Here is a 57,671-nt window from a genome sequence, read left to right on the forward strand (position 1 = left end):
ATGAAGTAACCATAGCCGATATGGCATTGGGAACAAATTCGTTTTTTCCTTCGGCAAGATTCATTTTCAAACTTCGGTTTACACCATAAAAAATGAAAATTACATTTAAAAGCCTTAAATAAAATAGATTCGAAAGATTTAATAGCTCCATCAAAAGAAAGAACAATGCTATTCCGACGAATATTAAAAATCCGTTGATAATTTCTCTTTGCAATTTCATAATTATAGTTTTTAATTCAACAATAATCTAACAAACAATAAATTACAAAATAACTTAAGAAATCATCAATGCGATTTTACGATTACTTTTTAAACTTATAAAATACCCACAAAGGCATTACATATACCCTTCTCCATCTGTCTTATTTAATTTTGAAAAAGTGAAACTCGAAAAAATGGTAAAAACCGCCAATGTAATAAAAGTGTATTCAAATGCTTTGGAAGTATCCAACTCAAAAATACCTGTCTGAAATAAGGAAAGCGCAAGGCTGGCAACGGAAACTCCAAAACTTACCGAAAGCTGCTGCATAATAACCAGCATGGTATTTCCTCCGCTGGCTGTATCTTGATCGAGATCTGAAAGCGTAATGGTATTCATAGCCGACATTTGAATAGAAGTGAAAATTCCGTAGAAAATCATTAGTAAAATATAGTATCCTAACGGTGTTTCTTTCGTCACAAATCCAAGGATTATCAAAATAAATCCCAGTAAAATGGTGTTGCTTATTAATACTGTTCTGTATCCAAAAAATTTGATAATTTTTACCATAAAAGGCTTTACAGCCACATTTGACAATGCAGAAGGCAACAATAACAATCCTGACACAGATGCCGAATAGCCAAAACTTGTTTGCAGCATGAGCGGCAATAACAATGGCAGTCCGCCTATTCCCAATCTCGTAATCAAACTTCCTATTAATCCAATTTTTAAGGTTCTAATATTTAAGAGTTGCAGATCTATTATTGGTTTTTCGGTTCTTTTGTAGTGAATATAATAAAAGAGAGAAAGCAACCCTGATAAAAACAGCAAGCTCAAAATTACAATCATATGTATCCTCCCGCTTCCAATAAGCTCTAAAACTAAGGTAATGGAAATAAGCGCCAAGCTGAAATAAATCAATCCTCTAAAATCAAATCTTCCTACTGCGTGTTTAAAATTGGGCATAATGCGATATGCCATAGAGATGCCTATGAAACCGATTGGAATGTTTATTAGAAAAATCCAATGCCAGCTAAAATTATCAGAGAGAAAACCTCCTAAACTTGGGCCTGCCACCATTCCTAATAATCCAAATAAGGTTATAAAATTCATCGTTTTAAGCAGTTCGTTTTTTGGATATTGATATAAAATAGCCAATCGGGCAATAGGCACCATCATTGAAGCGCCAATGGCTTGTAAAACACGTGCCATATTTAGCGTTTTTAAATCAACTGAAAGGGCACAAAACAAAGATCCCGTCATAAACATTAATACGGCAATCATAAACATCGTTCTCGTGCCAAATCTATCTGCGAGCCATCCAGAGAGCGGAATAAACATGGCCAATGTAAGCGTATACGTTACAATAACCGAATCCATTTCGGTTGCTGAATATCCCATATTTTTAGCTATTGACGGCAACGAGGTATTCAAAATAGTACCATCTAATGATTGCATAAACATAGCGATTGCCGTTACCCAAGGAAGCAGATATACCGCATTTTGTTCTTTTTTTTCTTCTTTATTATTTAGCATCCTTTAATTACAGATAAAAGCTTGATTAATAACTATATTGTAAATTAATAAAAAAAAGCTCTTAAAAGTGTTAAGAGCTTTTCCTTTAGCAGAAATGAAATTACTTTTTAATTGAATCTGTTTTAATATTCTGATTTCCTTTCTGAGTTGATCCATCTGTTCCCGAACCCGTTGCCCCTTCTCCAGTTGCTCCTGTTGTACCATTCTGACCATTTTGATCAGGATTTAAGGTTGCCGACGAGTCTACTGCTGGCCCAACTGTATCGACTGACATGTTCATAGTGTCCGCTTGATTGTCATTTGGATATGCATTGTTATTTTCATTCTTTTTACATGAAAATAAAGCTGTCACTACAAGCAGCATAACGATTGTTTTCAAAAATGTCTTCATAATTCAAGTTTTTTTAAAATTTTTATAAAACTAAATTAAACCACTGTATATCAATGATTTTATATAATTTCAAAAAGCCTTTATAAAAATCAGAGCATTTGAAGATATCTCTGATGTAAAATGTGTAAATCAAGTTATTAATCTTGTAAAAAATACTTCAAAAGACTGTCGAAATTTGTTATTCAAGCTACAATATTATTCTCGAAGCTTGTCTAACTAATTGTATCTTTTAAAAACAAATAGCTATGAATACAGTATTATCCAAACAAAATCAGTCTTCAAAATCATTATTAAAAAATAATGTATCAAAACTAGAAAGAGTTTTAATGGTTACAAGTGGCGCTTATCTTTTGTACAATGCTCTTTCTAAAGAAAATAAAAGTATTACACAAGCGGGAGCTGGAGGTGCAATGCTATTACGCGGCATTTCTGGTTATTGCCCAATTTATGATGCCGCAGACCATTTAATGCATGACAAAGCTTCGAATATAAATATCAGAGTAAATAGCGTCATCAATAAACCTGTAAGCGAAGTGTATGCCTTTTGGAGAAACTTAGAAAATTTACCAAAGTTCATGAATCATCTGGATTCTGTAAGACCTACAAGTTCTACAATTTCTGAATGGACAGCAAAAGGTCCAGGCGGAATTGGGAAGATATCTTGGAATGCAGAAATCGTAAGAGATGAAAAGGACAAACTTTTAAGCTGGAATTCTATTGAAGGATCTTCTATTAAAAATGCTGGAAAAGTTGTCTTTAAACCAAAAGGAAAAGCAACAGAACTTGATGTTACAATTTCGTATCATGCGCCACTTGGAATTGCAGGCGAAAGCGCTGCCAAACTTTTAAATCCTTATTTTGAAAAGTTAGTAAGAGATGACATTTCTAATCTTAAAGTCTATCTTGAAACTAACCAAGAATAAGAAAACGCTACTGTTTCTTGTATTTATTTTTTTGTAGAAAAACGTCTTCATTTATGAAGGCGTTTTTTGTTTGTTGCAATAACCTATTGTTTGATTATGCAAAAACTATAAAAAGTGAAATAAATCTTATAAAATTTTATTCCGTGATTTTTTAAACTTTGAGAATAAATAACAAATAAAATGAAAACATTTTTTAGAAATAACGGATTGTGTATCTGCTTCTTAGTCTTATTTGTCGGATCTTTAGCAGGCCAGATTATATTAGGATTTAAAGAGCATAATAAAGAACTGATTGATGAAGGTGCAAATACTATCACTTTTATAGCGTATCTCACTTCTGGGCATTTTTTTCAATCGACTTTTGAAAATTGGGAAAGTGAATTTTTACAAATGGCTTTGTTTGTAGTCTTTACCATTTTTCTAAAACAAAAAGGCTCTTCAGAATCCAAAAAAATAGACGAACCAGAAGAAGTAGACCGCGAACCAGATCCAACAAAAAAAGATGCGCCTTGGCCAGTTAAAAAAGGAGGTTTTATTTTGAAGATTTACAAGCACTCGCTCACTATTATGCTTCTGCTTCTGTTTTTAATATCATTTATTATTCATTTTTACGGAAGTCTGAAAGATGAAAACGAACAGCTTCTCAGAAAAGGAGAACCATTAGAAACTGTGTCTTCTTATTTAGGAAATTCAAGATTTTGGTTTGAATCTTTTCAGAATTGGCAAAGTGAATTTCTTTCTGTTTTTGCTATTATTATGCTATCGATATATTTGCGCCAGATTGGGTCCTCACAGTCAAAACCAGTTGATGCGCCTCACATGGAAACTGGCGGATGATTTAGCCATAAAAATTAAGTTATCAACTTTTATAAAATATTTTCAGCTTATTTAAAATGGAATTACGTTGAAACGGTAAATAAGCTAGGTAAACTAAAAATTAAAGGTGAAGTTTTTATTTAAACTTCACCTTTAAAATTATTTCCAAGGATCTAAAACCACTTTGACACAGCCGTCTTCTCTTTTTTTGAAGATATCATATGCATGTGAAATTTCAGATAGTGGAAGCCTGTGGGTAATAATATCATCAAGTTTTACTTTTCCCTGAACCACATAATCTAAAAGTTTGTCTATGTGTTTGTGTGCAGGTGCCTGTCCTCCCTTTAAAACTATTCCCTTGTCAAAAAACTGCCCTAAAGGAAAATTATCATAATTAACAGGATACACTCCCAATACCGATACTATTCCGTTTCTTCTCACGGCACTCATACAAGCTTCTAATACTTTAATCGATCCTTTTTCAAAATTGATAGTTGCTTTTATACGATCGGCTATATTTCGGTCGGGTTCAAAACCAACAGCATCAATACAGACATCTGCACCGCGTCCGTTGGTCATTGCTCGAATCTGCTCGATAACATCTTTTGGGCCATCTTCCCAAAGTAAAGTAACCGAATCGGTTGTTGCTTTAGCCTTATCCAGTCGGTATTGCAGTGTATCTACAATAATAACTAAACCTGCGCCACGAAGCCATGCACTTTTTGCAGCCATAATTCCAACAGGACCAGCTCCAAAAATAGCGACGGTTTCCCCGCCTTTTACCTCTCCCCAATCAACCCCCGTATAACCAGTGGGAAAAATGTCAGTCAGGAAAAGCACCTGCTCGTCTGATAAATCTTCAGGCACTATCCTCGGACCATAATTAGCATAAGGAACTCTAACATATTGTGCTTGACCTCCATCGTAACCTCCATATAAATCAGTATAGCCAAACAGTGCTCCGCCTTTCTCAGTCATAATTCCGCCTTCAGGCCCATAATTTTCCGTATTACTGTGTTCGCAATTTACAGGCGAATCATGAGTACAGAAAAAACAACTCCCACAGGCGATAGGAAACGGAACCACTACACGGTCGCCTCTCTTGAGATTCGTAACTGTAGATCCTGTTTCTTCTACAATACCCATAAATTCGTGACCTAAAACCATAGGCCGTGGCTGCGGAATTCCTCCTGAATAGATATGAAGATCAGATCCGCAGATTGCGGTAGAGGTCACTCTCAAAATTATATCGTCTTTTTCTTTTAAAATCGGATCGTCGACTGTATCATACTTGATAGAGCCAGGTCCATGAATAACTGCTGCTTTCATAATAATAATTTTTAAATTAATTATTACTAATTAACTATAAACAAACAAGTTGTGATTACATCATTAATAGTTACTCTTACAAAATACAGTCTCTAATGTGCAAATGGAAAACCTACATTTTATATGATAAAACCAATGAAAATGAAAATCATGCAGCATAGTATTACAAATTATATAAAAAACGGTGTGCATGGTAAGTTTATATTTATCACGAAGAATTGAATTTGATATCTTGAATCAATTAGAAAAAAACAAAGGCCCGTTTTAAATAAAAACAGGCCTCATCATTTACAATAAAATTGAGAAGCAACATTTATGGTCTTGTGCCATTAATTGAGTCTCTCGTTGGCGGAACAGTAGTCGGGTTAGTTGACTTTGGAGTTCCTTTCTTTTTATCAGTACGCTGTTTGTTGACTGTATCAGTCTTTCGTGTTGAAGGATACTGCTTATTCTTTTTATGATGAACAGTATCAGTTTTTGGAGAAGATTTTTTCTTCCCCGGAATTGTATCCTGAGCTGATGCAAAACTAAAACACAAAAGCATACAACCAATTAAAAATAAATTTTTCATAACAATCAATTTTAAATTAACAATTTGTTTATGAGACACTTTAGTGATGTCTCGTTGCAAATTTTATAAAGAAAGACAATAGTTATTTACACTATAAAACACTCGTTATTACATGATTACCATAAAACAAATCACTTAAAATATCATCTCAATGGCCTCAATAAAGCAAATACTAAATTCTACCGAAAACAGACAATATGCTTTGCCTGAAAGAAAATGGAAATACTATCAGGAGTGGCATCACACTGTTTTTTTTCATTGGGAAGTCCCAGTATATTTTTTGGAGAAATATATTCCTAAAGATTTACAGCTAGACACTTACTCTTCAATGGCATGGGTTTCTCTTGTTTCTTTTGAAGTGAAAAATATGAGATTACGATACTTTCCTCCTTTGCCTTACATTTCAAATTTTGAAGAAATTAATATTAGAACGTATGTTATTAAAGACGGAATTCCTGGTATCTATTTATTTTCTATTGAAACCAATAAATTAATCGAAGTATTGTTTTCTAGACTTTTTATCGGACTTCCTTATGAAAAAGCAGAAATTGAACGTTCAGGAAATCATCTTACTTCTCAAAATGTAAAGAAAAATCATCTTCTTGGTTTTAAAATTGGGGAAACAGCATCTCTTCAAAAAACCGATTTAGATTTATGGCTCTCCGAAAGACATTCCTTATATGAAATCTGCAATAGCAAAATTTGCCGTTTTGATATTCATCATAAAGAATGGGAACTTTTGGATCTAAACGTCAAAATACAAGACATTTGGTATGAGGCTGGGCAATTTATAATCAATACATATCCTGATAAAATTCACTACGCAGAAAGAACTCAAGTAGTATTATGGGGAAAAGTACAAACTTAAAATGCAACAAACTGTAAATTATATAATTGCAAAGGATAGGTCATATAAATTTTACGTACATGCTAACGCTATTTTTACATGAAACAATAATTAATAACAACTTAAAAATAGCACTATGAATTTAAATGAAAAAGAAAATTACAGTCCAGAAGACCAATATTTTCAAGATGACGAAACCCGATATGAAAATGAACATCAATATGATGATATCGATATTGATGCACCGCCAGCAGATCATTCTATAAGTGATACTGCAGAGCCAGATTACGGAAACGAATTTGACGAAGATGAAATCAACAATCAGCAACTTGATGATGATGGTCCAGGAGGTGACGAATTCGATGAAGAATTTGAGGATGAGGAAGATGAGGAAGACATTGACGATGATGAACTGACTCGAGAGAATTTAGAAGGAGATGAAACAGGAACAGATCCGAATCGGAATTTATAAAAGTAAAACCCCGTTTGAAACTTTCAAACGGGGTTTTACTTTTAATGGTCTTTGAGTACCATTTTATTTAACTTGTTTTTTTGTAGTTATAAATCGCCAATGAATTCAAGACAATGGCAAAAATAAATAAGTAAAAAAGCTCACTTCCCACTTCTTGCAAACCGCTTCCTTTTAAAACAATAAGACGAACCACTTTTATAAAATGGGTTACAGGCAATAAATTCGATAATCAAGATTAGCAATAGAACCGGAAAAAATTTTGGTCATCATGATTCAAAAGATTTAGTCATTTCTCTCTTAGTAGAATCTTTCTTTTCATGCGCTGGAGTACTCATATTTAATAATTTACAGACAAATTTTATTTTTTTTAAAGCACATAAACAACTGATATAAAACAAATTAAAACTTAAATAAACGATATAATTTCTCGTTAAAAAAGAATATCTTTACTTAAACAAACGAATGCCAGTAAACCGATTCTAGAGAAATTAACTTTTTACTAATTTCTAAGTGTTTTTTATGAAAACCAATTTTATCAGAATCCTGATTTTCTTGCTTTCCTTAAATGCATTTGGGCAAGCGCAGGAAAAAGAAATTAACCAGCAGCTTCAGACTTGGGTTTCTATCAATACGGTTACCAAATTTGCTGACCATTGGGGTGTAATTGGCGACTTTCATATCAGACGGAATGATTTTGTGTCCGATCCCAGTTTTTATTTTATAAGAGGCGGAATCAGCTATATTCCAAATTCAAATATTTCACTAAATCTAGGATATGCACACATGTGGTTAGCGCCATCAAATCCTGATTGGAATACTTTTTCTGATGAAAATAGGATTTATCAGCAGGCGCAATTAAACACAAAATTCGGAAATCTTAGCATTTTGCAGCGTCTACGAAATGAACAGCGCTGGCAGGAAAAAATCGTCAATGATAGATCCAGTGGCGATTGGCGTTTCACCAATAGAATTCGTTACCTGATGAGTTTTACTTTCCGGATTTCTGATAAAAAATCGTGGCCGCAAATGGTTCTTTCAGATGAGATTCTATTGCATTTTGGAGAAGAAGTCGTTTACAATACTTTCGATCAAAACCGCTTTTTTATCGGAATTAGAAAAAATATTAATCCGAAATGGAGTTACGATTTTGGCTATATGAATGTCTATCAGCAAAAATACTCTGGATATCAGTACGACATGAATCACACAATACGATTATTTTTTTATCTGAATACCAGCATTAGGAAAAAAGCACCTTCTGAAATTGAGAATTCTGGCGATGAATAAAATTTATTTCTAAACCAAAGTATTGTTAGACCTGAAAGATTCAAAAAACTCAAAAGCTCTTTTCTCAGCATATGAATATTCAGAATCACGTAGCGGAAAAGCACAATGTCCCCCATATTTAGGTGTTTCCAGATACACATAGGCGCTGTCTTTGGCAATCGTTCTCGGGTAACATCTTTCGCCCAGAAATGGATCGTCTAGCGAATTGATAATTAAAACCGGAATTGTAATATCTTTAAGAGAAAACTCTGGAGAAACACGTTCATAATAATCATCACGGCTCGCAAAACCATGAAGCGGGGCTGTAAAATATTGATCTACTTCGTCAAAAGAAGAAATATTATCAATCTGATCACGGTTGATGAAATCAGGAAATTGTGCCGCCTTGTATTTCAGTTTCTTTTTAATATCAATGGTAAAATTCTTTAGATACACTCTATTAAAGCCTTGCTTAAGCACTTCTGCACTTGTCGCAATATGCGTTGGCACCGAAATAGAAACTGCAGCTTTTATGCGCTGATCGATTTTTGTCCAGCCCAAATAATTAAGCAATTGAACGCCACCCATCGAATATCCTATCAAATAAATATCTTCAATTCCTTTTTTCAAAGCAAACCGAACCACTTCGTCAAGATCGTCAACTGCTCCGTGATGGTACAATCTTGGAAGTCGATTCATTTCTCCTCCGCAAGTGCGGTTGTTCCAAGCAAAAACCGAAAAACCTTTCTGCAAAAAATAGGCTGCGCAACTGTTATTATATGTTCTTCGCGAATCACCTTCTAAACCGTGACATAAAATAACTGCTTTTTTTGAGCCATTTAAAATATAATCGATGTTGATAAAATCTCCGTCATTCAATTCATGCTTTTCTCTTGTATATTCAGGCACTTCAAACTTTTTAATCAAGGCAGCATATATGGTAGAAATATGCCTGTTGCGATGAATAATCGAAGGAGAATCATATTCTGAATGTTCAATTAGTGGCATAACAAAGAGTTTTGTGGTACTTTTTACAAAGCTAAGAAATCAATCAACATGTAATTTAATTCTTTCTTTTTATTTGTGCCCTTTTTTAATAATTTAACAGTATGTAAATTTAAAAAAGCAGTACTGATTCTAAAGAAAACTAATTGTTAAATATGCTGGAACACGGCTCACGAAGCGCCAACTCAGGTCTGAATGTTTACTTTATTTGTATATTTGTAAAATCGATTTCAAAAAAGCAAAATCCTTTTAATGTTTGAATTTTTACCAGTAGATCCAAAAACCATTTTTCTGCTTTATTTCTGGGGTAATTTTTTTACCTGCATACTTATATTCAGTTTTTCTTTTTCGTACGCTACTAGCGATAATAGAAAAATATTAAAATGGTTTGGTTTAGGTAAATTAATACTGACTCTTGCTTGGATATTGGCTCTTTTACGAAATATTATTCCCGACTTTGCTTCCATCAATATTGCCAATTCAATGATCTTTGGCGCCTGCTGCTTCGAAACCCTTGCCATGCTATCGCTGATTAAAGGACATGCAAAAAGGCAATTTCAAATTCAGATAGCTATTACAGCGGTTGCGATATTGCTTTTTAATATTTCGACGCTTTTTTATGCCTCAATGAATACCCGTGTTATCCTTGGAGGGATTGGTATTTTTGCTATTTATTTATTGCCTACAATCATTTACTTCACAGAAAAAGAAAAAAGCTTTTTCAAGACTTTTTATGTTTTGTGCTACACAGGATTTGAAATTCTAATTGTAATACGAACAATTCACCGATACTTATATCCCCAAAATCTTATTATTTCCAACAATACTTTTGATAGTTTATACAGCATCTGTTTGTTTCTTCTTACTTTGATCGGAATTGTTGGCTTTTTGCTTTTGGTAAAAGAAAGACAGGATCATAAAATCAAAAAGCTTTTGAATGACAAAAACCAATTTTTCTCTATTATTTCACATGATTTAAGAGGGCCTTTAGGATCATCGGTATCTCTTTCCGAAATTTTGCTGGAAAATATAGAACAGTACAGCCGTGAAGAAATAAAAGAAATATCAGAACTGCTGCATGACTCAAATAAAAACATTTATAAGCTGCTCGAAAATCTTTTGGAATGGTCTAAAGTCCAAACCGGAATGATTACTTTTCATCCTAAAAATATATTGCTAAATGCTTTAATTGAGGAAAATATTGAACTAAGCAGAAATGTCGCTTTAAGTAAAAATATAGACATCAAATTTGAATCGGCTTTTTTGGTTGAGGCAGAAGTAGATAAAAATATGATTAGTACCATTTTACGTAATTTGTTGAGCAATGCCATTAAATTTACAGGTAAGAATGGAGAAGTTAAACTAAAACTGATTAAAACTAACCAGAAAGCAGAAATCTCTATTACAGATAACGGAATCGGAGTTCCTGATTACATCAAAGAAAAGTTATTTAAAATCAACGGAAAAGTACTTCAGAAAGGCACAGAAAACGAACTCGGAAGCGGACTCGGATTGCTGCTCTGCAAAGAATTTGTAAACATTCATAAAGGAGAAATTTCAGTAGAAAGCGAACAAGGAAAAGGAAGCACATTTAGGTTTACGCTTCCTATTGTAAATTCCAATAACTAAAATTCCAAATTCCAATTCTCATTTTATGTCATTGCGAGGAACGAAGCAACCGCACTAGTAAAATTCCAAATTCCAATACTTAAATTCCAATTCTAAAAATTTCAAATTCCAATACTCATTTTTTGTCTTCCTGAGCGGAGTTGAGGACACATATCGATGAGCACACAATAATGATTTTGCACAAGATCCTTCGACTCCGCTCAGGAGAACAAACTATATGTGAATCCTTAGGAAAAATCCAAAATAAAAAATCCAAATCCCAGTATAAATTGGAATTTGGATTTAAATATTGGGTTTTACAATTCCAAACTTGGAATTTGGAATTTAAAATATTTTGGAATTTTAGAAACGTTTAGTCTAACATAAAACTTACGCTAACATTTGCTGTAATTTCGATTTCTCCAATTGCTAAAGTTTCGTTCGAAGCTCCTCCCATTGCATCTGCTTCTTTCATTCTCATAGCAGCGTACATTGGCTGTGGGCGGTAAACTTGAGAGTTATCAGAAATTGTAAATGCTTTACCTACTTTTTGTCCTAAAACAGAAACGTATTCTTCAGCTTTTACTTTAGCATCTTTCATCGCTAATTTTCTAGCTTCAGACTCATATTGCGCTAATTTAGATGATTCAAAAGAAACTCTGTCGATTCTATTGATTCCTTGCTGAACCAAACCTTCCATTAATTCATCGTACTTAGTCAAATCTTTTACCACGATTTCTACAGTTTGTGTAGCGTTATAAGAAGTTTTCTTTTTCTCATAATCGTATTGCGGATTAAGAGCTACTTGCTTTGTTTTGAAATCTGCTGTTGGAATATTCATTTTTTTGATGAATTTTAAAACAGCATCCATCTTTTCATCATTTTGTTTTTTAACATCTTTAGCATTATTCCCTTTTGTTTCAACAGAAGCTGAAATACAAACCTGATCAGGTGCTACTTTTACTTTTCCTTCTCCAGTAACATTAATTAAAGGTATTTGTTTGATTTCTTGGCCGTAAGACATAGTCATAAACATGATTGTTAAAAATAATACTAGTTTTTTCATTTTTGTTAAATTTTAATGTTTGACAAGAGCATTCCAAAAGTTGTGCCAAGCTTACAGTTTTCCCAATTTTGCCATTCCAAAAAGTATCAAAATCGGAATTGCAAGCAGAATTACCATCAATGTATGGTCTGTAAATAATGATGGCATTTTTATCAAGGTAATTAAATAACCGCCTATAGCACCTCCAAAGTGTGCCGTATGCCCAATATTGTCATTTTTGGCCTTCATTCCATAAATTGAGTACAATAAATACAAAATTCCGAAAAGATAAGCCGGCATCGGAATGACATAAAATATTCCAAGCATCATGTCAGGCTCCAATAATATTGCCGAGTACAAAACTCCAGTAACAGCGCCAGATGCTCCAACGGCTCTATAACTATAATCGTTCTTATGAAAGAGCATAGTAAGAAGGCTTCCGAAAATTAAACTTCCAAAATAGACCAAGATAAAAGAAAAATTACCAAGCCAGCCTAGAACTACAGGAGCAAAAAAATACAAAGTCAGCATATTAAAAATCAAATGCATCATATCAACATGCAGAAAGCCAGAAGACAGCATTCTGATTTGTTCGCCAGAACGAATGCTCCCCACGTGAAATTCGTATTTTCTAAAAAAATAAAGATCGTTAAAACCTTTGTAACTAATAACAACGTTCGCAACGATAATCGCTATTAAAATAATATTCATAAATAATAATTATTGTGAATGGTAAATATAATCATTCTTAAAGATAAGTTAGCAAGAAAGCAAAATATCAATCGCTAATCATTTTTAATTTATCTTTGTAAAAAAAATTTACATGCAATTTCTTGTTTATATTTTAGCCTACCCTTTACTTTGGCTCATCTCTATACTTCCCTTTCCTGTATTTTACCTATTCTCAGATTTTGTATATTTTTTAGTATATAAAGTTATTGGATACCGTAAAAAAGTAGTGCGCGAAAATCTGGCGCTTACTTTGCCTCATTTGAGCGATGCAGAAAGAAAAGTTGTAGAAAAGAAATTCTACAAGCATATGTGTGATATGTTCCTGGAGATGATTAAAACCATGAGCATGTCTCCTGAAGAAATGGAAAGAAGATTTCATGTAACCAATATTGATCTTGTTCGCGATTATGCTAAAAAGGGAAAAAGCGTGATTTTGGTAGCTTCACATTATGCAAGTTATGAGTGGCTTTTAACCATAAATCCTAAACTTGGTTTTCAAGGAGTTGCGGTTTACAAAAGACTAGCCAATCCTTATTTTGATAGATTAGTTAGAAAAATTCGCTCTAAATACAACACCGAAATGATTGAAACCCGAAAAGCGATTCCGACAATGGCAAAAAACCAGCGTGAAGGAGTTTTGAGCATGTACGGTTTAGCAAGTGACCAGTCACCAAAAATGGAAAGAATTTTTCATTCGATGAAATTTATGGGAGTTGAAGTTCCTGTACATACTGGCGCAGAAACACTAGCTAAAAAATATGATTTGGCTGTGATATTTGTGCAGGTTAAAAAAGTCAAAAGAGGCTATTATGAGGCTACATTTATTTCGCTTGCAGATAATCCGAAAGAATTTGAAAATTTCAAAATCACCGAAATGTATTTAAAAGAAGTGGAAAAACAGATTCTAGAAGCTCCGGAATTTTATTTGTGGACACACAAAAGATGGAAACACCGTATTGAATGATATTTAGAAAATAATTTAAATGGAAGGTCCGAAAAACAGCATTTGCTTTTCGGGCTTTTTCTTTTAAAACTGAATAATAAATATCTAAATACGCTCTCTTTATCTAATTTGATGTGTTTTTGTAATGATTTTTTTGAATGGATAAAAAAAGGAAACCATTTAAATTTGGTTCTTCTCCAATATCTAAAAAGAACCAAAAATCATTAATTATGATCCAAAAACTATTTTTTTCATTTTTAGTATCTTTTCTCTTTTTTTCTGTCTTCGCTCAAAGTCCGAAACGAGGAATTGCTTACGGATACCACTCCCAAGCCGACATGCAAGCTTTAAAACCAGGCCTTTCTTGGTGGTACAACTGGTCGCCAGAACCTGATGCCGATTTAAAAGCCAATTATGAATCTCTTGGAGTTGAATTTGTCCCAATGGCATGGGGAAAAATCAGCGACAATGACGTACAAACTTTCATCAATAAAATAAAACCTGGAGCCAAATATCTTTTGGCGTTTAATGAACCTAATTTTACCGACGGCGCAAGATTAACACCGCAAGAAGCAGTAAATGCATGGGCAAATATTGAAAAAATTGCTGCTGCAAAAAATCTAGAAATTGTAAGCGCCTCACCTGCTTATAATGGCCCTAATAATTACGGAGGAATTTCTGATCCTGTTGTTTGGCACAATCAGTTTTTCCAATTATGTCCCAACTGTAAAGTAGATTATATTGCTTTTCATACTTATGATGCCACTGCTGGATCTGTGATTGGAGTAACAGGAATTTTAAAACAATTCAATCGCCCGCTTTGGATTACGGAGTTTGCCAATAGAGTTATACAGACCGCTGACGAAAAAACAGCTTTCATGAAACAAATTTTAACCAACTATGAAAATGATCCTGATATTTTTCGCTATTCATGGTTTACCGGAAGAGTAAATCCAACTTGGACCGATATGTTAGAAGGACAATTGTTAAGTGGTACAAGTGGTGTCTTAAGACCAATTGGAACTGAATATATTAATGTTCCTTACACGGCAAAAAAAATGAATATACCAGGTCGCATTACTGCCAATAAACATTACAGAAGAAAAGGAACTGGTTTACAGGCAACAACAGATTCTGGAACGGGGCAAAATGTTTGTTTCATCAATGAAGGAGACTGGAACGAATTTATGCTGAATGTTGCCAATGCTGGAACCTACAACTTAACTTTTAGAGTGGCATCTCCCGTATTGACAGGCAAATTTGACATTCTAGTAAATGATGTTGTGGTAAAAGCCGATGAAACCTTTCCGCCAACTGGTGACTGGCAGACTTTTGCTAATAAAACGGTAAATGATGTTTTTTTACCAAAAGGCGAGGTGTATTTGAAAATCAAATTCAAATCAAATGATTTTAATTTTAATTTTATCGATTTTGCTGTTGCCAATCTTGGCGTTAACAATAATGAGCTTGAAAAAGACAGTTTTACGATTTATCCAAATCCTGTAAAAACGCAAGCCACTTTACATATTAAATCAAATACTACTAAACCTTTAACGATCAAAATAATTGATATGAAAGGAGATGTCTGTTTTTCTTCTGCAGATTATTTTACGAATGAAGATATTAAAATTGGAGACAAGCTTCCAAAAGGAGTTTATATTGTAAACGCTTCGTATGGAAATATTAAAAAATCGATCAAAATAATTAAGAACTAATTCATTCCGTTAGGAATAAATTAGTTTTGAATAAACAAAAAGCTCTTTAGACAAATCTAAAGAGCTTTTTTATTTTAAAAACTGAAATCTTAAATTCCAGCAATTACTTTAATTTCATCAATAATTCTTAATGCCAATTTATCTGCAGCATCTTGAGAAGGTGCTTCAGTATAAATACGAATAATTGGTTCTGTATTTGATTTTCTTAAATGAACCCATTCTGTAGCAAAATCAATTTTCACACCGTCAATTGTCGAAATATCTTCGTTTTTATATTTCTCAGTCATTTGAGTTAAAATCGCATCAACATCAATTTGTGGCGTCAATTCAATTTTATTTTTACTCATGTAATATTCCGGATAAGAAGCTCTTAAAGCAGAAACCGGCATTTTTTTGTTTGCCAAATGCGTCAAGAACAAAGCAACTCCAACCAAACTGTCTCTTCCGTAGTGCAATTCAGGGTAGATAATTCCGCCGTTTCCTTCACCACCAATTACAGCATTATTTTTCTTCATCAATTCAACCACGTTTACCTCACCTACAGCACTTGCTTCATAGCTTCCCCCGTGCGCTTTGGTAACATCTCTTAAAGCACGAGAAGATGACATGTTAGAAACTGTATTTCCTGGAGTTTTGCTTAAAACATAATCAGCAACAGCAACCAAAGTATATTCTTCACCAAACATTTCACCGTCTTCGCTGATAAAAGCCAAACGATCTACATCTGGATCTACTACGATACCAAAATCAGCTTTTTCTTTTACTACCAATTCCGAAATATCAGTTAAATGCTCTTTTAAAGGTTCTGGGTTATGAGGGAAATGTCCGTTTGGTTCACAGTACAATTCTACTACTTCAACTCCCATTAATTTTAGAAGTTTCGGAATAATAATTCCTCCTGAAGAATTTACACCATCAACAACCACTTTAAATTTAGCTTCTTTTACTACTTCAATGTCAACCAATGGCAAGTTTAAAACTTCATCAATATGAATATCCATGTAAGCGTCATTAGAAATAACTTCACCTAAACTATCCACATCAGAAAAATCAAAAGCTTCTGCTTCTGCAATTTCAAGAATTTTTGCTCCATCAGCTCCGCTTAAAAATTCACCTTTAGCATTTAATAATTTTAAAGCATTCCATTGTTTTGGATTGTGAGAAGCTGTTAAAATAATTCCACCATCAGCTTTTTCCAAAGGAACAGCCACTTCAACAGTTGGGGTTGTAGAAAGTCCAAGATCAATCACATCGATTCCTAAACCAATTAAAGTATTCACTACTAAATTATGAATCATTGGTCCAGAGATTCTCGCATCACGACCAATTACAACTGTCAATTTATCTTTCGCAATATTATTTTTCAAGAAAGTTCCGTAAGCCGATGCAAATTTTACTGCATCAACAGGAGTTAGATTATCTCCCACTTTTCCTCCGATCGTCCCACGGATTCCAGAAATAGATTTTATTAGAGTCATTTTTGTGAGTTAGGGTTATTTTTTTACAAATATAAAAAAGTTGCTGAGATACTAAGTTGCTAAGATTCTAAGATTTTAAATTTAACCCATAGGAAACTACTTGCATCTCGTTATTTTTATAACAAAATGATTTAAAAAAGTTTTTATACATTTACTAAAATAACTCAGAATCTTAAAAAACTTCGATTCTTAGAAACTTATAAAAAAATGAATTTCTTAGCCCATATATATCTTTCTGGAGACAATGATTTAATTAAAATCGGGAATTTTATGGCAGACGGAATTCGCGGAAAACAGTTTGAGCATTTTCCTGAAGATGTTCAAAAAGGAATTCTACTCCATCGATTCATAGATACTTATACTGATTCTCATGATATTTTTAGGAAAAGCACCAAACGCCTCCATGAGAGATATCACCATTATGCTGGCGTTATTGTAGATATTGTTTACGATCATTTTCTAGCCAAAAACTGGAAAAAATATTCAGATGAAAAATTAGAACTTTTTGTAAATCGATTTTATCATTCGCTTCACGATAATTATGAAATTTTAACTGAAAAAACTCAAGGCTTAATGCCATATATGATTGAAAGAAACTGGCTTGTAAGTTATCGCACAACCGAAGGAATTCAACATATATTAACCCAAATGGACAGAAGATCCAAAAATGTTTCTCAAATGCAGTTCGCTGTCGAAGAGCTTACTGAATTTTATGATGAATTTGAAGAAGAATTCACACTCTTCTTTGAAGAAATTAGAGAACAAGCAAAAGGAAAATTACTTTCTCTTTAAGTCCAATTTAATTTTATTGAACATGAAAAAAATTACATTTTTAATAGCACTTTTATATATAAGCAATAGCAATGCGCAACAGGCAACACCAAATCCGACTGGATTAGTTGTTACAAAAGCTATGGTGGTTTCTGCCCGCGAAGAAGCCTCAAAAATAGGTTCTGATATTATGAAAAAAGGCGGAAATGCTTTTGACGCCATGGTAGGAACCGAGTTGGCGCTTGCAGTTGCTTTTCCATTTGCAGGAAATATCGGCGGCGGCGGATTTATGGTGTATAGAAAAGCCAATGGCGAGGTTGGTTCTTTGGATTATAGAGAAAAAGCTCCGTTGGCTGCTACAAAAGATATGTTTTTGGATAGCGAGGGAAATGTAATAAAAGGAAAAAGTACCCAGACAGCACTTGCCATTGGTGTTCCAGGCACAATTGCAGGCGTTTTTGCGGTTCATAAAAAATATGGCACAATGCCGATTTCTAAAATCCTTGAACCTGTAATCGCTTTAGCAGAAAGAGGTGTTGTAGTGACCAAAAAACAAGAAAAAAGCTTAAAAGATTATCACGAGAGCATTGTAAAAATAAATGGAGAAAATTCCCTTTTATCTGGCAATTTTAAAGAAAACGATACCATCAAATATCCAGCATTAGCCAAAACTTTAAGAAGAATCCAGAAAAAAGGAAGAAACGAATTTTATAAAGGAGAAACTGCAAAAATCCTAGTCAATTATCTAAAGGAAAAAGGAGGCATCATCACGATGCAGGATTTAGCGAAATACGAAGCCAAATGGAGAAAACCATTGCAGTTTACTTATAAAGGTTTAAAAATTACCTCAATGGCTCCTCCAAGCAGTGGCGGAATCTGTCTGGCTCAGATTTTAAAAATGCTTGAGCCGTATGATTTAGCCAAAATGGGACATAACTCCCCAGATGCCATTCAGGTTATTGTTGAGGCTGAAAGAAGAGCTTATGCTGACAGAAGCTACTTTTTGGGTGATCCAGATTTTGTCAAAATTCCGATGAAAGAATTATTAGATGAAAATTACCTTCGTGAAAGAATGGCTAGCTTTAATCCTGAAAAAGCGACTTTATCAAGCGAAATAAAAGAAGGAAAAGTGAATTATGCCGAAAGCACAGAAACTACACATTATTCAATTGTAGATCAATTCGGGAATGCAATTGCGGCTACTACAACACTAAATGACGGTTATGGATCAAAATATTATTGCGACGAGTTAGGTTTCTTTTTAAATAATGAAATGGATGATTTTAGTGCAAAACCAGGTTCTCCAAACATGTTTGGATTAGTTGGAAATGAAGCCAACAGCATTGCTCCGCAAAAACGAATGTTAAGTTCTATGACGCCAACCATTGTGGAAAAAGACGGAAAACTGTTTATGGTAGTTGGGACACCGGGAGGTTCAACGATTATTACTTCTGTTTTACAGACAATTCTAAATGTTTACGAATATAATCTAAGCATGCAAGAAGCTGTTAATGCTCCACGTTTTCATCACCAATGGCTGCCAGATTTAATTACTTTCGAACCCAATACTTTTGAAACAAAAACAATTGATCAGCTTAAAGCAAAAAACTATATCATCAACGAAAAACCAACTCCTATCATCGGAAAAGTTGATGCTATTTTGGTTTTGCCAAACAAAAATCTAGAAGGCGGAGCTGATTTTAGAGGCGATGACAAAGCTGTTGGTTTTTAATAGTTCTCCGTTTTTATTTTTTTAATCTAACATTATGAACTAATTTTGTAAGAACGATAATTTTAAAACAGAATGCTAAAAAAATATTTCAGAAGACTCGAAAGCATCATTGCTTTGGCACAATCCTTAATGACTCCAAAGCAGTTTCTTTTTTTGTCGAGCGTTCTCATCGGAATATCTTGTTCCCTTGCAGTTATCGTACTTAAAACTTTCGCGCATAGTGTATTCTCATTTGCAACATACATTAATGGAATCCTGAAATTGAGTTTCATTAACAGTATTCTGCCTATTATAGGTATTACATTAACTGTTTTTGTAGTAAATAAAGTTCTTAACGGAAGTATTCAAAAAGGAACTTCTCAAATACTTTATGCAGTTGCGAAAAAAGCCAGTATTATTCCGAGAAAGCAGATGTATGCTCAAATTGTGACAAGTTCGTTGACAGTTGGTTTGGGAGGTTCTGCAGGTTTAGAAAGTCCGATCGTAATTACAGGAGCTGCTTTTGGTTCAAATTATGCCCAGAATTATAAGATGCAGTATAAGGATCGAACTTTGCTGATTGGATGTGGTGTAGCTGCTGGAATTGCGGCTGCTTTTAACGCTCCAATTGCAGGTGTTCTTTTTGCTATTGAGGTTTTATTGGTAGATGTCAGCATTTCTGCTTTTACGCCTATTATGATTTCTGCAGCAACGGGCGCTTTGGTTTCTGCTATTGTTTTGGACGAAAGCATTCTTTTGAGCTTTAAAAAACAAGAAACTTTTGATTACCACAATATTCCGTTTTACGTTATTTTGGGAGTTTTAACCGGACTCGTTGCTATCTATTACTCGAGAAACTTTCAAAGAGTGGAACATTATTTTGCCAAACAGCAAATTAACCCTTATAAAAAAGCTTTAATTGGCTCATCGTTATTGGCGTTATTAATTTTTATTTTCCCAACCCTATTTGGTGAGGGATACGAAAGCATTAAAACTTTATCTGAAACCGATCCTGGAAAATTGTTGGACAATACTTTATTTGCCGATTTTAGAAATAATCAGTGGGTTTTGCTTTTATTTATTGGCGCTACCATGATGGTTAAAGTATTTGCTTCGGGATTAACTATTGGAAGCGGTGGAAACGGAGGAAACTTTGCTCCTTCTCTATTCTTAGGCTCTTATCTAGGCTACTTCTTTTCTAAACTTGTAAGCATGGTAGGTTTATCTAAACTTCCTATCAGTAATTTTACAATGGTTGGAATGGCTGGAATTCTGAGCGGTTTATTTCATGCACCTCTAACTGCCATCTTCCTAATTGCAGAAATCACAGGAGGTTATGGATTAATGATTCCGCTGATGATTGTTTCTTCTATCAGTTTTGCCATTTCTAAACGTTACGAAAAATATTCACTTGACGTAAAAGGTTTAGCAAAGAAAGGACATGCCTTTACAAGCAACAAAGATTCAAACATTTTATCGACTTTAGATATCGACTCGATTATTCAATGCGATTATTTGACAGTGCATCCAGATGAAAATCTAACTAAATTGGTTGATCTTATTTCGCATTCGAACCAGGTTGTTTTTGCGGTTGTAAATCAAGAGAAAGATCTAGTTGGAGTTGTTCATTTTAATGATATACGAGAAATTATTTTTAATTCTTACCGCGTAAAATACACCTTTATCAGAGACGTAATGAAAGCGCCTGCTGCAACAATCTCTACACTCGACAGCATGGAAATTGTAATGCGTAAATTTGAAACCACAAAATCTGCATTCCTTCCTGTTTTAAGAGACGGGAAATACCACGGATTTATTTCCAAATCAATAGCACTAGAAGCTTATAGAACAAAACTCCGTTCAATGACGATTGAATAAGCTTAATATCGGATACGTTAAAAATTTTATTTATCCGATATTAAAAAGTACCTTTGTAGGATTATGTTTAATATTGACCTAACATACAGAGAAGAATTTCAATCAAACTTTGATCGATTGTATCAAAAAAGGCAAGAACTGCAAAACAGCAGACCATTGCCTAATATTGCTTTGAATAAAATACGAGAAAGTCTTTCTCTCGAATGGACTTATAACTCTAATAGTATTGAAGGAAATACACTTAGCCTGAGAGAAACCCAAATGGTTATTCAAGAAGGAATAACCATTAAAGGGAAATCGCTTCGCGAACATTTTGAAACTCATAATCACGACAAAGCTATTGATTATCTCTACTCAATTGTCGATGAGAATTATAAACTACGAAGTATTGACATTTTATCTATCCACGGTTTAGTAATGCGCTCTATCGAAGAAGATTTTGCAGGAAGAATTCGTAATGGAGGTGTCCGAATTTCAGGAGCTAATTTTATGCCACCAAATGCCAATAAAGTTTCAGATTATTTAGACGAATTAATTGAGTTTATCAATACAAATCCTTTAGGTTTAAACGATATAGAATTGGCAACAATTTACCATCATAAACTAGTCTGGATTCATCCTTTTTTTGATGGAAATGGTCGCACCGTTCGTTTGAGCATGAATTTATTATTGATGCGTTGCGGTTTTCCTCCTGCCATTATTTTAAAAAATGATCGCAAGAAATATTACGAAGCGCTTAATCAAGCTAATAATGGCAATTATCAAAAATTGACACTTTTAATGTGCCAAGCACTCGAAAGAACGCTCAATATTTATCTAGGCGCAATGCCTGGAAGCAATTATGATTATCAATCTATTCAAAACATTGTTAGTGAGCCTGACACCCCATACGGCCAAGAATATGTAAGTTTATTGGCCAGAACAGGAAAAATAGATGCTTACAAAGAAGGCAGAAACTGGTATACTACCAAAGAAGCCATCGAAAACTATATGGCAACCCGAAAAAGAAAACGCTGATTTTATATCAGCGTTTTTTGTTATTATTTGTAACATAAACTTTTGCTATCGAGCACTAAAAGAACAAATCAAAGTGGTAACTTTGCGTTTTGCTCAAAATTATGTTAGATAAAGACAATACTATTGAAGTTCTTGGTGCAAGAGTTCATAATCTAAAAAATATCGATATATCTATTCCGCGTGAAAAACTGGTTGTCATTACTGGTTTATCAGGTTCGGGAAAATCTTCGTTAGCATTTGACACGATTTACGCTGAAGGTCAGCGTCGTTATGTTGAAACTTTTTCAGCTTACGCAAGACAATTCCTTGGCGGTTTAGAGCGTCCTGATGTAGACAAAATTGACGGACTTTCTCCTGTAATCGCAATTGAACAAAAAACTACCAGTAAAAGTCCACGTTCTACAGTTGGAACGATTACCGAAATTTACGATTTCCTGAGACTTCTATATGCACGTGGTGCAGATGCCTACAGTTACAACACAGGCGAAAAAATGGTTTCGTACTCTGATGAACAGATTAAAGATTTGATTATTCAGGATTATAAAGGAAAACGCATCAATATTCTCGCGCCAGTTATTAAGGCCAGAAAGGGGCATTATGCCGAATTATTCCAGCAGATTACCAAACAAGGATTCTTGAAGGTTCGTGTAAACGGCGAAGTTCAAGATTTGGTTGCAGGAATGAAATTGGATCGTTACAAAACGCACGATATCGAGATTGTTGTAGACAGAATGGTCATTGAAGATAATCCTGATACCCAAAAAAGATTATCTGAAAGCATCAATACAGCCATGCATCACGGTGAAGATGTTTTGATGATTTTGGATCAAGATTCTAATGAAGTGCGTTATTTCAGTAGAAACTTAATGTGTCCTACAACTGGAATTTCGTATCAGAATCCAGAGCCGAATTTATTTTCTTTTAACTCTCCAAAAGGAGCTTGTCCGCATTGCAACGGATTGGGAACTGTGCACGAAATCAACGTCAAAAAGATTATTCCGAATCCAAAATTATCAATAAAAGCAGGTGGTCTTGCGCCTCTGGGCGAATATAAATCTTCATGGATTTTCAAGCAATTGGAAACCATCGGGGAAAAATTCGGATTTAAAATAACGGATCCCATTGAGAAAATTCCAGAAGAAGCCATGCAAATGATTTTGTATGGCGGGAAAGATAAATTCTCTATCAACTCAAAAGATCTTGGCGTAACAAGAGAATATAAAATTGATTTTGAAGGAATTTCTAATTTCATTAAAAATCAATATGACGAAAGTGCCACAACAACTATAAAACGTTGGGCAAAAGATTTTATGGACGAAATTAACTGTCCTGTTTGTGAAGGTTCACGTCTTAAAAAAGAAGCTTTGTTTTTTAGAGTAAATGAAAAAAATATCACCGAATTGTGTGATATGGATATTTCAGATTTGACGGCATGGTTTTTAGATTTAGAAAACCATTTGACAGACAAACAGCTTTTAATTGCTTCTGAAGTTGTAAAAGAAATAAAAGACCGCTTGAACTTCCTTATGAATGTTGGTTTAAATTATTTGGCTTTAAGCCGAAGTTCAAAATCGCTTTCTGGTGGTGAAGCACAACGTATTCGTTTGGCGACACAAATTGGTTCGCAATTGGTGGGTGTTCTTTATATTTTGGATGAACCAAGTATTGGCCTCCACCAAAGAGACAACGAAAAATTAATTCAGTCGCTAGAGCAATTACGTGATATCGGAAATTCGGTTATTGTGGTAGAACACGATAAAGACATGATTGAAACTGCCGATTATGTAATTGATATTGGTCCAAAAGCAGGAAAATATGGTGGACAAATCATCAGCACAGGAACTCCGAAAGAAACATTAGCATCAAATACAATTACTGCTCAATATTTGAACAGTAAAATGAAATTCGACATTCCGAAGAAAAGAAGAAAAGGAAATGGTAAATTTTTAAAACTTACTGGAGCAACTGGAAACAATCTTAAAAACGTTTCTATTGAAATTCCGTTAGGACAGTTAATCTGCGTAACGGGTGTTTCTGGAAGCGGAAAATCGACTTTGATTAATGAGACGCTTTATCCGATTCTAAATGCACATTATTTTAATGGCGTAAAAAAACCGCAACCGTATAAAAAGATTGAAGGTTTAGAACATATTGACAAAGTAATTGACATTGACCAAAGTCCGATTGGTAGAACACCACGTTCAAATCCAGCAACTTATACAGAAGTTTTTACTGAAATTAGAAATCTATTTACGATGACTTCTGAAAGTATGATTCGTGGTTACAAAGCGGGACGTTTTAGTTTTAACGTAAAAGGAGGACGTTGCGAAACCTGCGAAGGTTCTGGTGTTAGAACAATCGAAATGAACTTTTTGCCAGATGTTTACGTAGAATGCGAGACTTGTCAAGGAAAACGTTTCAACAGAGAAACTTTAGAAATTAGATATAAAGGAAAATCTATTTCTGATGTTTTGGATATGACGGTTGATGAAGCGGTTCCTTTCTTTGAAAACATTCCAAAAATTCACAGAAAAATCAAAACAATTCAAGATGTTGGTTTAGGTTATATTACACTTGGACAACAAAGTACAACGCTTTCTGGCGGTGAAGCGCAGCGTATAAAACTAGCAGGAGAATTGTCTAAAAAAGATACTGGAAATACATTTTATATTCTTGACGAACCTACAACTGGATTGCATTTTGAAGACATTCGCGTTTTGATGGAAGTAATCAATAAATTGGTGGACAAAGGCAATACCATTCTAGTAATCGAACATAATATGGATGTTATCAAACTTGCCGATTATATTATAGATATTGGTCCAGAAGGCGGAAAAGGTGGTGGACAATTGGTTGCCAAAGGAACTCCAGAAGAAGTGGCTCAGAATAAAAAGAGTTATACAGCTAAGTTTTTGAAAAAAGAGTTAGAGTAAGAGTGATCTTTGTAAATATTTAAAAACCTAGTGTATGTGGAATTTTGTTTTTTTTTAAACAAAACAACCACAATTCTTTGTCATTTCGACGAAGGAGAAATCTCCGCAACGAAAACCCAATCTTTGTCGAGCTTCTCGCGGAGATTTCTCCTTCGTCGAAATGACAAAAATGCGCACACCAACTTTATAATTTACCTTTTATCAAAACTCTATACATATTTGCCCTTAAACTTTCATAAAGATTTAGATCTAAAAAACTTACTGATTTTACATGCACCAAACACCTGATAATGAATCAAAAAACTGAATTTGATTATTATCTCAACATTACTTTTGGATTATAATTCCTGTTTTTTATAACAATTCTAGAAAAAAGCGTTAATTTAGTATCCACTTTTTTTGAAAAATTCAAGCTTTTTAAAGAAAAACATGTTTCAATTAAACTGAATGTTTATTTGAAACCAAATGCCCTAGCCCTGATGGGAGTGGCATCTCCCGATTTAGAAAAACAAGGCTTTTAACTGTAGTTTTTGTTTATCGGGAAATAGCGGACAGAAGGAAATAACTCCTCCTTCTCCAATCATATAAAACATAATAATAAATTAAAATACCTAAAATGAGATTAGAAGATTTTGATAATGATGAAGATAAAGTAATTCAGGATCGTTTAAAGCAAAAAACGTGGAATGAAATTAAAACCAATGACAGCTGGGCAATTTTTAAAATTATGTCTGAGTTTGTAAATGGTTACGAAGCAATGGGACGTATTGGTCCTTGTGTTTCTATTTTTGGATCGGCAAGAACAAAGCCAGAAGACAAGTACTATCAATTGGCAGAAAAAATCGCTTATAAAATCAGTAAAGCAGGTTACGGTGTGATTACAGGAGGTGGTCCCGGAATTATGGAAGCTGGAAATAAAGGTGCGCATTTGGGCGGAGGAACTTCGGTTGGTTTAAATATCGAACTTCCGTTTGAACAGCATTTTAACCCGTATATTGACCACGATAAAAACCTCAATTTCGACTATTTCTTTGTGAGAAAAGTAATGTTCGTAAAATATTCTCAAGGGTTTGTGGTAATGCCAGGAGGTTTTGGAACTTTAGACGAAATGTTTGAAGCCATCACTTTGATTCAGACTAAAAAAATTGGAAAATTCCCTATTATTCTAGTTGGAGTTGAATTCTGGTCTGGCCTGATTGACTGGGTTAAAACGGTATTGGTTGAAAAAATGCATACCGTAAGCCCTGAAGATTTAAATTTATTTAAAATCGTAGACACAGAAGACGAAGTTGTAGAAGCATTGGATAAATTCTACAAAAAGTACGATTTAAGTCCGAATTTCTAATTTTCAAAACCATATAAGTGATATAAGTTCATTTAAAAGTATGTTTTTAAGCTTTGCGTTAAAAACACTTTTATCACTTATATGGTTAAATTATATTGCAAATACGTAAAAAGTGAGAGCTGTTTTTTTAAACAGCTTTTTTTATACTATTTTTACAAAAATCCGTAACTTCATTATGTCCGTACATAAGTATGTCTGATAATTTTTAAGCCATTATTTGAAAGCACTTTATAAAATTATTTGCCTCATTATAGTTTTATCATTTTCGATAGAACTAACTGCACAACATCAATCTAAGATGGAAGTGGCGGTAAATCTTGAGCTTAAGACACTGAATATAAAACAGGATATTACGTATCATAATACTACAAACGACATTCTGGTTTCGATTGTTTTGAATGATTGGAATAATGCTTTTGCAGACAAAAACACTCCCCTTGCAAGACGTTTTTCTGATGAGTTTTACAGAGGTTTTCATTTAGCGAAAGCTGTGGATAGAGGAAAAACTACCATTATAAATCTAACGGAAACCAATTTTTCGGCTCTGGAATGGGAAAGAAGCGCCGAAGATCCTGATTATATTACTATACGATTGAATCGTAAACTTCTACCGAACGAAAAAATCGATCTGCACCTTAATTATATTGTAAAAATACCAAATGATAAATTCACCCATTTTGGATTCGATCAAAATGGTGGCATGTTATTAAAAAACTGGTTCTTAAGCCCCGCTCGTTTTGAAAATGGACTTTTTGTCAAGTACAATAATTTCAATCTGGATGATATTGCCAATGCAGTGAGTGATTATGAGGTGGAAATTAAAATTCCAAATCAGTATTCTATAACTACCGATTTAAACCCAGTTTCCAAAGATTCAACCAATCAGAGCTATAATATTTATTCTTTTTCGGGCAAAAACAGAACCGATTTAAGTCTTTATATCGAAAAGCAAAATAGTTTTAGGATTTATGATAATGGCTCTTTGCAAGTTCTTACGAATTTAAGAAATAAGAAAATAGACGAATTTCAAAAAGCTATTATTATCAATCGAGTGGTTTCTTATGCTGAAAAATTTATTGGCAAGTATCCACATGAGAGAATTACCGTTTCTCAGGCAGATTATGACCGAAATCCGTTTTATGGTTTAAATCAGCTGCCTTCGTTTATTAGTCCATTTGAAGATGATTTTATGTTTGAGATTCAATTTTTAAAAACTTTTTTAAATAATTATCTCAAAAACAGTCTGCGTTTAGATCCGAGAAAAGACAATTGGGTATATGACGGAATCCAGATTTATACCATGATGAAGTATATGGAAGAACATCATCAGGATGAAAAAATGCTGGGAAGACTTTCGGACATGAAACTCTTTAAAAGCTACAACATTACCAATCTTACTTTTAACGAACAATACAGCTATTATTATATGCTGATGGCTCGTAAAAATCTGGATCAGCCGCTTGGCGACCCGAAAAACACGCTTATAAAATTTAACGAACAGATTGCCAGCAAATACCGCGCTGGTTTAAGTTTGAGTTATTTAGACGATTATCTTAATCATGATATTGTGCCTAAAAGCGTAAAAGAGTTTTACAATCTTAACCAATTTGGGCAATCGAACCGTTATGATTTTGAAAAAATCTTAACTCAAAAAAGTCCAAAAAATATTGACTGGTTCTTTAAAACCATAATCGATTCCAGAGATATTATCGATTATAAATTTTCGAATGTTTCGAGAACTGCAGACAGCGTTACATTTTCGGTTAAAAATAAAACTGGAATCTACGCTCCTATTCCGATTTACGGAATTAAAAAGAAAGAAGTTGTTTTTAAAGAATGGATTGAACCTACCAAAAAAGATTCTGTTTATGCGTTCAGCCGAAAAAATGCAGACAAAATTGTCATTAATTACAATAATGAAGTTCCGGAGTACAACCAGAGAAACAACTGGAGATCTCTAAAACATGTTGCGCTGAATCGTCCTATAAAATTTAATTTCGCTAAAGATTTAGAAGATCCAGATTACAATCAGATTTTATACATTCCGACATTAAATTATAATTATTATGATGGTTTCACGCCTGGAATCCGTTTTCATAATAAAACTATTTTAGACAAGCCTTTTAATTTTGATATTAATCCGGCCTACTCAATCAAGGCAGGTACAATTTCGGGTTCATCGGCTTTTTCATGGAACCAGTATTACAGAAATAGCACCTTATATAATGTTCGCTATTCTATCAGTCAAAACTATTTTCACTATGCGCCAGATGCCACTTATTTGAGATTAAATCCGATGGTGGTGTTCCGCATTCGCGAAAAAGATTTTAGAGACAATAGAAAACAAGCATTTATGTTCCGACAGGTTATGGTAAACCGTGAAGCGAGCAGTTATATTACAGATAATTCAGAACCCAACTATTCTGTTTTTAACGCACGTTATTCAAATACTAAAACTGAATTAATTGATCATTTTAATTTTATGACCGATTTGCAGTTTTCTAGCGGATTCGGAAAAGTTTCGGGAGAAGTAGAATACAGAAGATTATTCGAAAATAATAAAAAGTTAAATTTAAGGCTATATGCTGGAAGTTTCTTGTACAATACAACAAACTCAGATTATTTTAGTTTTGGTTTAGACCGTCCGACAGATTATTTATTTGATTACAATTTGTTTGGAAGATCAGAAAGTACGGGATTTTTTAGTCAGCAATATGTAATTGCCGAAGGAGGTTTCAAGTCACAATTAGAGCCTTCATACGCTAACCAATGGATGACAACTCTAAACGCAAGTTATGCGATATGGAACTGGGTAGAACTTTATGGAGACATCGGTTTCTTGAAAAACAAGCATCAAAGTGAGTTCTTTGCTTACGATTCTGGAGTGCGTTTAAACCTTGTTCCTGACTATTTTGAACTCTATTTTCCTGTTTATTCTAATAACGGATGGGAAATATCACAACCTAAATACAATGAAAAAATACGATTTATCATCACATTTTCGCCAAAAACGTTAGTTACTCTTTTTACCCGAAAATGGTTTTAATCAAATAAAAATTAAACAAAAACTTGCGAAATTATCAATAAAATTAAATTACATATAAAAATAACACAAATAAAATACGTAGTTTTTAGATTTGAATACAAATAATTAAATTATATTTAGTTCAAAGAATTATGATTATTGATTGTTTTTAAGTAATTTCGCGACATAAACAACATGACCCTACAAGATTATGATAAAAGAAAAAACCAATACTACACTGACATTTGAAGATTTCAAAACTGAGGTATTGAATGACTATAGAATTGCGGTTACAAGCCGTGAATGTAGTCTTTTAGGTCGAAAAGAAGTATTAACAGGAAAAGCTAAATTTGGAATTTTTGGCGACGGAAAAGAAGTTCCGCAGCTGGCAATGGCAAAAGCTTTTAAAAACGGAGATTTCCGTTCTGGATACTATCGCGACCAAACTTTTATGATGGCTATCGGCGAATTGGACGCTAAACAGTTTTTTGCCGGTTTATACGGTCACACCGATTTAGCTTTTGATCCGATGTCTGCAGGAAGACAAATGGGAGGACACTTTGTAACGCATAGTTTAAACGAAGATGGTTCTTGGAAAGACTTAACAAAACAAAAAAATTCAAGTTCAGATATATCTCCAACTGCTGGTCAGATGCCAAGATTGCTTGGTTTGGCTCAAGCATCAAAAATTTACAGAAACGTTGAGGGAATTACAATTAAAGACAAATTTTCTGTTAATGGAAACGAAGTAGCTTGGGGAACCATTGGTAACGCCAGTACTTCTGAAGGTTTATTTTTTGAAACCATAAACGCTGCAGGAGTTCTACAAGTTCCGATGGTAATGAGCGTTTGGGATGATGAATACGGAATCTCGGTTCACGCTAAACACCAAACGACTAAAGAAAATATCTCTGAAATTTTAAAAGGATACCAACGCGATGAAGATTCTAAAGGCTATGAAATCTTTAGAGTAAAAGGTTGGGATTATGCCGAATTGGTTTCAACATATGAAAGAGCTGGAGCAATTGCACGCGAAGAACATATACCGGTTTTAATTCACGTAAACGAATTGACACAACCTCAAGGCCACTCTACTTCTGGTTCTCATGAACGCTACAAAAGTGCAGAAAGATTGGCTTGGGAAAGAGATTTTGACTGTATTCGCCAAATGCGTCTTTGGATGATTGCCATTAATATCGCTTCTCCAGAGGAATTGGCAGAACTTGATTTCGAATTAAAGAAAGAAGTTTTAGAAGCTAAAAAAGAAGCTTGGAATAACTTCATCAATCCTATTATTGACGAACAAAAGAATCTCTTAGCTTTATTGGAGCAAATTGCTGAAGCAAGCATCAATCATAAAGAAAGAATCAAAAAATTAATTTCTGAATTGGCTGCAATTAAAGCGCCTTTAAAAAAGGAATTATTAGTTTATGCTAGAAAGATCCTTCGTTTTATTGAAGTGCCAAATAGCAAAGTTCTTTTATCAAATTGGATTACAAGATTCTTGAATGAAACTCAAGAAAAATTCAGCAGTAATCAGCATTCGGAATCGGCTCAAAATGTATTTTCTGTACAAAAAGTTCTTCCTAAATATGCAGAAAATGCAAAACCAGATTTGGATGGAAGAATGATTCTTCGTGATAATTTTGATGCGTTGTTTGCGAAATATCCTGAAACTTTAATTTTCGGTGAAGATGTTGGAAACATTGGAGACGTAAATCAAGGTCTTGAAGGCATGCAGGAAAAATACGGAGAACTTCGTGTTGCCGATGTCGGAATTCGTGAAGCGACTATTATTGGTCAGGGAATCGGAATGGCATTGAGAGGATTACGTCCGATTGCTGAAATTCAGTATTTAGATTATTTATTGTACGCTATTCAGATCATGAGTGACGATTTAGCTACATTGCAATATAGAACTGTTGGAAAACAAAAAGCGCCATTAATCATTAGAACTCGTGGACACCGTTTGGAAGGAATTTGGCATTCTGGTTCTCCAATGGGAATGATTATCAATGCGATTCGCGGAATTCACGTTTTGGTTCCAAGAGACATGACGCAAGCAGCTGGTTTCTACAACACTTTGTTAGAATGTGACGAACCTGCTTTGGTTATCGAATGTTTGAATGGATACCGTTTAAAAGAGAAAACTCCTCTAAATTTTGGTGAATTCAAAACGCCAATTGGAGTTGTAGAAACTTTAAGAGAAGGTTCAGATATTACTTTAGTTTCTTACGGATCAACTTTAAGATTGGTTATGCAAGCCGCTAATGAATTAGCAGAACAAGGAATTGACTGCGAAGTTATTGATATTCAATCTTTACTTCCGTTTGATGTTAGCAAAGATATTGTAAAAAGTATTGCCAAAACCAACCGTCTTTTAGTAATCGACGAAGATGTTCCTGGAGGAGCTTCAGCATTCATTTTACAGCAGATTTTAGAAGAACAAGACGCTTATAAATATCTGGACAGCAAACCACAAACGCTTGCTGCAAAAGCCCACAGACCTGCATACGGAACAGATGGAGATTATTTCTCCAAACCTTCTGCAGAAGATATTTACGAGAAAGTGTATGATATGATGCACGAAGTAAATCCTTCTAAATATCCAGCTTTATATCAATAAAATACGATTTATAGATATTAAAAAAACGCTCCAAGATTTTGGAGCGTTTTTTTGTTTTTACCCAAAGTGTCCACACAGTTTTGTCATTTGGACGAAGGAGAAATCTCCATAAGTAGCTCGACAAAGATTGATCAGCATTGTGGAGTTTCTCGCGGAGATTTCTCCTTCGTCGAAATGACAAGATTGTAGATAATGTTATTCAAATTAATTAAATATCCTTCAACATCGCTCTCGCTCTCTCCAAATCTTCAGCCGTATCAATTCCAATTCCAACATGAGTGGTTTCAACCATTTTGATACGTTTTCCGAATTCTAAATAACGTAATTGCTCCAGCTTCTCAGAAGCTTCTAAAGATTTCATTGGAAGACTATAAAAGTCTAATAAAGCTTGTTTTCTAAAAGCATAAATTCCGATGTGCTGAAAATATCGTACTCCAACATTTTTCTCTCTCGGATACGGAATTACAGAACGCGAAAAATACAAAGCAAACTGCGACTGATCAACCACGACTTTTACATTATTCGGATTGTTGATTTCGTCTTCATTTGTAATTTCACGCATTAGCGAAGCCAAATCAACTTTTCTATCTGGATCATTTTTAAAGACAGCTAAAACTTGTGCCAAAGGTCCAGCTTCTGTAAAAGGCTCATCGCCTTGCACATTTACTATAATATCAACATCGAGATCGGCAACAGCTTCCGCGATTCTATCACTTCCTGATTCATGTTCTTTGATGCTCTTAATGGCTTTTCCGCCATTAGACACAATTTCATCAAAAATTAAATCAGAATCGGTTACTACAAAAACATCGTCGAATAGTTTTGTAGAAACAGCCGCTTCGTAGGTTCTTAAAATTACTGTTTTACCTCCAAGATCCTGCATTAATTTTGCTGGAAAACGTGTTGAAGCATATCTGGCTGGAATTACTGCTATTATTTTCATTCTTCTATTTACTGAGTTTAAAAAACTCAAAATTTAGTAATTTAACTTTCACTAGTTTTAAGTGTTTGCAAATATGCAAAAATTACTTTTAAATTTTCTGTATTTCTATTTCTGTAAAAGATGAAAATCATGTTCAAGAATATTAAGACAAAAAATTAAACCGAAACTGTAACACGAAGATAAGTTGCAGGAATTAATGTAGAATTGTCATTACTTTGGTTTTGACTATTAACTAATCCTTCAAGTTTAGCATACAAATCTGAAGTTTTCCCGTTTTGTTCAGCAGCTTCAAAAGCATTCATAGTTGGACCATAGTACGTTTTTAATCGATTTAGCCATTCCGAAGGTGGAAATGTGGCTTTAAATGTAAAGGTATCTTTCTCAAAAGAAATATTTTCTTTTGGAACACCTGCATTTGTGAATCTTTCGATTACGTTATCCTCAATACCCCAAAGCATTGGACTTACAAAACCCTCAGGAGGCGGAGGCGTAAATTCAGCACTAATTTTCAAGATTTGCGCAATCAACGTTGGATCTCCTGGTATCCAATTACCCATAATAATTTTACCTCCAGGCCGTGTGACACGAACCATTTCTTTGGCAACATCAAAAGGTTTTGGAGCAAACATTGCCCCAAAAATGCTCATCGTAACATCAAAAGATTGATTTTTCAATTCATTCAAATCAGTTGCATCACCTTCTTGAAATACAATATTATCCAATCCTTCTTTTTTTGCTCGAAGATTACCAGCTTCAACTAAATTTCTTGCTATATCAACACCTAAAACATTGGCTCCTAATTTTGCCGAAGGTATCGCGGTAGTACCATCGCCACAGCCGAGATCTAGAACGTTACTATTTTCTTTAATTCCAATTTTGGCAACCAATTCCGCACCACTCTCTCTCATAGATTCTGCAACGCGAGTAAAATCGCCTTTTTCCCATAATGCTTTGTTTGGATTCATCTTAATTTTATCAGTGATTATAGTGCTGATGCCGCACTCTTACTTCATTTGTAAATATCTTCTGTTATTTTTTAAATTATCACCAGTTAATCACAAAAAGGCATTTAAAAAACTAATTAAAAAGAAGATAAAAACAAAATAATCAACTGACAAACAATTACTTACACAAAAATAAACAAATTAAATGGAAAACAACTGGAAAACTTTGAAGCCTTCTTTCGCTATTTCCATCTAAAAACAGATATACTTTTTACAAAACACTTTCCAAAATATATTTATAACATATTTCTTAAAGCGTTGCATTTTAATCTCTTATAATATTTTTATTTTTATGAGAAAAAACATGAAAAGAAACTTTACTTTACTTCTGCTCTATTTCTTTTTAATTCTAAGTTTAAATGGTTTCTCACAAACTGGCAAGTCAAATCTCTTAAATCCATTTTCTAATCGCATTTTTTCAGGAAAAGGATATCAGCCTTTACAAGATTTAAAATGGAAATTTAAAACTGAGGGTAAAATCTTTTCATCTCCAATCGTTCAAAACGGAATCGTTTATATTGGCAGTGAAGATGGTAATTTCTATGCAATCGATGAAAAATCGGGAAAACAGAAATGGAAATTTAAAACCAATGGAGCCCTTCACAGTTCTGCAAGCCTTTACAATGATATTGTTTATTTCGGAAGTTTTGATGGCCATTATTATGCTGTAAATGCTAAAACAGGAAAAGAAATTTGGCGTTTTACAACCAAAGGCGAACATTGGTATAGTGAAGTTGGAATGTGGGGCATGAAACCAAGCGATTTGCTTATGGCCGATTTATGGGATTTTTATCTTTCTACTCCAGTTATTTACTTAGATAATAAATCGGCATTGGCGATTTTTGGCAGCAGTGATGGAAACCTATATGCCGTTGATGCTAAAAATGGAACTCTAAAATGGAATTTCCAAACCAAGGCCGCTATACACAGCTCTCCTATTTTAGACAAAAGTACCTTATATTTTGGTGGATGGGATGGCGTTTTTTATGCTTTGGATTGCAAAACGGGAAAAGAAAAATGGAAGTTTTATACCGAAATAAAAACAGGTTTTACCGGAATTCAAGCTTCTGCAGCTGTATCTAACGGTATCGTATATTTTGGCGCAAGAGATCCGTATTTCTTTGCGCTTGATACTGAAACAGGAAAATTAATCTGGAAATACAATGCTGAAAATTCTTGGATTTTGAGTTCGGCTGTTATTAAAGATAATACGGTTTATGTTGGAACTTCAGACACTTATGCTTTATTGGCATTGGATGCAAAAACTGGAAAAGAAAAATACCGATTTAAAGGAAACGGATATGTTTATTCTTCACCTGCTATTGCTGGAAATACAATTTATTTTGGAGATTTTTCGGGGAATTTCTTCAGTCTGAATTTACTTTCTAAAAAAGAATTACAAGTTACTCCAACCGAAAATAGAGACAAGTACGCTAAAACAATTTTAAACAATAATCTTTTAGATTTTACCCACGCGGCGAAGGCAACCGATTTGTCTATTTATGCAGAGAATCACAGAGTAATGAATGAATTTTATAGATTGGGACCTATTGTTTCTTCACCATTTATTATCAATAATGTTATTTTTTATGGAAGCTCAGATGGTTATTTGTATGCTTATAATTTGAGAAAGGAAAAATAATTTCCTTTCTCAAATTATAATTATCCTGATCTTACTTAATTATTCTTATCAGATTTGGATATAGATTGATGCTCATTTTTTTGCTTGTTTTAATTGCAAAAAATATTGGCAAAACTATATTCAAAATATAAAATGCTATAAAAATATATAAAAGCATAAAAGATTGACCGTAATGCATAATTTTTGAAACAGCAAAAACTGTTATTACAATAAAAGTAAAAATCGACCAAACTATTTGATAGTTGAGCAGATTTGCTCCAATTTCTTTTAGTCCGATAATTTTATCTTTTTTCGCAATCCATAAAATAAGAGGCAAAATAATATTTCCGACAGGAATTGCGAGAAATACTAATACTGAAAGATGAAAAACAATCAAATAGCTTTTGTCTTCATGCTTTCCATAATCTAAAACATCTTCAGTATTTATATCTAAAACTTCACAAATCAGATTCAAGGTTTTCCCACGTGGTTCATTTTCGTCATTTTCAATGCGCTGAATCGTTCTTAAATTTACTTTTGAAGTTTCGGCTAATTCTTCTTGAGAAAGACCTTTTTTCTTTCTTATTTCTTTTATCTTTTTTCCAATTTCGTTCATAATCAATTTTGATTTATTATTTCGACAAAACTACTTTTGAAAAGTTGATTTTGATAACGGTTTGTTTGCGACATTTTAACGACATTCTTGTCAAAATACTGATTTTCTTGATTATAAAAATTATTACGTAAAGTTGATTACATAATTTTTACCGAAGTCATACTTAAAGAACCCGCTAATAATTTATCATTAAAAAGCTCAACTTCATCCGTTTTATCTTTTAAACCTAAAGTATACAACAACGGAAGATAATGTTCTGGTGTTGGAACTGCCAATTGAACGGCTTTATTTAATTTTTCGAAATCTATTAAAGGTTGGAAATTTCCATCTAGCAAATAGTTATTTACGGTTTGACGCGCTTCAATTGCCCAATCATAACCGTAATTGTCTTTATCAAAATTTCTAAAATCGACCATTCTAAGATTATGGACAATATTACCGCTTCCGATAATTAAAACGCCTTTGTAACGAAGTGATTGCAGTTTTTGAGCCAATTCAAAATGATATTGTCCCGATTTGGTATAATCGATGCTCAACTGAATTACAGGAACATCTGCATTTGGATATAAATGTTTAATCACGCTCCAAGCGCCGTGATCTAATCCCCAATGTTCATCTAATTCGACCATTACGGGATCTAAGATCTTTTGCGTTTCAACTGCCAATTCCGGACTTCCTTTTGCTGGATACTGAACATCAAAAAGTGCTTGCGGAAAACCTCCAAAATCATGAATGGTTCTTGGCATTTCCATTGCCGTTACTTTTGTTCCTTTTGTAAACCAATGCGCCGAAACGCATAAAATAGCGTTGGGTTGTGGCAGTGTTTTAGCCAAATTACGAAACCCAGTCACAAACTGATTTTCTTCAATAGCATTCATTGGGCTGCCGTGCCCTAAAAATAGAACCGGCATTTTATCTGTATTCGAAAACGCCGACGAAATCGAATGTAAGTCGTTTAGTGTTGTCATTTTTGCATATTTAAAACAGTTAAAATTTTCCGCCACGAATTCACGAATTTTATTTTTTAAAATCTATACGCAAAGTATTGGATTAATTCGTGAATTCGTGGCTATCAAAAAAACTATTCCTCAAAGCTCTCGTCTTTAAATCCTATCAAATATAGCTTATTTTTGGCACGTGTCATAGCAGTGTAAAGCCATCTAATGTAATCAGTATCAATTCCGTTTGGTAAAAATGGCTGTTCGATAAAAACAGTATTCCATTGTCCACCTTGCGATTTATGACAGGTTATTGCGTATGAAAATTTAACTTGAAGTCCGTTGAAATATTCGTTTTCTTTTACCTTTTGAAATCTCTTGTATTTGGTTGGCTCGTCTTCATAATCTTTCATCACTTCTTCGTATAGACGATTTGATTCTTCATACGTAAAAGAAGGCGATTCGCTGGTTAAAGTATCTAGAATTAAAACCGTTTCAAAAGGCTTTTGTTCTGGATAATCGACCATTCTGATTTTTACTTTCGCAAACTTAAATCCATATAATTCTTTAATTCCGAAAAGTTCTAAGACTTCAATAATATCTCCGTTGGCAATAAATCCAGCTTCGTCAGTTTCTTTCAGCCAGAAATAATTATTCTTAACTACCATTAAGAAATCACCAACCGAAAGTTCGCTTTCTTTAAATAAAATACGACTTCTGATTTGCTCGTTGTACTGATTTGCTCTTTTATTAGAACGAACAATAAAAGCAGTATCTTCAATACTATAATTGCTGTATGCCGAATTTATCGCATCTTGAATGTCATAACCATCCGTCAAGCGAACAATGTCTTTAAATTTCTTTACATTAAATCGAAATTCGGTAATGAAGCTCTCTTTAAGCAGTTCTCGCAGTTCTGTCGCATTATATAGAATCCCAGAACTTTCTTCCTGACGCATTACTTCATCCAATTCGATATGATCAATTTCCTTACTGTAATGAAAACCCAAAGTATCAATATCCAAAGCTGGACTAACATCCAAATTTACTGGCGGAAGCTGCGCCGTATCTCCCAAAAGTATCATTTTACAGTTTTGTCCTGAATACACATAATTGATCAAATCGTCTAAAAGTGAACCGCTGTCTAAAGTACTGTCTGAAATCATCGAGGCCTCATCGACGATAAAAATGGTGTTTTTATGTTTGTTGACTTGTTTGGTAAATGCTACTCCACCTCCAGAAGATTTCTTCGGAAAATATATTTTTTTATGAATCGTAAAAGCTGGATTATTAGAATAATTGGCAATTACTTTTGCCGCGCGTCCAGTTGGCGCCAATAAAACGTACTTTTTATTGATATCGCCTAAATTATTGACAATAGTAGAAATAACGGTTGTTTTTCCAGTTCCGGCATATCCTTTCAAAACAAAAATGGTGTCGTTTTGAGGTTCAGTCAGGAAGATTGCAATTTTCTGAAAAAAAATATCCTGCTTATAGGTTGGAGGAAAAGGAAATCGTTTTTGTAAAATACCGTAAAACTGTGCAGAATTCATAAAATAAAATTGAAATACAAAGGTCGTTTTTTTTAATGGCAATGACAAAAATCAATTTCAATGACAAAATCAAGTTTAATATGAAAATTAAAAACAATCTCAAACTTAAATTTTAATCACATACTTAAATAACTGATAATAAACAAAATGATAACATTCTGGTAACTTTTTTGCAATATTAAATTTTGAAATTGCATGTTGATTAAGTCTTTTTCATTGATATTGAAATTGACATTGTTATTTTTTTTATTTGTAAGTTTGTGGTCGCTTAAATTCTTTCTTGATTTAAAACAGGTAACGAATTGTAAATCAACTATGTCATTACAAAATACTAACATTACTTCAAAAAATTACAGAAAACTTTCAATTCAGGTTTCCCTGACTGGATTTTCATATTGCTGTTTTGATACTTTAAACAATGTCATTACTTCTTTCAAAGAAATAAAGTTTGACACCACTAGCAAAACAAGCCGAATTGAAGATTTATTCAGCAATGCTTTTAAGGTTAATCCTGAATTAAAAGAAACTTACGACGAAGTAATGGTTATCCATAATAACAATCTTTCTACGTTTGTTCCAACTGCTTTATTTGATGAGAATTATTTAGGAAGTTACCTTCAATACACTACAAAAGTATTTGAAACAGATCACTTTACTTTTGATCAAATTCCTAATTATCAAATGAATTCTGTTTATATTCCGTATGTGAATATCAACAATTTCCTGATTGACAATGTAGGATCTTTTGATTCTAAACACGCTAATACCATTTTGGTCGAAAAAATTCTGGACAACTCACGAAACAATGACGACAAGAAAATGATTGTGAATTTCAATCCTGGTAATTTTGAAATTATCGTGGTGCAGAATCAAAAACTTTTATTGTTTAATACATTCGAATACAATACTCCAGAAGATTTTATCTACTACATTTTATTTACGGCTGAGCAAATGAGCATGAATCCTGAAAGTTTCAAATTAGAATTATTGGGAACCATTTCAGAAAACGATCCATTTTATGCTATAGCTTATAAATACGTGCGCCATATTTCTTTTATGGATGTCTCAAACCTAAAAGAAAGAAACAGCTTTACAACCGCTCAAAATCAAAAACATTATATCTTATTTCAATCATGAGAATCATTTCAGGAAAATATAAAGGACGCAGAATTTTTCCGCCAAAAAATCTACCTGTGAGACCAACGACTGATATGAGTAAAGAAGCATTGTTTAATGTTTTGAATAATCATTTTCATTTTGACAGCTTGAAGGTTCTGGATCTTTTTTCAGGAACGGGAAATATCAGCTATGAATTTGCTTCACGCGGAAGCGCACCAATCACCTCTGTTGATGGCGATTTCGGATGCGTAAAATTCATCAAGCAAGTTTCATCAGAATATGATTTTGATATTGCTGCAACCAAAAGTGATGTTTTTAAATTTTTAGAAAATTGCAAAACCACATACGATATTATCTTCGCAGACCCGCCTTACGGATTGGATCAGGCGACTTTTGAGAAAATTGTTTTGACTGTTTTTGAAAGGGATTTATTGGAAGATGATGGAATGATGATTATCGAGCATTCAAAATATACCAAATTGGATCATATGAGTAATTTTTCGTTTCAGAAAAGCTACGGCGGTTCTTATTTTAGTTTTTTCGAACTAAATTCAACCGATGATGACGAAGAATTACCGCATGATGATTCTAAAAAAGAATCTGAAGAAGATGAAGGATAAATTAAAAAAATCCCATTTTTTTAATTCGAAATATCAACTTTTAAAATTAAAAATCTCAAATTCCAAATTCCAATTTTCTCCCTGATGTCGAGATTGGAATTTGGAATTTTTATTTTTTGGAATTTCAAACCTTATCTGATTCGGTTTTCGTTTTCATTAACGCTTTTTTCTTTGAATTCAGAATCTTTGATCTTCCCGAAAGAATAACGAAGCGTTAGAGAAACTTCGTTTGCATCAACTAAATATCTGGCTCTAGAACTTATCGTATTAATTGTAAATCTTTCGGTATAAATAGTGTTTTTAAAAATATCATTGTAGTTCAACGTACAATTCCAGTTCTTGCCAAATGTTTTTGCAAGAGATAAATCGAAAATCAACTTAGCATTTCTTTCAAAAACTCCTTCTTTTTGTTTGGTTGCTCCCCAAAAAGAGAGAACAAATGTGAAATCTTTGGGTAATTTGAATGTGTTATTTGAATAGTAATACAAATATGTTCTCGATGAATTGAATACTGCCGATTGGTCTTCAATTTTATTAGTTGCAAAAATTAAAGAACTGGTATTGGTCCAAATTTTATAAGTAAATGGTAGGGTAAATTCAATATTATAACCCGATTCTTTCTGAAAGTTTTTCTCAGTAAAAGTCAAAACATTTCCTTGACTGTCAAAAACAAAATCTTGGTAAACAGGATTTTTATTCTGGTATAAAGTCAATTTTAAAGATTTATCATAATACTGAAAAGCAGTAGAAATTACATCCATAAATGTCGGCCCCAAATTGATGTTGCTTCCATAAATAAAATACGGATTTATATATGTTGCAATCATACTCAAAGAAGAATAATTGGGTCTTGAAACACTTTTAGAATAATCGAAACTTATAGATTTTGTGCTGTCTATTGAAAAAGAAAACTGTGCCTTTGGAAACATTTTAGTGTAATTTTTATCAATCATGACATTACTCTCCGTACTGTATTTTCCGCTTACATTAGTGTTTTCTAGTCGCAATCCTATTGAGAAATCGATCTTCTTGATTTTTCCTGATAGTTGAGAATAAGCCGCTAAATTTTCTTCTTTAAAATTATAACTGAAAACTGTATTTTCATTTTTCTGATAATCAAAAACATCATAATCTGATCGTGATTTTGCAGCCGAATAAAGTCCGCCGTATTCCCAGTTTATTTCATTTTTGAACTTTTTTTTCTAAATCAATTCTTCCTGAAAAAACATCGACATTAAACTTTTGATCGCGGTTTTGAGATAACTCCAATGCATTTTCATTAAAACTATTTTGAACTAAACTCCACAAATGCTGATTAAAATTTGACACTTGAAAACCAGTAAACAATTTAGTATCAATGGCTTTTATTTTCTTTGAATAATTTACAACTGAATTGATAAAATTCTTATCACTAGCATTATCACTGAAAGTAAAAACATTATTTATTTCATCTTGAGTCTGATTAAATGTAAATGTGTTAATGTCGAAAGTATCGCTTTGCCTTTTGCCATTTACATTGATAGACAAATAATCTTCTTCATTTATTTTGTAAAATATACCTGCGCCAAAAACATATTGATTTCTGTAAGTAGTAGCAGAAACATCATAATCTGAAATAATAGATGCTTGCGGAATCTGGTATGCAATACTGTGATTTTCCCAAGGATTTAAACGGTTGTAATTAAAATTGGCTTTCCATTCCAGTTTGTTTTTTTTGAAACTGGAATTGAATCCTAAATAATTATTGAAATTCTTTTTAAACGAAGCCGTTTCAGAAATATCAGTTTTAAAACCTTCTTTTCGGCTTAGTTTTCTGTTAATTAAAATTACGGCACGTCCCTCTGCTTCATATTTTGATGACGGGTTTTGAATGATTTCGATTGTTTTAATATCGTTCACAGACAGAGCGTTCAGTTCGTTTATTCCCACTCTCTGATTATCAATATAAATCAACGGCGTCCCTTTTCCAACTACAGATATATTTTCACGATCTGAGCTTACTAGAACATTTGGCAATTTTGAAAGCAAATCGACTGGATTTGGAATGGAATTGTAAACCGAATTGGCAACATCAACTTTTATGTTTCCGTTTGAATTTGTAAATGTCTTTTTCTCTTTATTGATTACTATTTCATCCAATTGATTTGTAAGCGAATCTTTTGGTGTTACACTCTGGGCACCAGCAACATAGGAAAGACCAAAAAATAAAAGTGTAATAAGAAGTTTTAAGGGCAGATAAATATTCATTTTAAATTGATTAGTGTTGCTGCAAAAATGCTTTGAAAACCTAGTTCCGAAAGTTAATCGTAGGTTAATGCAGAGTTAATCTGCCATTTGTCTGGTAAAAGCTGTATTTTTGAAACAGAATTTTCTAGGAGTATGAAACAAAGAATCAATTTACTAATCGCATTTTCTGTCATCGCATTAATTGTGCTTATGACCGTGCAATGTTATTTAGTAAAAACAGCCTACGAATACAAAGTGGCGCAGTTTCATACACAGATTAAAAATGAAATTGCTCAGATTTCAAACAATTACAGTGATATTGATTCGGCTTTTGTGGCAAAAAAAGAAGCGCTTTACAAAAGTCTTTCTGAAAAATACATAAAAGGAAAAAACACCAAATTGGATATCAAAATTGGTGTTTTACAAAACGAATATCAGAGTGCCATAACACAAGAAATTCAGCGAAAATTTGAAAGGGATTTGCCTAATTTCAAGATTGATTTTGCCATTGTACTCAACAAATTCATTTTGTACAAAAACGCTCAAAAAGCAGATACCATTTTCTCAGAAAAGCCTTTTATTCAAAACAAACTATACGGAAATCTTGCTTCTTTAAATCATGCTTTTTTAGTGAGAAATTATGTTGGAACAACCAACGGAACATTTGAAAATCAGGAATATCAATTGCTGACAGAAGATTCAATGTACGTTTCTGTTATGGATTGGGAAATGATTATTTTGAGACGAATGACTTTTATTTTGATTCTATCTCTATTTTCAATTTTGACTTTAATTACGCTTTTTGTCATTGCCTTAAAAGCTTTGATTAAACAGAAAAAAGTCAGCGACGTTAAAACTGATTTTATCAATAATATCACACACGAACTTAAAACGCCTTTGGCAACTTTAGGAATTTCGACAAAGATTTTAGCGCAGAAGAATATTCGTGACAACGACGAAAATTTCAATGCCATTGTGAGTACAATTTCACGCCAAAACAATCGCCTTCAGAATTTGATTGATCAGGTTATGGCGAATTCTTTGGCTGAAAATGAACTTGAATTGCAGAAAGAAAAAATAGAAGCCGAAGATTTCCTGCTTTCTATCGCAAATGATTTTAAGATTGCTTTCCCTAAAATTGCTTTGAAGACCGATTTTCAGACTAAAAAGACAATTTTGGTTTTGGATAAATTCCATTTGACAACCGCTTTTTTAAATGTTTTGGAAAATGCTGTAAAATACGGTTCGAGCACGATTACTGTAAAAACCAGAATTGTAGAAAAGCAATTTTCTGTAAGTTTTGAAGACGACGGAATTGGAATTGCCAAAAACAAACAAGCCTTCCTTTTTGAGAAATTTTATCGTGTCGAACAAGGAAATCTGCACAATACTAAAGGCTTAGGTTTAGGATTGTATTATGTGGATCAAATCGTAAAAGCGCATCAAGGTTCTGTAAACGTTATTAGCGATTTAGGAAAAGGCGCTCAGTTTACTATTTTATTAAAAGTTTAATTCCCTTATTTTGAAAAGATTACTTTTAGCCGAAGACGATTTTGATTTTGCGGCGATTTTAAAACAGTATTTAGAACTGCATCAATTTGAAGTAATTTGGGCAGAAAACGGCGAAATAGCTTTAGACTATTTTAAAAATCAGGTTTTTGATATTTGCATTTTTGATGTCATGATGCCTAAAATGGACGGATTCTCATTGGCCGAAAAAATAATTACCATCAATCCAGAAATTCCTTTTATTTTTCTAACGGCGAGAAAGCTTAAAGAAGACAAAATCATCGGTCTAAAACTTGGTGCAGACGACTATATCGCAAAACCTTTTGAAGTTGATGAGTTGGTTCTTCGTTTGCAGAATATCCTAAAAAGAATCGAGCAAAAAAGAAGTCTGGATGGAAATAATATAATCGAAATTGGTTCGTATATTTTTGATAACGAACGCTTAACGCTAAACAATAAAAATCACGTCCAGCAACTTACAGAAATGGAAGCTTCTCTTATCGAATATTTATATTTGAATCATAATCAACTCTTAAAAAGAGATCAGATTTTAATGTCGATCTGGAAAAAAGATGATTATTTCTCAGGAAGAAGCATGGATGTTTTTATCAGCAGGCTTAGAAAGTACTTCAATTCAGATCCTAAAATTAAAATTGAAAGTGTTCGAAATATCGGATTGGAATTTAAAATAGAAAAATAAGTTCTGAAAATCATATAATTTTTCATAAGCAATTGTATAACAGCAATTAACTTATGGAAATTTAACTTTGTTAGAGAACTTTTAAATCTAACAATTATGAACCTAAAAAGATTTTTCGGCGGATTGCTTACAATCCTCGGAATAGTAGGACTTATTTATACTGCCGTTATTTTTGCCGGCACATCTGGAGAAACCAGAGATATCAAATCGCTTATTATCTACGGAATATTAGGAATTGTCTTTTTCATGTCGGGCATAAGCTTGGTGCGAACAACTAAAGATGAATCTTAATTCTAAAGTAACAAAGTGGCAAAGTTTTAAATTCTTTGTCACTTCGTTACTTTGTTATTCTGTCACTCCGCAACTTTATTACTCAAATCCAAATCAGTAAAATCTCTTTCTGTTTTAGAAATTATGATCGTCGCGACCGTGTTTCCGATTAAGTTGGTAATAGCTCTCGCTTCGCTCATAAATTTATCTACACCCAATAAAAATGCTAAACCTTCGACTGGAATTTTATGCAATGCCGTTAAGGTTGATGCTAAAACAATAAATCCGCTTCCCGTGACGCCTGCCGCGCCTTTTGAAGTAATCATCAGAATTCCTATAACGGTCAGGATTTCGAAGAAACTCAAATGCACATCATATAATTGCGCAATAAACAGCACCGACATCGAAAGGTAAATTGAAGTTCCGTCCAGATTAAAAGAATAACCAGTCGGAATCACCAAACCCACAACCGATTTACTGCATCCCATTCTTTCTAGTTTTACCATAATACTTGGCAGAGCAGCCTCAGAAGATGAAGTTCCGAGAACGAGCAGAAGTTCTTCTTTGATATATTTTAAAATTGAAAGTATACTGATTTTATAATATTTTAATATGCTTCCCAAAACCAAAAAGACAAATAATGCCATGGTCAAATAAACACAAAGCATCAATTTACCAAGCGGAATTAACGTCGCCAAACCAAATTTTCCTATTGTATATGCCATTCCGCCAAAAGCACCAATTGGAGCGAGATACATTACATATTTTAATCCGAAGAAAACCACTTTAGAAAATCGCTCCAAAACTAAAATCGTCTGCTCTCTTTTTTGATAAAAATTCAAGGCGATTCCGCAGATAATAGCCGCTAACAAAACCTGCAGCGTAAAATTGGACAAAAAGAACTGCAACCAAGAAAAATCCTTTGCTGCGCCATTTGTATATTGGCTTGCATCGCCAAAAGTCAATCCCGATTTATCAATTTTTCCAGGTTTAAATAAATAAGCGACTGCTACACCAATTGCAAGAGCAACGGTCGAAACCACTTCAAAGTAAGTTAAAGCTTTAACCCCGATACGTCCTACTTTTTTCAGATTTCCCATTCCTGAAATTCCCAAAACAATCGTTAGAAAAATAATTGGACCTATAAAAAGCGAAATCAGCTGAATAAACTTCTTTCCTAAAAATTCCATTTTTACACCATTTTCAGGAGAAAAATGTCCAAGTAAAACACCCGAAATGATAGCAATTAAAACCCAAAAAGTAAGATTGGTAACAACAGTTCTAAAAAGGCTTTTTTTAGCTTTTGAAGATGGATTTGGAATGGTAATATTCATGAAAGTAAGTTAGATAGTTCACAAATATATAAAAAATGCAGACCTATAAGCCGGATTCTGTTCTTGCCTTATTTTGCAACAAGACAATACCTTATCATTTATCTAGATCCACCATTACTGATGGACTCAATCTACCTACCCTTCGGCAACGAACGAGAAGCCCTTAAATGCCGATATACTTGGTATTTCACCGCATAGAGTTTACCTGGTTTCACTACAGCATTACCTGTACATACTTTCTGCTGCACTTGTCCTAATCCTCTCGTTCCAAAAAACGAGAGAACCGACGGGCGTTACCCGCTATGCCTCTCTATGGTGTCCGGACTTTCCTCCCCTCCGATAAAATCGGAGCGACGATAAGGCGGTCTGCGCTGCAAAAGTAGCGATTTAACAACTAACAATAATGATTTTAAATTTCAGATTTTATGAATTTTATCATAACTTTTTAATTTTAAAATAGTTATCTTTAGAAATCTATAATTTTAAATTCAGTTTATCATGAAAAGAATGTATCATTACGCAACTGTTTCAAAAGCTTTAGATCAATTGAATGAAAAAGGATTTACGTGCGATTTTAATCGAAATGCTGATGCGATTAAAAAGAATCCTGAGAAATTTGAAATTGTTCATGTGTATCGATACGAGGGTGAGTCAGACCCAGCAGATGAGGCAGTTGTATACGGAATTAAGTCGACTTCGGGCAAAAAAGGAGTTTATGTTGCTGGTTTCTCAGCCGATTCGGACCAGGAAACAGCAAAGTTTTTATTTGATTTAAGCATTAGAGGAAGGTAATTTTAAAATCCAATCCAGAGCTTGAAAATAAAAAAATCCAAATTCCAATTGTATTAATACAGAACTGGAATTTGGATTTTTTTTATTGGAATTTGCCAATTTTAGGGTGTTGGAATTTTCAATTTCCAACCTGGCTGAATTAAATCGGGATTTGAAATGATGTCTTTATTGGCTTCAAAAATATCTTGCCAGGAAACTCCATACGCTTTTCCAATCTTCGAAAGAGAATCTCCTATTTCGACTGTATATTCTCTAGAAACACCTTCCTCAACTTCAATATTCATTACCACATCAGCCGATCTATATTCTGGATCGAGTTTTTCATAAGCATTCCAAAGCTTATTTTTATCTGCAGCAGATTTTGCTGTCCCATCAATATAAAGCACATTATCTTGTTCTCTTACCTGTAAATTTTCGATTCCTAATTCAGATGCTAAATCGATTACTTCTCTGTATTTATCCTGTATACTCATAACATCCTTATTTAATAGTTAATTTATTGTCTACTTTTTTCGGATGCAATTCCTGTATGCTTTGCATTAAAGGCTGTAATTTGTCTTTTTTAATTTCACCTGAAAGCGTGACAACACCGCCAACAACAGTAGCGCTAACGCCGTCGTAAGCATCTACAACTTTGCTAACCGATTTATCTAAATCGGCATCAGAATTAATAACAACAGTAGCCGCAGCTGGCTCTTGATTGGCTCTTGCCAATTCGCAGGTATTTATTACAGATTTTACCCCTTTGGTTGCTCGTACGCTTTTTTCAATATTTTTCTTGAAAATTTCGTCTTCGCAAGTTCCCGCTATTGTTGCAACGCCATCATGTACAGCAACTTGTATCGTTGCAACGTCACCGAGTTTTTCTCTAATTGCTGCTTCAATATCAGCATCGCTAGGTTTGCATGATACCAGAGCAATACTAAGGCTCATTCCTAATAAAATGGATCTCATTTTCATAATACTCTCTTTTAATAATTTACATTTTTAAAATTAAAAAGATTAAGCATCAAAAGATTATAGGATGTTACTGTGAGTTTTATAAGTTTTTCAGTTAATTGAATTTTGCTCTTTTCTTAAAAGAGGCACATAAAAAAACCTCAAATTTTTCAATTTAAGGTTAAAATAAATTCAATCTATAAAACTCTAATTAGGCGAATAATCAAGTTTAGTCAAGACCCTATCTTCTATATTCCCTAGTGCATCGCCATATTTTTCGGTATATAGTTTTTTGATATCGATCCATTCTTGGTCTTTTCTAAAATCTTCCCAAGCTTTTTTCATCGTTACTTCATTTGGCCATTCTAGAAAATAGACAAACTCCGTTTTCTTATCTGATTTTGATTCGTAAATCGAAATAATCTTAAAGTTGTATTTCTTCATAATACGCATAGCATGATCGCGAAAACGTTCGTGAAACTCTTTTTTATTACTTTCGAAAATCTCATATATTCGAAATTGATAAATTGGACTCGTTCGAGTTTTTTGGGCTTTTACATTAAATGCCGCAAGTAAAACTAATAGTAGAAAATACTTCTTCATACCTTATAAATTTATCAGCTTCCTAATTTACCATATCGCTGCTGTTCAGAAAAATAAATAATAATTGTTTTTCCATTCTTTTTATAAGGGTAAAACAATTCATAATTTCCTTTACTTGAACTATATCTTAATTCCTCATTATTTTTATCAAAAACCTCATTCAAATAAGCTCTTTCCTCTTTAGTTGTCTGATAAATATAGTTCACTTTATGGGGCTGTATGCTATCATTTGTATCCAAACTTTCATTGTAATAAGCATTAAAACCAAGAAAAACAGGCGAATCCTTAATGGAATCTTTTACAATTAAAGTCACACTCGGAAAGTTTTTATCTGTTGAAGACAAGACTCTTAAAATTCCGGTTGTTTCCTTAATGTATGATTTAGAAAATGTATAATTCAGAAGTTTGTCACTATTTGCTTTGTTTGATTCTATAATAGATTTTGCAGAACTAATTAGCATTTTTTCTTTTTTAGCAGAAGTCAAATAATCACCGCCAAAAAGTATAATTAAAATTAACGGGAAAATTAAAAGCAAGACAGCAAACTTGCGTCGGTTTGATTTGGTGTTTACTTCATCTTCATTTTTTCTTTCGGCAATTCTTGTCAAGTTAAACATGAGATTCACTATTAGAGATCCGGCCATGAGAGCAAGAATTCCGAGAATGCTCAAATAAAAGCTTTCGGTCATATTTTCTCTAAAAACCTTTAATCCGAAAACCTCAATTACAATAAATGTAAAAACCCAATACACTAATAAAAGTATAGAGGTGATTCCGATAATATTACTTAATTTGACGATTTGTTTTGCGTTCATACTTTCTAATTAATAATAAATAGGCTGTTAAATATTTTGCATTAAAAGTATTACTTTTTCTTTAAACGTTGCAGATAATAATTTTTTCTTTCTACAATTCAATCACTTAAAAATCTTTCAATTTTTAAATTTTTAAATCATTAAATTATACTCTATATTTGCTATCCAATAAAAGAGAATATGGAACAATTTGTAGTATCGGCACGTAAATATCGCCCGCAGACCTTTAAGGATGTTGTGGGGCAAAAAGCCATTACAAACACTTTGTTGAATGCTATAGAAACCAATCACTTAGCGTCTGCTCTTTTATTTACAGGACCGCGTGGAGTTGGTAAAACTACTTGCGCTCGTATCTTGGCTCGAAAAATAAATCAGCCTGGATATGACGATCCTACTGAAGATTTCGCTTTTAACGTTTTTGAGTTAGATGCTGCTTCAAACAACTCGGTTGATGATATTCGTAACCTTATCGATCAGGTTAGAATCCCGCCACAAACAGGACAATACAAAGTATATATCATTGACGAGGTTCATATGTTGTCTTCGGCCGCTTTTAATGCTTTTCTTAAAACATTAGAAGAACCGCCAAAACATGCTATTTTCATTTTAGCGACAACAGAAAAGCACAAAATTCTTCCAACGATTTTATCTCGCTGTCAAATTTTTGATTTCAAAAGAATTACAGTAAAAGATGCTAAAGAACATTTGGCGGATGTTGCTGAAAGTCAAGGAATCGTTTTTGAAGACGATGCACTGCACATTATTGCTCAAAAAGCAGATGGAGCGATGCGTGATGCTTTGTCTATTTTTGACCGCGTAGTTTCGTACTGCGGAACAAATTTGACACGTCAGGCTGTAACCGAAAACCTAAATGTTTTAGATTACGAAACTTATATTTCGATTACTGATTTACTTCTGGAAAATGAGATTCCGAAACTTTTACTAGCATACAATGATATCTTGGCTAAAGGTTTTGACGGGCATCATTTTATTGCAGGTTTAGCTTCACATTTCAGAGATTTATTGGTAAGCAAAACGCCTTCAACTATTGCTTTATTAGAAGTTGGTGAACAGGCACAACAAATGTATGCAGTTCAATCTCAAAAATGTTCTCAGGAATTTTTACTGAAAGGAATTGACATTGCAAACGACTGCGATTTAAAATACAAATTGAGTCAGAATCAGCGACTTTTAGTTGAATTATGCTTGATGCAATTGGCCTCTATCAACTTTGATGGAGAAAAAAAAAAGTTGAGCAATTCATAATTCCGCCCGTTTACTTTAAAAATGGAGGTTATTCTATTGTTGAAGTCCAAAGTCCAAGTAAAGAAGATTCAAATACAAAATCCCAAATTCCAAATTCAGAAGAAAAAAATAATGTCAATAGCATTAATAATGCTGCATCTGTAAATATCCAAAATACAGTTCAAGCTCCTACTGAAACTCCAAAAGTTCAGGCTCCTGAAGTTCCAAAAACGGAAACAAACGGCGCTCCAAAAGTTTCTGCCTTTTCTCTTGCCAGCATTCGCAAGAAAAAAGAAATGGAAGAAAGCAGTAAATCGTATGTTAAACCTTCTTCTGTATTACCTACCGAAGAATTTAACGAAACCGATATGCGTCTTCATTGGAACAAATATGCAGAGCGTTTAGGTCAAAAGGGATTAAAAATCATGGAATCTATTTTATTGATCAACGATCCTGTTTTGGATGGAACGAGAATTACATACGAATTGCCAAACGAGGGTTCTAAACTGGAATTTGAAAGCCAGATGAATGGTTTATTAGGTCATCTAAAAGGTCATTTACATAATCACGATATTACTATTGAAGTTATTGTAAATGAAAAAGTTGAAATGAAACGAAGCTATAACAATCAGGATCGTTACAATCGTTTCTTGGAAATCAACCCAAATATTGAACTTTTACGCACAACATTTGGATTGGACTTGAAGGATTAATTTTTTAATAGCCACGATTTTTTTTTAAATCTATTATTTTTTTCTATTTCATGTTATTAAAAATAATCATTCAAATTATTTGTTTCTAACTCCGAAATTATAGACTTTTTCTAGCCATTTTTTTCTTTGTTCTTCATTAGAACCTTTTATAATTCCGATATAGCTTACTTTGACCGGTTTTACGCCACAAAATTCTAAAGTAGATTTTTTTAACTGATTGACACTTGGTCTTCCAAAAAACAATTTATAATACCAGCTTGGCTGATCTAGGGTTGTTATGATGTGAGCTGTTTTACCTTTGAGCAATTTATCCCACCAAACTGAGTTTTCACGATACTGGAAAGCCATTCCTGGCAGAAACAAACGATCGATAAACCCTTTCGTTAGCGAAGGAAGTCCGCCCCACCAAACGGGATGAATCCAAACCAAATGATCGGCTCTTTTTATTTTTTCCCACGATTCTAATAAATCTGGCTCAAGATCTGTTCTTTTTTGGTAACCAAATTTGAGATTTGGATTGAAATTTAAATTGGCAATTGTAATGGTTTCTACTGTTGCTCCAGAAGCTACAGCACCTTTTTGATACGATTCTGCAATTCCGAAATTGAAACTTTCAGCGTTTGGATGTCCGTTTATAATCAGTATTTTTTTCATGTTTATGTTTTTTCAAAAATACTATTAGTACATTTTCTTTTACTGGACAAATGTCCTAAAATGACTTTTTCCCACAGATTTCACAGATAAAATGATTCTTAATTTTAATGCTAAAATTTCAAACACATAGAAACATAGAATTATTTTTATGAAAAAGTCTATTGAAAAAATCTAAATTTAAACATATAGACTATAGTGATCTGAAAAGGTTATTTCTCGCAGATTTGGCAGATTGCGCAGATTTAGAAAATAATAAAAGATTTACGCAGATCTCTTAGCTAAAATATTTTAAGCCTAACTAGTTAAAATAAAATCTGCTAAATCTGCGAGAGAATTAATTACACAACTGCTTTTCGTATTCGACTTAAATGTCTTGGTGTGATTCCGAGATAAGAAGCCAAATATTGCAATGGGATTAGCTGAATATACTTTTGATGATTTTTACAAAGTTCTTCGTAACGTTGCGTACCCGATAGTTTTTGAAAAGAAACCATTCTTTTATGCAAGTTTACAAATTCTAATTCGGTCAATTTTCTACCAATTTCCTGCCAATTAAAACCGGATTGGTATAATTTCTCTAAAGCTTTTCTATCTAGGATCTGCAATTTTGTATCAGTAAGCGCTTGAATATTTTCTTCCGCTTTTTCTTTTGTAATAAAACTGGCAAAAGAGGCCATAAATTCGTTTTCAAAAGCAAAACAGTTGGTGATTTCGTCGCCTTTATGATTGACAAAAAAGGAACGTAGAATTCCTTTTTCGATAAAAACTATTTCGTTGCAAACCTGATTTTCAGTCAATAAAAGCTCTCCTTTTTTTACTGTTCGAAATGTAATCAAACTGTCTAAAAGACTTAATTCATAGGCAGAAAAATCTTGAATGGACTGAAAAACAAATTTCATATCTTATTCGTTTGAAGCAAAAACGCTCTCAATTCTTTTGTCTGGAATGAGCCATAACATGGCCACAATAAAATAAGCTGCTCCAGAAATCCACTGGTTAAAGAATGCCGTAACAATTCCGATAACATATAAAACTAAGGAGATTTTACCTTTATAATCTTTGTTAAGCGCTTTTCTCAAAGCAGAATTCTTTCCTTCGCTACACATAATCGTGTACTGCAAAATAATATAAGAGATTGCAGAAAGAAGCAGCACAACACCATACATTGTCATTGCGGCTTTCTCAAAATTATGCTCTCCCATCCAAGCAGTTGAGACAGGAATTAAGGAAAGCCAAAATAAAAAGTGTAGATTACTCCACAATACTTTTCCGTTTACTTTTGATAAACTATGTAGCAAGTAGTGATGATTATTCCAATATATTCCAACGTAAATAAAACTCAAAATATAGCTCAAAAACTTCGGGATAAGTGGTTTTAGATCTGCAAATTCATGTCCTTCTGGCGCTTTAATTTCCAGAATCATAATCGTTATAATGATTGCCAAAACGCCATCACTGAAAGCTTCAAGTCTGCCTTTATTCATTTAAAAAAATAGATATTAAATTTTACCGTAATACATTGCTTTTACGATACCATCAGATAGTCCGATTTTAGGAACATAAATTTGTCGTGCACCACTCCACTTCATCGCATTCAGATAAATACGAGTCGCATGGATAATTACGTCGGCACGATCAGAGTTCAAACCTAATTCGGCAATTCTCTGTTCGTAAGTCAACGAATTTAAAAAGGCATATTGTGAGTTAACATAGATGTACGAAAGTGGTTTTTCCTGCTGTTTTCCAGACATTTTAAACAATTTGTTGATGTTTCCTCCAGAACCTATTAGCGTTACCTCATCATAATCTGCAGTATTGGTTTTAATCCATTTTTCGATTTCATCCCAAACTACGTCATGAACCATGTTGTTCAATAAACGAACGGTTCCTGCTTTGAAAGATCTTGAAGTAATCATTTTTCCGTCAGAGAATAAGGTAAATTCGGTGCTTCCACCTCCAACGTCCACAAAAAGATAAGTTTCGTCAGATTTAATTAAGTGATGCAAATCTGTAGAAGCAATAATTGCGGCTTCTTTTTTACCGTCGATAATCTCGATTTTAATATCGGCTTTTTTCTTTATTAAAGCAACGACTTCTTTCGCATTATAAGCTTCACGCATTGCAGAAGTTGCAAATGCCATATAACGCTCTACTTTATGTACTTTCATCAAAAGGTTGAATGCTTTCATGGCATCTACCATTCGATCTATATTTTCTGGTGAAATTTCTCCAACCGTGAAGGCATCTTGTCCTAAACGAATTGGCACACGAACTAGGGAACTTTTATTAAACTGCGGTTCTTTGCCTTCTTGTTCCACAACGTTAGCGATCAAAAGCCTCATGGCATTTGAACCGATATCTATCGCTGCAAACTTCCTAATATTAATCATGCTCACTTTATGATTTTGAAAATTGGTATTTAGTATTAATTTACTTTTTGAGGAACCTCTTCTAATAGGGCTACTTTATTCTGATAATATTTATAGGTTTCAAATTGTGCTCTAAATGGGGCATGATGATTTTTAGGTTTATATTTATTATCTAATTTATAAGAATGATATCTCACTTTTACATTTCCTTTCCATGCAATATTGAAATTATCAATCAGTTCTTTTTTAATTTCAAGGTCGTAAATCGGGCAGGTTACTTCGACTCTTCCGTCTAAATTTCTGGTCATAAAATCGGCAGACGAAATGTAAACTTCGGTCAAGCCAGCATTTCCGAAAATATATACTCTTGAATGTTCCAAGTAATTGTCTACGATACTTATCGCTTCGATGTTTTCGCTCATTCCTGGAATTCCTGGAATTAAAGAGCAAATTCCTCTTACCTGAAGCTGGATTTTTACTCCCGCATTACTTGCTTCGTATAATTTATCGATCATTTTAAAATCGGATAAACTATTCATTTTTAATTTAATGTGAGTTTTTCTTCCAGCAAGCGCATGAAGAATTTCACGATCAATCAGTTTGATGAATTTAGTTCTAGTATAATGAGGTGACACAATTAAATGTTTGTATCTGTGTACTCGATAATTAATATCAAAAAACTCAAATATTTTGGATGTGTCTTTTAAAATTCCCTGATGGCAAGTGAAAAGCGTTACATCGGTATAAATTTTTGCTGTTGATTCGTTGAAATTTCCAGTTGAAATAAATCCATAACGACGGTTTTTGCCTTCTTCCAATCTTTCGATTACACAAATTTTACTGTGCACTTTCAGTCCTTTGATACCAAAAATAAGTTCGATTCCCTCGGTCTGCATTTGTTCTGCATACGAAATGTTCGAAGCTTCATCAAAACGTGCCTGAAGTTCGATTTGCACCACCACTCTTTTGCCATTTTTGGCGGCGTTTATCAGCGAACTGATAATTTGAGAGTTCTTAGCTAAACGATATAAGGTGATTTTAATACTCGTTACTTTTGGGTCTAAAGCCGCTTCACGCAAGAATTTTGTCAGATATGAAAATGACTGATAGGGCGCATGCACCAAATAATCTTTTTTAGAAATTTTTTCTAGAATACTTCCCTCCAAACTCAAACCCGGAACTGGCAGTGGCTCGTTTGGCTTATACAACAAATCGTATCTACCAAGGTTTGGAAAACTCATATAATCACGACGATTATGATACCTTCCTCCTGGAATTATACTGTCTGTCTCTACAATTTTCATTTTATCTAAGAAAAATTGCAGGGTATCTTCTTCAATTAAATTATCATAAATAAAACGAACAGGCTCTCCTATTCGGCGATCTTTTACAGACGAAGCAATTTTTTCAAGCATACTTTTGCTCAAATCACTGTCTATGTCCAATTGCGCGTCACGAGTAATTTTGATCATGTGGGCAGAAACGCTCTTATAATCAAATATATTAAAGATGTTTTTCAGTTTAAAACGAATCACATCATCAATTAAAATAACATACTGTTTTTCGTCTTCAGATGGAAGCACAACAAATCTGTTGATGTTTTTTGGAATTTCAATTAAGGCATAACGAACCTCATCGTTTGCCAATTCTAAACGAACTGCCAAATATCCTAAAGTATCTTTTAGAATTGGGAAAACCGCTAAATCATTTAAAATGATGGTTACCAATTCCGGACTTAACTTTTGGGTATAAAAATCTTTTAAGAAACACTCTTGTTTTGGTGTAATCTGTGTTTCGTTGATGATAAAAATATTTTCAGATTCTAGCTCTGCTTCAATATTTCCTAGAATACGCAAACTTTCAGATTGCTGCTGAATTACGATTTCAGTGATATCTTTAATTAATTGGTGAGCAGAAATACCTCCTAAATATTTTTCGCCAGAAATACCTGAGAGACTTAATCGTCGAATGGCCGCGTACCGAACTCTAAAAAATTCGTCTAAGTTGTTTGAAAAAATTCCAACAAAACGCAGTCTGTCTAAAAGTGGCACTGTATTGTCTGCTGCTTCCTGAAGTACTCTTGCATTAAACGCTAACCAGCTTTTTTCTCTATCGATATATTTCTGTTCGTACACTGTAATTATTTTAAATCTTTGGGGAAAATAGTTTTATGTGTTTTGCCCTTATGGATCGTGTCCCAACTTTCGGCATCAAACTGTAACGATACAAAGCCCGAAGTTGGTACATTTTCTATAAAAACATCCCCAAATTTATTAACAAAATTTGTAATAGCCTCGTTATGTCCGAAAAGAATAACGCTTTCAAAACTATTATCACACGATTTAATAACTTTTTCGAGTTGCTTCTCATCAAAAGTGTATAAATCGTCTTTAAAAATGATACTTTCTAATGGATAGGATAAGTTTTGCGCAAAAATCAAAGCAGTCTCTGTAGCTCTCACAGCTGTACTGCTCCAAATAATATATGTTTTTGGAAGATACCCTGAAATATTTAATGAAACATCATGCGCATCTAAAATTCCTCTTTTCATTAATGGACGATCAAAATCTTTCAATGGTGCTTCCCAGCTAGATTTGGCATGACGAATTAATATAAGATTTTTCATAAGTAGCAAAATTTTAAAAACCTGAATTGCAGGTCATTTTTTAATTAAGTTCTAATTTACAAAAGAAATTTTAAACCATTTCTTTTTTTTATTTCTGTTAACATTATAACAAAATTTTAACAAGAATAAATAGCCGATAAACCTTTAGGGCAACAAAAATTCGAAAAAATAATTTTTAATCATTTTATGTACTTCATCTATAAAATTAGTATTTAGTCGATATTCTAAAATATTCCAACATTTTAACTAAATACCTGATTATTAATTACTTAATTAGATG

52 protein-coding genes and 1 other RNA gene (1 of these 53 running past the window's edge) are annotated in these 57,671 nt (G+C 33.5%); 25 read left to right on the forward strand and 28 right to left on the reverse strand.

Going from position 1 to position 57,671, the window contains the following annotated elements:
* The 3 genes from BLP44_RS21990 to BLP44_RS22000 form a co-directional block, all read right to left on the reverse strand.
* On the reverse strand, positions 1-220 hold the 5' portion of the coding sequence (locus BLP44_RS21990; protein ID WP_008467857.1) for a hypothetical protein. The gene continues 218 nt to the left of window position 1, outside the view; 220 of the gene's 438 nt are visible here — the first part of the coding sequence; its start codon is at positions 218-220; its stop codon lies off the left edge, out of view.
* 117 nt (positions 221-337) lie between these two features.
* Entirely contained in the window at positions 338-1,735 is a 1,398-nt protein-coding gene (locus BLP44_RS21995; RefSeq protein ID WP_091136357.1) for a DHA2 family efflux MFS transporter permease subunit, read from the reverse strand.
* Positions 1,736-1,835: 100 nt separating this feature from the next.
* A complete protein-coding gene (locus tag BLP44_RS22000) occupies positions 1,836-2,126 on the reverse strand; it encodes a hypothetical protein (protein WP_066034145.1) in 291 nt (96 codons plus the stop codon).
* A gap of 245 nt (positions 2,127-2,371) precedes the next feature.
* Here BLP44_RS22000 and BLP44_RS22005 point away from each other — a divergent pair, with 245 nt between their 5' ends.
* A complete protein-coding gene (locus BLP44_RS22005; RefSeq protein ID WP_091136361.1) occupies positions 2,372-3,049 on the forward strand; it encodes an SRPBCC family protein in 678 nt (225 codons plus the stop codon).
* 180 nt (positions 3,050-3,229) lie between these two features.
* On the forward strand, positions 3,230-3,886 hold the full coding sequence (locus tag BLP44_RS22010) for a DUF6766 family protein (protein ID WP_091136365.1): 657 nt from the start codon (positions 3,230-3,232) through the stop codon (positions 3,884-3,886).
* Between the two features lie 138 nt (positions 3,887-4,024).
* On the opposite strand, the gene BLP44_RS22015 is transcribed toward BLP44_RS22010, so the two are convergent.
* Together BLP44_RS22015 and BLP44_RS22020 are read right to left on the reverse strand one after the other, a co-directional pair.
* Complete coding sequence (locus BLP44_RS22015; RefSeq protein WP_091136368.1) at positions 4,025-5,194, reverse strand: zinc-dependent alcohol dehydrogenase; 1,170 nt, start codon at positions 5,192-5,194, stop codon at positions 4,025-4,027.
* Between the two features lie 313 nt (positions 5,195-5,507).
* The gene (locus tag BLP44_RS22020) at positions 5,508-5,765 is read right to left on the reverse strand and encodes a hypothetical protein (RefSeq protein ID WP_008467867.1); all 258 of its coding nucleotides are present in this window, start codon (positions 5,763-5,765) and stop codon (positions 5,508-5,510) included.
* Positions 5,766-5,916: 151 nt separating this feature from the next.
* Here BLP44_RS22020 and BLP44_RS22025 point away from each other — a divergent pair, with 151 nt between their 5' ends.
* The 3 genes from BLP44_RS22025 to BLP44_RS22035 all read left to right on the forward strand — a co-directional run bounded on the left by BLP44_RS22025 (position 5,917) and on the right by BLP44_RS22035 (position 8,371).
* On the forward strand, positions 5,917-6,633 hold the full coding sequence (locus BLP44_RS22025; RefSeq protein WP_091136371.1) for a YqjF family protein: 717 nt from the start codon (positions 5,917-5,919) through the stop codon (positions 6,631-6,633).
* Positions 6,634-6,748: 115 nt separating this feature from the next.
* Positions 6,749-7,084: a hypothetical protein gene (locus tag BLP44_RS22030; protein WP_091136374.1), complete on the forward strand. Its 336-nt coding sequence runs from the start codon at positions 6,749-6,751 to the stop codon at positions 7,082-7,084.
* Positions 7,085-7,603: 519 nt separating this feature from the next.
* A complete protein-coding gene (locus BLP44_RS22035; RefSeq protein ID WP_091136378.1) occupies positions 7,604-8,371 on the forward strand; it encodes a DUF2490 domain-containing protein in 768 nt (255 codons plus the stop codon).
* Between the two features lie 9 nt (positions 8,372-8,380).
* On the opposite strand, the gene BLP44_RS22040 is transcribed toward BLP44_RS22035, so the two are convergent.
* On the reverse strand, positions 8,381-9,358 hold the full coding sequence (locus tag BLP44_RS22040) for a YheT family hydrolase (RefSeq protein ID WP_008467874.1): 978 nt from the start codon (positions 9,356-9,358) through the stop codon (positions 8,381-8,383).
* 249 nt (positions 9,359-9,607) lie between these two features.
* On the opposite strand from BLP44_RS22040, the gene BLP44_RS22045 reads away from it, so the two are divergent.
* Complete coding sequence (locus BLP44_RS22045; protein WP_091136381.1) at positions 9,608-10,984, forward strand: sensor histidine kinase; 1,377 nt, start codon at positions 9,608-9,610, stop codon at positions 10,982-10,984.
* A 352-nt stretch (positions 10,985-11,336) separates the two neighbouring features.
* On the opposite strand, the gene BLP44_RS22055 is transcribed toward BLP44_RS22045, so the two are convergent.
* Together BLP44_RS22055 and BLP44_RS22060 are read right to left on the reverse strand one after the other, a co-directional pair.
* Positions 11,337-12,029 carry an SIMPL domain-containing protein gene (locus tag BLP44_RS22055; RefSeq protein WP_091136387.1) on the reverse strand — a complete coding sequence of 231 codons (693 nt, stop codon included), beginning with the start codon at positions 12,027-12,029 and terminating at the stop codon, positions 11,337-11,339.
* A gap of 51 nt (positions 12,030-12,080) precedes the next feature.
* Positions 12,081-12,719 carry a rhomboid family intramembrane serine protease gene (locus tag BLP44_RS22060; protein ID WP_008467877.1) on the reverse strand — a complete coding sequence of 213 codons (639 nt, stop codon included), beginning with the start codon at positions 12,717-12,719 and terminating at the stop codon, positions 12,081-12,083.
* Positions 12,720-12,831: 112 nt separating this feature from the next.
* Here BLP44_RS22060 and BLP44_RS22065 point away from each other — a divergent pair, with 112 nt between their 5' ends.
* Positions 12,832-13,704, forward strand: coding sequence for a lysophospholipid acyltransferase family protein (locus BLP44_RS22065; RefSeq protein ID WP_091136391.1), 873 nt, complete (start codon positions 12,832-12,834; stop codon positions 13,702-13,704).
* 209 nt (positions 13,705-13,913) lie between these two features.
* Positions 13,914-15,398, forward strand: coding sequence for a glycosyl hydrolase (locus BLP44_RS22070; protein WP_170830269.1), 1,485 nt, complete (start codon positions 13,914-13,916; stop codon positions 15,396-15,398).
* 89 nt (positions 15,399-15,487) lie between these two features.
* On the opposite strand, the gene glmM is transcribed toward BLP44_RS22070, so the two are convergent.
* Complete coding sequence (gene glmM / locus BLP44_RS22075; RefSeq protein WP_091136397.1) at positions 15,488-16,876, reverse strand: phosphoglucosamine mutase; 1,389 nt, start codon at positions 16,874-16,876, stop codon at positions 15,488-15,490.
* Between the two features lie 207 nt (positions 16,877-17,083).
* On the opposite strand from glmM, the gene BLP44_RS22080 reads away from it, so the two are divergent.
* The 8 genes from BLP44_RS22080 to BLP44_RS22115 all read left to right on the forward strand — a co-directional run bounded on the left by BLP44_RS22080 (position 17,084) and on the right by BLP44_RS22115 (position 32,182).
* Positions 17,084-17,668: an acyl carrier protein phosphodiesterase gene (locus BLP44_RS22080; RefSeq protein ID WP_091136401.1), complete on the forward strand. Its 585-nt coding sequence runs from the start codon at positions 17,084-17,086 to the stop codon at positions 17,666-17,668.
* Positions 17,669-17,690: 22 nt separating this feature from the next.
* Positions 17,691-19,379, forward strand: a complete 1,689-nt coding sequence (ggt, locus tag BLP44_RS22085; RefSeq protein WP_091136405.1) for a gamma-glutamyltransferase — start codon at positions 17,691-17,693, stop codon at positions 19,377-19,379.
* 72 nt (positions 19,380-19,451) lie between these two features.
* Positions 19,452-21,236: a chloride channel protein gene (locus BLP44_RS22090; RefSeq protein WP_066034129.1), complete on the forward strand. Its 1,785-nt coding sequence runs from the start codon at positions 19,452-19,454 to the stop codon at positions 21,234-21,236.
* A gap of 63 nt (positions 21,237-21,299) precedes the next feature.
* Positions 21,300-22,253: a Fic family protein gene (locus BLP44_RS22095; protein WP_091136408.1), complete on the forward strand. Its 954-nt coding sequence runs from the start codon at positions 21,300-21,302 to the stop codon at positions 22,251-22,253.
* A gap of 101 nt (positions 22,254-22,354) precedes the next feature.
* On the forward strand, positions 22,355-25,186 hold the full coding sequence (gene uvrA, locus BLP44_RS22100) for an excinuclease ABC subunit UvrA (protein ID WP_091136412.1): 2,832 nt from the start codon (positions 22,355-22,357) through the stop codon (positions 25,184-25,186).
* Between the two features lie 616 nt (positions 25,187-25,802).
* Positions 25,803-26,531, forward strand: coding sequence for an LOG family protein (locus tag BLP44_RS22105; protein WP_066034126.1), 729 nt, complete (start codon positions 25,803-25,805; stop codon positions 26,529-26,531).
* A 298-nt stretch (positions 26,532-26,829) separates the two neighbouring features.
* Positions 26,830-29,577 carry a gluzincin family metallopeptidase gene (locus BLP44_RS22110; protein WP_091136415.1) on the forward strand — a complete coding sequence of 916 codons (2,748 nt, stop codon included), beginning with the start codon at positions 26,830-26,832 and terminating at the stop codon, positions 29,575-29,577.
* Between the two features lie 190 nt (positions 29,578-29,767).
* A complete protein-coding gene (locus BLP44_RS22115) occupies positions 29,768-32,182 on the forward strand; it encodes an alpha-ketoacid dehydrogenase subunit alpha/beta (protein WP_091136418.1) in 2,415 nt (804 codons plus the stop codon).
* Positions 32,183-32,390: 208 nt separating this feature from the next.
* On the opposite strand, the gene kdsB is transcribed toward BLP44_RS22115, so the two are convergent.
* Together kdsB and BLP44_RS22125 are read right to left on the reverse strand one after the other, a co-directional pair.
* On the reverse strand, positions 32,391-33,125 hold the full coding sequence (kdsB, locus tag BLP44_RS22120; protein ID WP_091136422.1) for a 3-deoxy-manno-octulosonate cytidylyltransferase: 735 nt from the start codon (positions 33,123-33,125) through the stop codon (positions 32,391-32,393).
* Between the two features lie 155 nt (positions 33,126-33,280).
* Entirely contained in the window at positions 33,281-34,090 is an 810-nt protein-coding gene (locus BLP44_RS22125; protein ID WP_091136426.1) for a class I SAM-dependent methyltransferase, read from the reverse strand.
* A 343-nt stretch (positions 34,091-34,433) separates the two neighbouring features.
* Between BLP44_RS22125 and BLP44_RS22130 the strand changes: the two genes are divergently transcribed.
* Positions 34,434-35,771, forward strand: coding sequence for an outer membrane protein assembly factor BamB family protein (locus tag BLP44_RS22130; protein WP_091136478.1), 1,338 nt, complete (start codon positions 34,434-34,436; stop codon positions 35,769-35,771).
* A 31-nt stretch (positions 35,772-35,802) separates the two neighbouring features.
* Here the strand turns inward: BLP44_RS22130 and BLP44_RS22135 are convergent, their stop codons facing one another.
* The 3 genes from BLP44_RS22135 to BLP44_RS22145 all read right to left on the reverse strand — a co-directional run bounded on the left by BLP44_RS22135 (position 35,803) and on the right by BLP44_RS22145 (position 38,857).
* Positions 35,803-36,366: a helix-turn-helix domain-containing protein gene (locus BLP44_RS22135; protein WP_091136429.1), complete on the reverse strand. Its 564-nt coding sequence runs from the start codon at positions 36,364-36,366 to the stop codon at positions 35,803-35,805.
* Positions 36,367-36,503: 137 nt separating this feature from the next.
* The gene (gene ygiD, locus BLP44_RS22140) at positions 36,504-37,334 is read right to left on the reverse strand and encodes a 4,5-DOPA-extradiol-dioxygenase (protein ID WP_091136481.1); all 831 of its coding nucleotides are present in this window, start codon (positions 37,332-37,334) and stop codon (positions 36,504-36,506) included.
* Positions 37,335-37,447: 113 nt separating this feature from the next.
* Positions 37,448-38,857 (reverse strand): ATP-dependent DNA helicase, encoded by a 1,410-nt coding sequence (locus BLP44_RS22145; RefSeq protein WP_091136432.1) that lies wholly within the window; start codon positions 38,855-38,857, stop codon positions 37,448-37,450.
* A gap of 315 nt (positions 38,858-39,172) precedes the next feature.
* Here BLP44_RS22145 and BLP44_RS22155 point away from each other — a divergent pair, with 315 nt between their 5' ends.
* Positions 39,173-39,994, forward strand: coding sequence for a DUF3822 family protein (locus BLP44_RS22155; protein ID WP_035691950.1), 822 nt, complete (start codon positions 39,173-39,175; stop codon positions 39,992-39,994).
* Positions 39,991-40,596 (forward strand): RsmD family RNA methyltransferase, encoded by a 606-nt coding sequence (locus tag BLP44_RS22160; protein WP_008467905.1) that lies wholly within the window; start codon positions 39,991-39,993, stop codon positions 40,594-40,596. Before BLP44_RS22155 ends, BLP44_RS22160 begins: the two co-directional genes overlap by 4 nt.
* 131 nt (positions 40,597-40,727) lie before the next feature.
* Here BLP44_RS22160 and BLP44_RS23205 read toward each other — a convergent pair whose 3' ends face one another.
* On the reverse strand, positions 40,728-41,777 hold the full coding sequence (locus tag BLP44_RS23205; protein ID WP_244511837.1) for an outer membrane beta-barrel family protein: 1,050 nt from the start codon (positions 41,775-41,777) through the stop codon (positions 40,728-40,730).
* A gap of 1 nt (position 41,778) precedes the next feature.
* Positions 41,779-42,843, reverse strand: a complete 1,065-nt coding sequence (locus BLP44_RS23210; RefSeq protein WP_244511836.1) for a TonB-dependent receptor — start codon at positions 42,841-42,843, stop codon at positions 41,779-41,781.
* A 132-nt stretch (positions 42,844-42,975) separates the two neighbouring features.
* Here BLP44_RS23210 and BLP44_RS22170 point away from each other — a divergent pair, with 132 nt between their 5' ends.
* From BLP44_RS22170 to BLP44_RS22180, 3 genes are all read left to right on the forward strand, one after another.
* Positions 42,976-44,334 carry a sensor histidine kinase gene (locus BLP44_RS22170; RefSeq protein ID WP_091136436.1) on the forward strand — a complete coding sequence of 453 codons (1,359 nt, stop codon included), beginning with the start codon at positions 42,976-42,978 and terminating at the stop codon, positions 44,332-44,334.
* Between the two features lie 10 nt (positions 44,335-44,344).
* A complete protein-coding gene (locus BLP44_RS22175; RefSeq protein WP_008467910.1) occupies positions 44,345-45,031 on the forward strand; it encodes a response regulator transcription factor in 687 nt (228 codons plus the stop codon).
* A 96-nt stretch (positions 45,032-45,127) separates the two neighbouring features.
* Entirely contained in the window at positions 45,128-45,322 is a 195-nt protein-coding gene (locus BLP44_RS22180; RefSeq protein WP_008467912.1) for a hypothetical protein, read from the forward strand.
* A 62-nt stretch (positions 45,323-45,384) separates the two neighbouring features.
* Here the strand turns inward: BLP44_RS22180 and BLP44_RS22185 are convergent, their stop codons facing one another.
* Positions 45,385-46,635, reverse strand: a complete 1,251-nt coding sequence (locus BLP44_RS22185; protein WP_091136440.1) for a cation:dicarboxylate symporter family transporter — start codon at positions 46,633-46,635, stop codon at positions 45,385-45,387.
* Between the two features lie 30 nt (positions 46,636-46,665).
* An RNA gene (rnpB, locus tag BLP44_RS22190) (RNase P RNA component class A) lies at positions 46,666-47,008 on the reverse strand.
* Positions 47,009-47,133: 125 nt separating this feature from the next.
* Here rnpB and BLP44_RS22195 point away from each other — a divergent pair.
* Positions 47,134-47,427, forward strand: coding sequence for an SH3 domain-containing protein (locus BLP44_RS22195; RefSeq protein ID WP_008467915.1), 294 nt, complete (start codon positions 47,134-47,136; stop codon positions 47,425-47,427).
* A gap of 101 nt (positions 47,428-47,528) precedes the next feature.
* Here the strand turns inward: BLP44_RS22195 and BLP44_RS22200 are convergent, their stop codons facing one another.
* The 4 genes from BLP44_RS22200 to BLP44_RS22215 form a co-directional block, all read right to left on the reverse strand.
* Entirely contained in the window at positions 47,529-47,900 is a 372-nt protein-coding gene (locus BLP44_RS22200) for a LysM peptidoglycan-binding domain-containing protein (protein ID WP_066034114.1), read from the reverse strand.
* A gap of 7 nt (positions 47,901-47,907) precedes the next feature.
* Positions 47,908-48,387: a BON domain-containing protein gene (locus BLP44_RS22205; RefSeq protein WP_066034113.1), complete on the reverse strand. Its 480-nt coding sequence runs from the start codon at positions 48,385-48,387 to the stop codon at positions 47,908-47,910.
* 186 nt (positions 48,388-48,573) lie between these two features.
* On the reverse strand, positions 48,574-48,969 hold the full coding sequence (locus BLP44_RS22210) for an NIPSNAP family protein (RefSeq protein WP_091136443.1): 396 nt from the start codon (positions 48,967-48,969) through the stop codon (positions 48,574-48,576).
* Between the two features lie 14 nt (positions 48,970-48,983).
* Positions 48,984-49,784 (reverse strand): hypothetical protein, encoded by an 801-nt coding sequence (locus BLP44_RS22215; RefSeq protein WP_091136446.1) that lies wholly within the window; start codon positions 49,782-49,784, stop codon positions 48,984-48,986.
* A gap of 180 nt (positions 49,785-49,964) precedes the next feature.
* Between BLP44_RS22215 and dnaX the strand changes: the two genes are divergently transcribed.
* On the forward strand, positions 49,965-51,050 hold the full coding sequence (dnaX, locus tag BLP44_RS22220; RefSeq protein WP_066034110.1) for a DNA polymerase III subunit gamma/tau: 1,086 nt from the start codon (positions 49,965-49,967) through the stop codon (positions 51,048-51,050).
* A 275-nt stretch (positions 51,051-51,325) separates the two neighbouring features.
* Positions 51,326-51,742 carry a hypothetical protein gene (locus tag BLP44_RS22225; RefSeq protein WP_035691956.1) on the forward strand — a complete coding sequence of 139 codons (417 nt, stop codon included), beginning with the start codon at positions 51,326-51,328 and terminating at the stop codon, positions 51,740-51,742.
* Between the two features lie 75 nt (positions 51,743-51,817).
* Here BLP44_RS22225 and BLP44_RS22230 read toward each other — a convergent pair whose 3' ends face one another.
* The 6 genes from BLP44_RS22230 to BLP44_RS22255 form a co-directional block, all read right to left on the reverse strand.
* Entirely contained in the window at positions 51,818-52,396 is a 579-nt protein-coding gene (locus BLP44_RS22230) for an NAD(P)H-dependent oxidoreductase (RefSeq protein WP_091136450.1), read from the reverse strand.
* 338 nt (positions 52,397-52,734) lie between these two features.
* Positions 52,735-53,295: a Crp/Fnr family transcriptional regulator gene (locus BLP44_RS22235; RefSeq protein WP_091136453.1), complete on the reverse strand. Its 561-nt coding sequence runs from the start codon at positions 53,293-53,295 to the stop codon at positions 52,735-52,737.
* Between the two features lie 3 nt (positions 53,296-53,298).
* Positions 53,299-53,880, reverse strand: a complete 582-nt coding sequence (locus tag BLP44_RS22240; protein WP_091136456.1) for a TMEM175 family protein — start codon at positions 53,878-53,880, stop codon at positions 53,299-53,301.
* Between the two features lie 15 nt (positions 53,881-53,895).
* A complete protein-coding gene (locus BLP44_RS22245) occupies positions 53,896-54,786 on the reverse strand; it encodes a Ppx/GppA phosphatase family protein (RefSeq protein WP_008467933.1) in 891 nt (296 codons plus the stop codon).
* A 35-nt stretch (positions 54,787-54,821) separates the two neighbouring features.
* Positions 54,822-56,900, reverse strand: a complete 2,079-nt coding sequence (gene ppk1 / locus BLP44_RS22250; protein WP_008467935.1) for a polyphosphate kinase 1 — start codon at positions 56,898-56,900, stop codon at positions 54,822-54,824.
* A 5-nt stretch (positions 56,901-56,905) separates the two neighbouring features.
* Positions 56,906-57,391, reverse strand: a complete 486-nt coding sequence (locus tag BLP44_RS22255) for a SixA phosphatase family protein (protein ID WP_008467937.1) — start codon at positions 57,389-57,391, stop codon at positions 56,906-56,908.
* Between the last annotated feature and the right edge of the window lie 280 nt (positions 57,392-57,671).

Origin of the sequence: Flavobacterium anhuiense (assembly GCF_900101855.1) — a bacterium.
Classification (GTDB): Bacteria; Bacteroidota; Bacteroidia; order Flavobacteriales; family Flavobacteriaceae; genus Flavobacterium; species Flavobacterium anhuiense.

Bases quoted from the DNA above. Each gene is read 5' to 3' on its own strand.
- BLP44_RS22005 (WP_091136361.1), top strand. From the start codon at position 2,372: ATGAATACAGTATTATCCAAACAAAATCAGTCTTCAAAATCATTATTA.
- BLP44_RS22010 (WP_091136365.1), top strand. From the start codon at position 3,230: ATGAAAACATTTTTTAGAAATAACGGATTGTGTATCTGCTTCTTAGTC.
- BLP44_RS22035 (WP_091136378.1), top strand. From the start codon at position 7,604: ATGAAAACCAATTTTATCAGAATCCTGATTTTCTTGCTTTCCTTAAAT.
- BLP44_RS22065 (WP_091136391.1), top strand. From the start codon at position 12,832: ATGCAATTTCTTGTTTATATTTTAGCCTACCCTTTACTTTGGCTCATC.
- BLP44_RS22235 (WP_091136453.1), bottom strand. From the start codon at position 53,295: ATGAAATTTGTTTTTCAGTCCATTCAAGATTTTTCTGCCTATGAATTA.
- BLP44_RS21995 (WP_091136357.1), bottom strand. From the start codon at position 1,735: ATGCTAAATAATAAAGAAGAAAAAAAAGAACAAAATGCGGTATATCTG.
- kdsB (WP_091136422.1), bottom strand. From the start codon at position 33,125: ATGAAAATAATAGCAGTAATTCCAGCCAGATATGCTTCAACACGTTTT.
- BLP44_RS22060 (WP_008467877.1), bottom strand. From the start codon at position 12,719: ATGAATATTATTTTAATAGCGATTATCGTTGCGAACGTTGTTATTAGT.
- BLP44_RS23210 (WP_244511836.1), bottom strand. From the start codon at position 42,843: ATGAATATTTATCTGCCCTTAAAACTTCTTATTACACTTTTATTTTTT.
- BLP44_RS22015 (WP_091136368.1), bottom strand. From the start codon at position 5,194: ATGAAAGCAGCAGTTATTCATGGACCTGGCTCTATCAAGTATGATACA.
- BLP44_RS22160 (WP_008467905.1), top strand. From the start codon at position 39,991: ATGAGAATCATTTCAGGAAAATATAAAGGACGCAGAATTTTTCCGCCA.
- BLP44_RS22210 (WP_091136443.1), bottom strand. From the start codon at position 48,969: ATGAAGAAGTATTTTCTACTATTAGTTTTACTTGCGGCATTTAATGTA.
- BLP44_RS22135 (WP_091136429.1), bottom strand. From the start codon at position 36,366: ATGAACGAAATTGGAAAAAAGATAAAAGAAATAAGAAAGAAAAAAGGT.
- BLP44_RS22155 (WP_035691950.1), top strand. From the start codon at position 39,173: ATGTCATTACAAAATACTAACATTACTTCAAAAAATTACAGAAAACTT.
- BLP44_RS22215 (WP_091136446.1), bottom strand. From the start codon at position 49,784: ATGAACGCAAAACAAATCGTCAAATTAAGTAATATTATCGGAATCACC.
- dnaX (WP_066034110.1), top strand. From the start codon at position 49,965: ATGGAACAATTTGTAGTATCGGCACGTAAATATCGCCCGCAGACCTTT.
- BLP44_RS22205 (WP_066034113.1), bottom strand. From the start codon at position 48,387: ATGAAAATGAGATCCATTTTATTAGGAATGAGCCTTAGTATTGCTCTG.
- BLP44_RS22200 (WP_066034114.1), bottom strand. From the start codon at position 47,900: ATGAGTATACAGGATAAATACAGAGAAGTAATCGATTTAGCATCTGAA.
- BLP44_RS22030 (WP_091136374.1), top strand. From the start codon at position 6,749: ATGAATTTAAATGAAAAAGAAAATTACAGTCCAGAAGACCAATATTTT.
- BLP44_RS22115 (WP_091136418.1), top strand. From the start codon at position 29,768: ATGATAAAAGAAAAAACCAATACTACACTGACATTTGAAGATTTCAAA.
- BLP44_RS22080 (WP_091136401.1), top strand. From the start codon at position 17,084: ATGAATTTCTTAGCCCATATATATCTTTCTGGAGACAATGATTTAATT.
- BLP44_RS22020 (WP_008467867.1), bottom strand. From the start codon at position 5,765: ATGAAAAATTTATTTTTAATTGGTTGTATGCTTTTGTGTTTTAGTTTT.
- BLP44_RS22170 (WP_091136436.1), top strand. From the start codon at position 42,976: ATGAAACAAAGAATCAATTTACTAATCGCATTTTCTGTCATCGCATTA.
- uvrA (WP_091136412.1), top strand. From the start codon at position 22,355: ATGTTAGATAAAGACAATACTATTGAAGTTCTTGGTGCAAGAGTTCAT.
- BLP44_RS22130 (WP_091136478.1), top strand. From the start codon at position 34,434: ATGAAAAGAAACTTTACTTTACTTCTGCTCTATTTCTTTTTAATTCTA.
- BLP44_RS22185 (WP_091136440.1), bottom strand. From the start codon at position 46,635: ATGAATATTACCATTCCAAATCCATCTTCAAAAGCTAAAAAAAGCCTT.
- BLP44_RS22105 (WP_066034126.1), top strand. From the start codon at position 25,803: ATGAGATTAGAAGATTTTGATAATGATGAAGATAAAGTAATTCAGGAT.
- BLP44_RS22045 (WP_091136381.1), top strand. From the start codon at position 9,608: ATGTTTGAATTTTTACCAGTAGATCCAAAAACCATTTTTCTGCTTTAT.
- BLP44_RS22110 (WP_091136415.1), top strand. From the start codon at position 26,830: ATGGAAGTGGCGGTAAATCTTGAGCTTAAGACACTGAATATAAAACAG.
- BLP44_RS22245 (WP_008467933.1), bottom strand. From the start codon at position 54,786: ATGATTAATATTAGGAAGTTTGCAGCGATAGATATCGGTTCAAATGCC.
- BLP44_RS22025 (WP_091136371.1), top strand. From the start codon at position 5,917: ATGGCCTCAATAAAGCAAATACTAAATTCTACCGAAAACAGACAATAT.
- BLP44_RS22040 (WP_008467874.1), bottom strand. From the start codon at position 9,358: ATGCCACTAATTGAACATTCAGAATATGATTCTCCTTCGATTATTCAT.
- BLP44_RS22180 (WP_008467912.1), top strand. From the start codon at position 45,128: ATGAACCTAAAAAGATTTTTCGGCGGATTGCTTACAATCCTCGGAATA.
- BLP44_RS22055 (WP_091136387.1), bottom strand. From the start codon at position 12,029: ATGAAAAAACTAGTATTATTTTTAACAATCATGTTTATGACTATGTCT.
- BLP44_RS22070 (WP_170830269.1), top strand. From the start codon at position 13,914: ATGATCCAAAAACTATTTTTTTCATTTTTAGTATCTTTTCTCTTTTTT.
- BLP44_RS22125 (WP_091136426.1), bottom strand. From the start codon at position 34,090: ATGAATCCAAACAAAGCATTATGGGAAAAAGGCGATTTTACTCGCGTT.
- BLP44_RS22090 (WP_066034129.1), top strand. From the start codon at position 19,452: ATGCTAAAAAAATATTTCAGAAGACTCGAAAGCATCATTGCTTTGGCA.
- BLP44_RS22145 (WP_091136432.1), bottom strand. From the start codon at position 38,857: ATGAATTCTGCACAGTTTTACGGTATTTTACAAAAACGATTTCCTTTT.
- glmM (WP_091136397.1), bottom strand. From the start codon at position 16,876: ATGACTCTAATAAAATCTATTTCTGGAATCCGTGGGACGATCGGAGGA.
- BLP44_RS22240 (WP_091136456.1), bottom strand. From the start codon at position 53,880: ATGAATAAAGGCAGACTTGAAGCTTTCAGTGATGGCGTTTTGGCAATC.
- ggt (WP_091136405.1), top strand. From the start codon at position 17,691: ATGAAAAAAATTACATTTTTAATAGCACTTTTATATATAAGCAATAGC.
- BLP44_RS22095 (WP_091136408.1), top strand. From the start codon at position 21,300: ATGTTTAATATTGACCTAACATACAGAGAAGAATTTCAATCAAACTTT.
- BLP44_RS22255 (WP_008467937.1), bottom strand. From the start codon at position 57,391: ATGAAAAATCTTATATTAATTCGTCATGCCAAATCTAGCTGGGAAGCA.
- BLP44_RS22230 (WP_091136450.1), bottom strand. From the start codon at position 52,396: ATGAAAAAAATACTGATTATAAACGGACATCCAAACGCTGAAAGTTTC.
- BLP44_RS22225 (WP_035691956.1), top strand. From the start codon at position 51,326: ATGGAAGAAAGCAGTAAATCGTATGTTAAACCTTCTTCTGTATTACCT.
- ygiD (WP_091136481.1), bottom strand. From the start codon at position 37,334: ATGACAACACTAAACGACTTACATTCGATTTCGTCGGCGTTTTCGAAT.
- BLP44_RS22195 (WP_008467915.1), top strand. From the start codon at position 47,134: ATGAAAAGAATGTATCATTACGCAACTGTTTCAAAAGCTTTAGATCAA.
- BLP44_RS22000 (WP_066034145.1), bottom strand. From the start codon at position 2,126: ATGAAGACATTTTTGAAAACAATCGTTATGCTGCTTGTAGTGACAGCT.